Below are 56495 nucleotides of genomic sequence, written 5' to 3'. Positions count from 1 at the left end.
GCCGTGGTGGTGTGCGGGTCCAGTCCCGCGGCGAGCGTGCGCACCACGATGTCGCGGTCGGTGAGCACACCGAACAGATCGCAGTCGTAGGCGACCAGGACGTCACCGATGTCGTGCTCCCGCATGAGGAGCGCCGCCCGTTCCACCGTGGTCATCGGTTCCACCGCCACCGCGCCGGGCGACATCACGTCACGTATCCGCCGTGTCATCGGGCACCTCCGGCTCCGAGAAGGGTGAGGCATGCGGCCTCGCCCGCCCGCGTAGCCCGGGACGACGCGGGCAAACCGGCAGACATGGCGCCGCCGGGCCCGGCGAGTGACGATGGAACCCGAGGGGGCGTCGGAGAAGGGACCACGGCGGCCATGGTGGGTGACATCAGCGACGAGCTGCGCGCACGACGCGAGGGCGAGAACGGTCACCGCTCGATGCCGCACACGGCCGACACCCGTCTGCAGGCCTGGGGCGCCACCCGGGAACAGTGTCTGACCGAGGCCGTACGCGCCATGGTCGAGGCCTTCGCCGATGTGTCCGAGGCCCACCCCACCACCATGGAACGGGTCCGTCTGGCCCCCGGCGACGACGCGGAGCTGCTGGTCGCGCTGCTGGACGAGGTGGTCTACCGGCTGGAGGTGGCGGGCCGGATCCCGGTCGACGTGGAGGCGGAGCCCACCGACGACGGTGGGCTGGAGGTGCGGCTGTCGCTCGCCCGCCTCGCGGACGTCACCGTCATCGGTGCCGCGCCCAAGGGCGTCTCCTGGCAGGAGCTGCACATCGGCCCGGACGCCTACGGCTGGTCCTGCACGGTGATCGTGGACGTGTGACCGCACCCGCGCGCCCGTCGCCGTACCGGCACCCGCCGGCCACCGGCGGTCAGCCCTTCACCACCCCGAGCGGCACCAGCCGGGCGACCTTCCGGCACAGCCCCGCGCCCTCGCTCGCGGCGACGACGGCGTCGACGTCCTTGTACGCCTCCGGTGTCTCCTCGGTCAGGCCGCGCCAGGACTTCGGGCGCGCGGCGATGCCGGCGTGCCGCAGCCGGGTCCGCAGCTCGCTGCCGGTGATGCTGCGCGCGGCCTGGTGGCGGCTCATGGTGCGGCCGGCCCCGTGGCACGTGGAGTGGAAGGCGTCGCCCCGGGCCACGCCGGCCAGCACGTACGACGCCGTCCCGAGGGTGCCGGGGATCAGCACAGGCTGCCCGAACTCGCTGATGTCATCGGGCAGTTCGGGATGCCCGGGCGGGAAGGCGCGGGTGGCGCCCTTGCGGTGCACGCACAGCCGGCGCCGCTCGCCGTCCACCGGGTGGGTCTCAAGCTTGGCGAGGTTGTGGGAGACGTCGTACACCAGCGACAGCCGGACGCCGGCGGCGCGCCGGAACACACCTCGCGCGGCGTCCGAGAGCAACTGCCGGTTCGCCCGGCCGTAGTTGGCGGCGGCGGCCATGGCCCCGAGGTAGGCCTGTCCCTCGGGGGAGTCGACCGGTGTGCAGGCGAGCTGCCGGTCGGGCACGGAGATGCCGTAGCGGGCCATGGCGCGGTCCATGAGCCGCACGTGGTCGGTGCAGATCTGGTGCCCCAGCCCGCGTGAGCCACAGTGGATCATCACGCACACCTGGCCGGTCCGGATCCCGAAGGCGGCCGCGGCCGGGCCGTCGTACACCTCGGCCACCTGCTGCACCTCCAGGAAGTGGTTGGCGGAGCCCAGGCTGCCCACCTGGCCGAGGCCCCGCTCCCGGGCCCGCGGGCCCACCTGGCTCACGTCGGCGTCGGCGACCGCGCCGCCGTCCTCGCAGCGCAGCAGGTCGCGTTCCTCCCCGTGACCCCGCTCCACGGCGTAGCGGGAGCCCTCGGCCAGCAGCCGCTCCAGCTCGCCGGGGCCGTCCGGCCGCCATACGCCGCCGGGCCCGGCGCCCCGTGGGATCGCCCGGTCGAGGCCGTCCATCACGGCGGTCAGCGCGGGCCGGAACGTCTCGCCGTCGCAGTCGGCGGCCAGCAGCCGCACCCCGCAGGAGATGTCGAAGCCGACACCGCCCGGGGAGACCACCCCGCCGGCGTCGACGTCGGTGGCGGCGACCCCGCCGATGGGGAAGCCGTACCCCCAGTGGATGTCCGGCATGGCGTAGGAGGCGGCGACGATACCGGGCAGGGTGGCCACGTGCACGACCTGCTCCAGGGACTGCTCGGCATCCCGCAGCAGCTGCCGGGACGCGAACACGACCCCGGGCACCCGCATGCCGGCGTGCGGTTCGATGCGGTAGCGGAAGGAACGTTCCTCGACCAACTCCATCGCGGCCTCCGCTCCGGCCCGGCGCGCCGGGGGGTCACTGCCCGTGCAGCGCGGCGAGCACGTCGTCGTCCGTCAGCTGCTCGAAGTCCTCGTACCACTCCCCCACGGCCAGGAACACGGTCGGCCGCTGCAGGCAGAGCACCTCGTCGGCCTCGCCGCGCAGCAGCTCCGCCGCCTGCGGCGAACACACGGGCACCGCGAGCACCACCCGCTCCGGCGACTGCCGGCGCAGCCAGCGCAGCGCCGCCCGCGCGGTCGCCCCGGTGGCCACCCCGTCGTCCACCAGGATGACGGTGCGGTCCCGCAGCTCGGGCGCGGGACGGCCCTGCCGGTACCGCTCCTCCCGGCGGTGCAGCTCCGCCCGTTCCCTCTCCACCACGTCGTCCAGGGCCGCCTCCTCCAGACCGAGTTCATCGAGGGTCCGCTCGTCGAACAGCGGGGGGTCGTCACCCGCGAGCGCCCCGACGCCCAGCTCCTCCTGGAAGGGCGCGCCGATCTTGCGCGCGACCAGTACGTCGAGCGGCGCCTCCAGTGCCCGCGCCACCTCGCGGGCCACCGTCACCCCGCCGCGCGGCAGGGCCAGCACGACCGGATGCGTCAGCGCCCCCGCCTCCTGCCGGATGCGCAGCCGCTCGGCCAGCTCCCGGCCGGCGTGGACGCGATCATGAAACCGCATGCCCAGTCGACTCCTTCCACACCTCCGCCGGGCTCGTCCCCGGGCCACGGCGTGCGGTCCTACGACGGCTCGCGCCCGGCAGGTGCGCCTGCTCGCACTCGGACCACCGGACGGGCACGAGGCACCTCCCGCCGGCGCCCCGGCCGGGTACCCGGGCCACTCCGTCACGACACGGGACGCGGCCGCATGTCTGGGGCCCGGTCCCGGATGACGAGCGGCACCGCCCGCGGCGGTGTCCGGTCAGCCGCCCGCGGCGGTGTCCGGCAGCCGCGCGCGGAAGCGACGAGTATGGAACGGAGGAGCTGGGCGATGGCACGCATTCTCGTCGACGGGGACGACGTGGTCGTACACCTGTCGTGGTGGCAACGGGCCGCGGCCCGCCGGGGTGACGTGCGGGTGCCGCTGGCGGCGGTGTGCCGGGTGACGGTCGAGGCCGACTGGTGGCGCGCCCTGCGCGGGGTCCGGCAGCGCGGCACCTGGGTGCCGGGCGGCTGGTCCGTCGGCACCCGCGGCCACCCCGGCGGCACGGACTTCGTGGTCCTGCGGCCCGGGAGGCCGGTCGTGGTCGTCGAGCTGCGGCCCTCGGCTCCCTTCCGGCTCCTCGCCGTGTCCGTCGCGGACGACGACGAGGCGCGGGTCACGGCGCGGCGGCTCGGCCGGGCCGCCCCGAGGATCGACACCTCCACGCGCTACCGTCAGCCGGTTCCGGTGCGCGGGGAGACCGCCGACGGGAGCGCCCCTCCTGCCCTGCCGGGGTAGGTGCCCGCCGCCCAGGTCTGCCGTCACCGGCCACGCAGGGCGTGCAGCAGGTGGTCGCGGACGCGGATCACGTCCGGGTTGCCGGGGACGCCCGGGCGCTGGACCAGGTAGGCGGTGTTGATCGGAGGGTCGTCGGGCTCGTGCAGGACGACGAGCGCTCCGGAGGCGAGCTCGTCGGCGCACAGATAGCGGGGCAGCACGGTGAAGCCCGCGCCGGCCACGACCGCGGCCTTCACTCCGCGCAGGTCCGGCACCGTGACGGCGGCGGGGCAGGAGAGCCGGCGACCGAAGACATGGCGCCAGTAGCGGCGGGCGATGGGCAGGTCCTCCGCGTAGGTCACCAGCGGAACCGGGTGCAGGACCGAGGGACCCTCGGCGGCGAGCGGCTCCTTCACCCGCTCGGCCCACGCGGGCGCCGCGACCAGCACGAACTCCTCGTCCGCCAGCGGCACCGCGGACAGCGTACGGCCCCGGGGGCGGAGCGTGGCGATCACCAGGTCGTGGCGGCCCGCCCGCAGCTCCCCGAGCAGCGTGTCGGTCAGCCCGGTCGCCACCCGCAGCCGCACCCCGTCGGCCACGAGCGGCGCCAGCGCCGGCAGCGCGCAGGTGCACAGGAACTCGGCGGGGCCGGCGAGGTGCACCGGGTCGGCCGTACGGCCCCCCGCCGCGTCCGGGCCGGAGACGGCGGCGAGCAGGTCCAGCCCCGGGGCGACCCGTACCGCGAGTTCGTCGGCCACGGCGGTCGGCGCGACCCCGCGCGGCAGCCGCTCGAACAGCTCCCGTCCCGTCTGCCGCTCCAGGGCGCGCATCTGTGTCGTCACCGTGGGCTGCGACAGCCCCAGCAGCTGCGCGGCACCGGTGAACGAACCCGACCGGTACACCGCCAGGAACGTGCGCAGCAGGTTCAGGTCGAGATCGCTCACGCATCAAAGGTAGCCATAGAAGTTCCCATGCCTGGCATTGGAGTCCTCATTGGAAACACATGGCTCGGGGTCCTAGGTTCGAGAGCGACCTCTCCAACTCCCGCGAAAGAAGCACCATGTCGAAGATCCTCTTCGTGATGACCGGCGTCGACCACTGGACCCTGGCCGACGGCACCAAGCACCCGACCGGCTTCTGGGCCGAGGAGGCCGTCGCCCCGTACGAGGCGTTCAAGGCAGCCGGTCACGAGATCGTCGTCGCCACGCCCGGCGGCGTCGTCCCGACCGTCGACCGCGGCAGCCTCGCGCCCGAGGTCAACGGCGGACAGGAGGGCGCGGACAGGATCGCCGCCGTCCTCGCCTCCATCACCGAGATCAAGAACCCCGTCCGGCTGGAGGACGTCCGCCTGGACGACTACGACGCCGTCTTCTACCCGGGCGGCCACGGCCCCATGGAGGACCTCGCCGTCAACGCCGTCTCCGGCCGGCTCCTCATCGACACGCTCGGCTCGGGCAAGCCACTGGGGGTGGTCTGCCACGCCCCGGCCGCGCTGCTCGCCGCGGAGCGGGCCGACGGTTCCAACGCCTTCGCCGGGTACCGGGTGGCCGCGTTCACCAACGCGGAGGAGACGCAGGCGGGCTTCGCCGACAAGGCCAAATGGCTGCTGCAGACGCGGCTCGAGGAGGCGGGCGTCGACGTCCAGGTCGGCGAGCCGTGGGCGCCCCACGTGGTCGTCGACCGCAACCTGGTCACCGGGCAGAACCCCGCCTCCTCCGCCCCGCTCGCCGCGGAACTGCTGAAGAAGCTGGGCTGAGACGGGCAGCCGGTCAAGGCCGCGGTGGGCGAGGGCCGAGTACGGAGGTCAGCGCCGTGGCCGTCGCGGAGGCGTGCGTGTGCACGATCCCCGCGAGACCCGCGCGTTCGGCCGCGGTGATGTTCTGCTCCAGGTCGTCCACCATCACCGCGTCCTCGGGGCGCACGCCCAGCCGTTCACAGGCGATCGCGTAGGCCCGGCGCGAGGGCTTGCGGACGCCCACCTCTCCCGAGATGGTGACGGCGTCGAACATGGCCGGCAGGTCGAACCCGGCGTAGCAGTCGTCACCGAGCGAGTTGGACAGCAGACCGACCCGGTACCCCGCCTCGCGGACCCGCGCGACCAGATCGATCATGGCGTGGTCGGGTTCCAGCGCGCGCTGGATCCGGCGCACGATGCCCGGCTCCGCGGGGTCGACCGCCACTCCGTGGGCGCGGAGCCGCTCGGCGAAGCCCTGTTCGAACTGCAGCTCGCCGATCCGGCCCTCCTCGTGTGCCACGAGCAGCGCGCCGCTCACCTCGTCCCGGGCGAGCAGCCGCAGGGGCAGCCGCGGGTCGCAGCCCAGCTCGGTCCCCAGCCGCTGGAAGGCCGCGTGCACGCTGGTGGTGAGCACCCCTCCGAAGTCGAACAGGACGGCGCTGCGGGTACCGGGCGGCGTGTCCGCGCCCTGGCTGAAGAGATGCATCGTCCCTCTCCCTGTATAGTTGAATCCAACGTCAGGTTCAATACTTATAACCTCCCGTCGACCAGGGCAGTTGGTCGAGGGTGATCAGCCGATGGGCGGTGCGGTGGCTCATGACGACGAAGGCTTCACTCGCGGACTGGGAGCGCCTCGAGACGCGTGAGGTCGCCACGAACGGCATCACCCTGCGCGTCTTCGAGCACGGCGAGCAGCGGCCCGGCACACCGCCGGTCGTGCTGTGCCACGGGTTTCCCGAGCTCGCCTTCTCCTGGCGGCACCAGGTCTTCGCCCTGGCCGAGGCCGGCTACCGGGTCCTCGCGCCCGACATGCGCGGTTACGGAGGAAGCTCACGGCCCCGGGACGTCGAGGCCTACGACGTGCTCAGCCTGTGCGCGGACCTCGCGGGCCTCCTGGACGACGTGGGCGCCGAGGACGCGGTGTTCGTGGGACACGACTGGGGAGCCAACGTCGTGTGGCACATGGCCTGGCTGCATCCCGCGCGGGTGCGTGCCGTGGCCGGCCTGAGCGTTCCCGTCACCCCGCGCTCCCCCGTCGCGCCGCTGCCCGTCCTCCGCTCGCGACTGGGCGACGACTTCTACATGGTGTGGTTCCAGGAGCCCGGAGCCGCGGACGAGGCGCTGGCGCGCAACGTCCGCAGGACGCTCGTCGCACGCGAGGTCTACTCCGCCGAGTGGGCGTCCCGCGACGAGGCGGAACCGGCGCCCCCGCCGTGGCTCGACGAGGACGAACTGGCCTATTACGTCAAGGCGTTCGAGGCGACCGGCTTCACGGGCGGCCTCAACTACTACCGCAACATGGACCGCAACTGGGCGCTGACCCGCGACCTGGAGGGCCGTCCCATCACGCAGCCGTCCCTCTTCCTCACCGGCTCCCGGGATCCTGTCGCCATGTTCATGCCCGCTCAGCGTCTCGGTGACGTCCTCACCGACCTGCGCGGGCACGTCGTCGTGGAGGGCGCCGGCCACTGGGTCCAGCAGGAGCGCCCCGAGGAGGTCAACGCCGCGCTCCTCCACTTCCTCGGCTCGCTGGACCTGGGACGGTGAAGCCGGCGCCGCACCCGGGCAAGGGCCGCCGGGCCCCGGCCCATGACGGACCCCGGGAACCGCTCGCCCCGCGCAGCCGGCGGGGCGAGCGCACGCGCAACGCGCTCATCGCCGCGGCGCGCGAGGTCTTCGAGCGCGACGGTTATCTCGACGCCCGGATCACCGACATCACCGCGGCCGCCCATGTCGCGTCCGGCTCGTTCTACACCTACTTCACCGACAAGGAGGACGTCTTCCGGGCGCTCGTCGCCATCGTGCAGGAGGAGATGCTCCATCCGCACCTGCGCGAGCGCACCGGCATCACCGACACCCGGCAGCTCATCGACGCGGCCAACCGTGACTATCTGCGCTCGTACAAGAAGAACGCCCGCCTGATGGCACTCTTCGAGCAGGTCGCGCACATCGACGACAGCTTCCTGGCGCTGCGCGTCGAACGCGGCAACGCCTTCGCGCGGCGCAACGCCAAGATGATCCGCGCCCTGCAGGACCGCGGCGAGGCCGACCCCACGCTCGATCCGCTGGTGACGGCCCACGCCCTGTCCGGGATGGTGAGCCGCATGGCCTACAGCGTGTTCGTGCTCGGGCAGCGGATCCCCTTCGAACGGCTGGTGACCACGCTCAACAGGATCTGGGAGAACGCACTTCAGCTGAAGCCCAGCGCCGACGCATAGGCCCGCTGGCGCTGTCGACGGGGCCGTCTCGCACGCCTCCTCCTGGGTACGCGCGTCGAGCCGCCGCGGCCTGCTTCAGCCCCGATCCCCCACGTCCTGCCCTCGGCCCTCCATGGCGGCCGACTCCTCGGCGAGGTCCGTACGACGCCTCAGTACTTCTTCACACCGGCCGTGATCGCCTGCCGTATGCGGTGGTAGGTGCCGCACCGGCAGACGTTGCGGATCTCGTCGAGGTCGGCCTCGGTGATCTCCCGGCCCTCCTCACGGGCCTGGCGGACCTTGGCGACGGCGGTCATGATCTGGCCGGACTGGCAGTAGCCGCACTGCGCGACGTCGTACTCCAGCCAGGCCTCCTGCATCGGATGCAGGTCACGGCCGACGATGTCGGGCAGACCCTCGATGGTGGTGATCTCGTCATCGGCGCCGATGTCCTTCACCGGCACCGAACACGGGTTGAACGCCTTGCCGTTGACATGGCTGCTGCAGGCCTGGCAGACGCCGAGCCCGCAGCCGTACTTCGGTCCGGTGACACCGAGAACGTCTCTGAGCACCCACAGCAGCCGGACGTCGTCCTCGATGTCGACGGTCACCCGCTTGCCGTTATGGAGCGTCACAGGATGCGGGGCCGTACCAGGCGGGCGGCCGCCGCCGCGTTGTACAGGGCGAGTTCCGCGTTGGGGCCGTGCGCCACGACGGATCCCACGCTGCCGCGCCAGTCGGTGGTGCAGTCCACGGTCTGACCGCGGGAGCGGGACGGGAACAGCCGGGGGGAGCCCGGGTGGCCGGCCAGCAGCTCTTCGCCGTCGAAGCCGTCGAACACGCCGGTCCGGTCCGCGATGAGGTGAACCTCCGACATGCCCCGCAGCGGGGTGAGGGGTGCGTCGAGCAGGGCCGGACGCTGCCCGAGCGCCATGTCGATGAAGGCATGACACAGGTTCATGTCGTACGCGCCGTTGATGAGACCGCCGACCATGCCCCCGCCCAGCCGGGGATTGATCTCCACGATCTCGAAGCCGTCGTCGGTGAGGATGAACTCAGTGTGGGAGAAACCGGAGTAGCCGATGCCGTCCAGAGCCGAGGCGACCAGGGTGGCCAGCTCGTCGGCCTGGACCGCGGGGAAGGAGATGGGGAACGCCTCGGCCTCCTCGCGGAAGTACGGCAGCGGGGACATGAGCCGGCTGGTGACGCCGAGCAGTCGGGTCTCACCGCCCCAGCTCAGCGTCTCGGCACTGTACAGCGGGCCGGAGAAGTAGGGCTCGGCCGTCAGCACGCCACCGCGCAGCGAGGCGGCCCGGGCGGCGTCGAGCACGGCCGGGACGTCCTGCGGTCCGTGCGCCAGCCACACGCCCTGGCTTCCGGTCCCGGACACGTCCTTGAGGATCACCGGATAGCTCAGTGTGCTCGCGAGGTCCTCGGCATCGGTGTCGAACGGGTCGACGGTCCGCTGCGCGGCGCGGGAGAGACCCGCGTCATGCAGATGACGGCGCAGCGCCGCCTTGTCGCGCACCAGGCGTACGGCCTCGGCGGGCTGGGCCGGCAGTCCCAGCTCCGCGGCAACCCGCGGCGCGACCAGACTGCACACGTCGGTCGTGCTGATGAGCCCGGCCAGACCGTCGATCGCCCGCAGCTCCTTCACCACCCGGGCGGCGTCGGAGGTGTCCGTGTCGTGGACGACGAGCGCGCCGGGCGCGCACCGGTCCAGCTCGAAGGCGTACTCGGAACGGTCGGCGGTCAGCAGGTGGAAGGTGAGGCCCCGCTCCTGCGCGGCGGCCACCGCGCCGGCCAGGCCGAAGGTGAGCCATTCGAGTGCTGCGACATGCACGCCGGTTTCTCCGTTCGTTGCGGGTCGGGGGGAGGACACGCCGAGTATGTGCACGTCGCCGAACGGCTCTCCAGGGGTCACCGGACCCAGGTAACTGCAGCGCAGCAAGCTGAGGGACCCGGCACCCGAACCGGCCGTTGACAGTGCGGTGTCCACGGTGTTTTCGTGGCGGTCCCCGGGCCGGACACCGTCGTCCCGGAGCGCGGACGAAGTCTCCGGGGCACGTCCGCCGGCGGCCGCAGGGCGCGCGGCCCCCGCCGCGGACCGGCCACCTCGCGAAGCCCGCCCGGCCGCGGTCCTCGTCGAAGCCCGTCACCGCGTCGCACCGGCGCACCCGGTCCTCGCTGTCGCACACGCAGAATGACCCGGCCCCGGTCGGGCTGCCTCACCGCCCTTCCGCCGAAGGAGAAGCTCATGCCCTCGCAGTCACCTCCCGCGCCGACACGCGCGGAGCGTCCCCCACACCCTCGCGAATCCGAGGTCCGAAGCTACTCACGCAAGTTCCCCGCCGTTTTCGCGCGGGGCCGGGGTTCCTTCCTCCACGACGAGGAGGGCCGGACGTTCATCGACTTCTTCTGCGGATCGGGAGCCCTCAACTACGGGCACAACCCAACGGCCGTGAAGGAGCGGCTGCTTCGGTACATGACCGATGACGGCCTGGCCCACGGGCTCGACCTCTTCACCGTCGCCAGGCGCGATTTCCTGGACGCCCTGGACGAGACCGTCCTCGCTCCGCGCGGGCTGTCGCACAAGGTCCAGTTCTGCGGCCCCACCGGCACCAACGCGGTCGAGGCGGCGCTGAAACTGGCCCGCAAGGCGACCGGCCGCCGCGGGGTGGTCTCGTTCTACGGCGGGTTCCATGGTGTGTCCGCCGGGTCCCTGGCCGTCACCGGTGATCTCGCCGCCCGCGCGGCCCTGGGCACCGATCCGTCCGGCACCGTCTTCGTGCCGTATCCGGAGGGGCCGACGGGAGCCTTCGACTCCCTGTCCTATCTGGAACGGATGGTCGCCGACCGTTCGAGCGGATTCCCGCCGCCCGCCGCCGTCATCCTGGAGACCGTCCAGTCCGACGGCGGAATCTACTGCGCGTCCCCCGAATTCCTGCGCGGCCTGCGGGCGTTCACCGAACGCCATGGCATCGTCCTGATCGTCGACGACATCTTCGCCGGCTGCGGGCGCACCGGTGACTTCTTCAGTTTCGAGCAGGCGGGCATCACCCCGGACGTCATCACCCTGTCGAAGTCCATCAGCGGTTACGGGCTGCCCATGGCGCTGGTACTGATCTCGCCGGAGCTGGACGTGTGGCTGCCGGGCGAGCACAGCGGCACGTTCCGCGGCAACCAGCTGGCCTTCGTCGCCGCCACCGCGACCCTGGACTACTGGAGGGACCCGGACTTCCTGGCGCGGCTCGGCGAGAACGCCGGCGTCCTGCGGCGCTTCGGCGAGCGTGTCACCGCCGAGCTGGGACTGTCCGTCCGCGGTCGCGGACTGGTGGCGGGGGTCGACACCGCGGACGCGGAACGCGCCCGGCGCGTCCAGGAGTTGTGTTTCCAGGACGGCCTGGTCATGGAGCGCTGTGGCCGCGACGACGAGGTCCTGCGGGTGCTGCCTCCGCTCACCATCGGCCGCGAGGAACTCGACCGGGGCCTGGACATCGTCCGCTCCGCGCTCGCCGCCACCGACGTCCGAGGGCCGGGCCATGCTGCAGACGCCGCCTGAGCCGCGGACCCGGACCGCTTCCCGCCCGGCCGTCGGGGCCGGGACGGCTCGGGCCCTGTACAGCGGCGTCAGCAGAGGGACGCTGGGCGAGCTGTACCAGGGTCCGCACTGGGAGGAAGGGCTGCCCCACATCTCACTCGTGTCGCTGCCGGTCGACAAGTTCAGCTGGTGCCACATGGCCCTCGACCCCTCGGCCGCCGAGTTCGACACCTCGGCCCTCGCGACGCGCCCCAAGGCGGCCCGGGCCATGGACCTCTTCCTGGACCGGTACGGCCTCACCATGCCCGCGGGCCGCATGGCCTTCCACACCGAACTCCCGCCCGGCAAGGGAATGGCCAGTTCCACAGCGGACATCGTCGCCACGCTCCGGTGTCTCTTCCGGCTGTTCGCCCTGCCGTACGACCAGAACACCGTCACCGGCATCCTGGCCCGGATCGAACGAGCCGACAGCGTCTTCCTCGACGAGTACGCCCTCTACCTGAGCGCCGCGCAGCGGGTGGTCCGCCGGCTCGGCGACCGGATCGGCCTGTACGCGTGCTACATCGTGGAAGAGGGGTCGGTCGACACCGAGGCAGCCGGCCCCGTCCTGCTGGCGCACTACGGCCGGCACCGGGCCGCGTACCGCGCGTGCGTCGACGAACTCCTCGCGGCCTTCGCGCGCTCCGACCCCGCCGCGGTCGCGGCCGCCGCCACGAGCAGCGCCGCGTTGTCCCAGAGCGTCGTCCCGAAACGCACCTTCGAGGCCCTGTACGAGCACCGGGCCGAGTTCGCTGCGGACGGGATCGTCGTCGCCCACACGGGCACCGTCGTGGGGTACCTGTTCCGGGAGCGCCCCGGCCAGCAGCAGCACGCGGAACTGTCCGAGTTCTTCATGGGGCTGGGCCACCAGTGTCATTTCTCGCATGTGGGCTGGGGCCATGGGTGACATCAAGTCCGCCGGAGCGGACAGGAGTCGTCTCCGTGTCCACGTGGGCGGACACATGGGCGGACAGTAGTATGGTCACAGGGTTGCCTCTCGTATGCGCCGGCCGAGGCCGTCGAGAAGCCGGTCGGACATGGAAGGAAAACGGACGCGCATGGGCGGAGCCCAGTCCCGCCGCTCGGGTCCACCCACTGAGCGCAAGATCGACCGTCGGCTCACCACCCTGATCGCCGCCGTCTACCCCGACGAGCGCCGGCGGCCCGGTTACGCGAAACTCGCCCAGGAGATACGCGAGACCACCGGACGGGCGATCTCCGGCACCTACCTCTGGGAACTCGCCACCGGCAAGAAGTCCAACGTCACCCTGGACCATCTGGAGGCGCTCGCCCAGTTCTTCGGCGTCCCGACCGAGTACTTCGTCAATGACGAGGTGGCCGACAAGGTCGACAGCCAGCTGGCGCTCGTCTCGGCCCTGCGGGACGCACAGGTGCGCCATCTCGCGCTGCGCGCCCACGGGCTCTCGCCGGCCAGTCTGGACGCCCTGCTGGCCATGGTGGAGGAGGTCCGCCGGCTCCAGGACCTGACGGGGACGGACGGAAAGGGCAACCCCCGGCGGGCGGCCGCACCCGATCCCGGAGCGCAGCACCCCGAGCACTGAGCCGACGCCGACGCGCGGGCTCCTTTCTCTGCGTCGCCAGGCGCCGTGATCCCTCACGGCGCCTGGCTTTTCGTCGTTGCGAGTCGCAGCCAACCGCCTTACGCACAGCGATGGTTCACGTTCGTACGACTGCCCCCGCCTGCCCGGCCCGAAGGGGCCGTCCGCCATCATGGACAAGAGGCATAACGTGAACCAGCTCTCCATCCGCTGCAGTTGACGGTCACATGCGTGCGTGCGATATTAAGTACGTTCAAACAGTATAGGCAACGCGACCCATCTGCTGCGCCAAGGGGGATACATGCAGGCAGGTCTCACGACTCCGTACGCCGAGCCGTTAGCCGGGACCGGCGATCCGGAGGAGCTGTACATGCTGGCCATCCGCTGCCAGATCCTCGACGTCGAACAGTCCGCCGAGGAACTCGGCTGGGATCACGCCCGGATGACCCAGGCGGTCGGGCTGCTGATGGAGGGAGGGCTCCTGCGGCCTCTGGCCGACGACCACGGGACGCTCGTCCCGGTCGCGCCGCGCGCCGCCGCCTCGCGCAGACTGGCCCCGCTGCACACGCAGATCGCCCAGATGGAACGCCGTTCGGAGCAGATCCGTGCGGAGCTGGCCGTCTTCCAGGAGGTGCACGAGCGGGCCCTGCGCGAGACCGATCTGGCGGAGCCGTTGCAGACCATCACCGGAGCGGAGGCCATCGCCGCTCAGATCGCGGCGGCCGCCGAGGCGGGCCCCTCGGAGATCCTGGCCGTCTGCCTCGCCGGCAGCCGTGGCGGCGCCGCTCACCGCCGCGCCTGGGAGCTGCCGGAGTCGACGCTCGGCGGACTCGGCGGGCTCGGCGGGGCACGGTTCCTGTACCAGCACGTCAGCCGCTTCGACAGTCTGGCCAGAAAACGGGTGGAGCGCATCCTGGCGGCGGGCGGAGAGGTGCGCACCGTCGGCGACTCGTTCGAGCGGATGATCGTGTTCGATCGCGAGCTGGCGTTCGTGCCGGCGGCCGGCGACGGCGACTCGGCCGTGGCCATCCGTCAGCCGGCCATCGTGAACTTCCTGGTGACCGTCTTCGAGCGGGCGTGGGTGAGCGCCCGGCCGTTCGAGACCCAGAACCGCTCGGCGGACGTGAGCGAGGTGGTGTCCAGTGTCCGGATGTCCATCATCCAGCTGCTCGCGGAGGGCGAGACCGACGTGGCGATCGCCCGCCGCATCGGACTGAGCGTGCGGACCTGCCGCGCTCATGTGGCCAAGATCTACGAGGGACTGGGCGCACGCAGCCGCTGCCAGCTGGGCGTCCTGATCGCCCAGTCCGGTCTCCTCGACGAGGGATGATCCGTTACGCCGGCTGGGAGACGGGGCACGGGGCCCTCTAGGATGCGGGGCATGACTGACCCGGACTCCCCCGTGCTGTCCACCGCTCCTCGGGATCCGGAACTCGGCTTCCCGCCACCCGGTGAGGTGCTGCACCGGCTCCGTACCCACAAAGGCATGTCACTGCGACAAGTGGCGGCGGAGTGCGGGCTGTCCGTGTCCTTCCTGGCCGCTCTGGAGCGGGGGGAGACCGACATCGCCCTGGAGCGGCTCGGCCGCCTGGCCAAGGTGTTCGGTCACGACGTAGGCTCGTTCCTCGGCTTCTCGCGGGGCCGGGCCACCCCGTCGGTGTTCCCTCGGGAGGAGCAGGACGTCCTCGACCGCGCACCGGGCGTCGTCTACCGCGTGCTGCGCTCCCCCGAGCTCGGATACCAGGTGGTCACAGGGGACTTCGACCCGCACAGCGGCCTGGCCGAGGACCTTCAGCACGAGGGCTCGGACCTCATCATGGTGACCCGGGGCACCCTGGTGGCCCGTTACAACGGGGTGGACCACGTCCTGTCGGCCGGCGACTGCATCCAGTGGACCGCCGGCTATCCCCACAGCTTCCGCAACGACGGCGACGAGCCTGCCCAGATGGTGGGAATCCTCTTCTCCAGCCTCTACTGAGACTCCTCCTGCCGAGACTCCTTGCCGAGACTCCTCCCGCTGAGACTTCTTCCTCGCGCCAAAGCCCCACGGAATCCGGTCCGTGGGGCTTTTCGCTGCCCGCACGTGCCCCACACTCTCGCCCTGAACGATATTTTGCTCTAGAGTGCTTTTTACTGCACAGAGGAAGGTCAACGTGACGATGCCGAACTCTCCCGTCGAGGGCTCCGAGCGAGCCCCCGCTCTTCGCCGCTTACCGGTCACCGCCGACGAGCCGCCCGGTGCGCGGCGCCCGGCCGATCTGGCCGCTCGCGTGGCCCTCGTGGTGGTGTGGAGCTCCGGCTTCATCTCCGGCAAGTTCGGCCTCCGCCACGCGGCGCCCTACACCTTCGCCACGCTGCGCTTCGCCATCGCGGGCGCGACCCTGCTGGGCGTCGCCGCGCTGCGTCGTGAACCGCTGCCGCGGGGGCGCCGGTTGCTGCACCTGGCGGTCGCCGGGACGCTGGTCCAGGCCGTGCAGTTCTCCAGCATCTACATGGGCATGGACCTCGGCGTGCCCTCCGGGCTCGCGGCCCTGATCATCGCCCTCTACCCGCTCACGGCGTCGCTGCTCGCCGTGCCCCTGCTGCACGAGCGGGTCACGGCGGGCCAGTGTCTGGGCCTGGTCCTGGGCCTGGGCGGCGTGGTCCTCGCGGTCTCCGACGGGATCGACCTGTCGAGCGACGACCTGCTCGGGCTGGGTTTCCTGGTGTTCGGCCTGCTGGGCATCTCGGCCGGCACCGTCTACCAGAAGCGGTTCTGCGGCCGGATGGACCCGGTGGGCGGCAACGCGGTCCAACTCCTCGCCGCCGCACTGGTCGTGCTCGTCCCCGCTCTCCTCGTCGAGGGCTGGGACGTCGACTTCACCACCTCCTACGCACCGGCACTGCTGTGGAGCGCGCTCATCAACTCGATCGTGGGGGTCGGCCTTCTCTACCGCCTCCTGCAGCGCCACGGGACGAGCCAGGTGAGCAGCCTCTTCTACCTCGTCCCGATGTGCACCGCGGTCCTCGCCGCGCTTCTCCTGGGGCAGCGGCTGGGCCCGCTCACGCTCGGAGGACTCCTGCTGGCCACCGCCGGCACCCTCCTCGCCAACCGTGTCCGCCGCTGAACAGGCGAAGAGCCGGACCGCCGGCCCGGCTCTCCCGTCGCGTCACCGTCACGCGGCGGGCGGCGCCCCGTGCTCCTGCATGTCGGCGATCAGGTCCTCGATGTCGTGGGCGCAGTCGCCGCAGCCGGTGTTCGCCCCGGTGGCCTCCCGCACCCCCTCGAGGTCGCAGGCCCCGGCCTCGACGGCGGCGAGCACCTCACACTCCGTCACGTGCAGGCACATGCAGAGCAGCGGGCTCGGTTCCCCTGAGCGCTTCTCCATCCCTGTCCTCCTCCCATACGGCGGGCAGCCGGTGCACCATCGCGGGGGCCTCGGGCCGTCCCCGCAGCTCGGCCCGGCGGATCTTGCCGGACGGAGTCATCGGCAGCCGGTCGACGAACTCCAGGACGCGCACCCATTTCTCCCGCGGCAGCACCTCGACCGAGTCACGGAACGCGGCCAGCGCGGTCGCGCCGTCCGGGGCGTGACCGCCGGAGGGCACCACGTAGGCCTTGGGCTCCCACAACCCGACCGGATGCGGCACCGCCACGACCGCGGCGTCCGCGACCACCGGACTGCGCAGCAGGGCACGTTCCAGCTCCAGGGGCGAGATCCGGTGGTCGAAGGACTTGAACATGTCGTCGGCCCTGCTGACGTAGGCGAAGCTTCCGTCCTTGTCGCGGACCACCAGGTCACCGGTGTGGTAGACACCGTTGTCGAAGGCACGGGCCGTACGCTCCTCGTCTCCGGCGTAGCCCGTCATCATGCCGACGGGACGCGGCGAGAGCCGGACGCACAGCTCTCCCGGGCTTCCGTCCGGCACCTCCTGACCGGTCTCCCGGTCGATCAGCACCAGGTCGTATCCCGGCAGGGCCCAGCCCATGCGCCCGGGTACGACCTCCCGGCCGGGCGGATTGCCGATCTGGGCCGTCGTCTCGGTCTGGCCGAAGCCGTCCCGGACGGGCAGGTGCCAGGCCTGCCGCACGGCGTGGAGGAGGGCCGGCTCCAGCGACTCCCCGACGGCCGTCGCCTCCCGCAGGTGCGCGGGACGCTCGCCCAGCCCCAGCTGCACCATGGCGCGCCAGACGGTGGGCGGAGCACAGAACGTGCTGATCTCCCGCGAGCGCAGCACGTCGAGGACGGTGGCCGCGGAGGGACGCGGGTCGGCCAGGGCGACGACCGTGGCCTCGGCGTTCCAGGGGACGAAGAACGAACTCCAGGCGTGCTTGGCCCAGCCGGGCGCGGAGACATTGAGATGAACGTCCCCGGGCCGTACGCCGTTCCAGTACATGCCCGACAGGTGGCCGGCCGGATAGCTGAGGTGCGTGTGCGCCACCATCTTGGGGCGCGAGGTGGTGCCCGAGGTGAAGTAGCGGAACAGCGGGTCGTCGGCGGAGGTCCAGCCCAGCGGGCTGAACTCGGCGGGTGCGGTGAGCGAATCGGCGTAGGGCACCCAGCCGGGCCGCGGCGCGCCGACGGCGATGCGGGTCCAGCCGCCGGGGATGTCGGCGAACCGGTCCGTCAGTTCCGCGGCGGCGACCACGTGCCGGACCCCGGCCCGCTCGACCCGGTCGACCAGTTCGGCCCGCGTGGTCGTGGTGTACGTCGGGATGATCACCGCTCCGATCTTGATGGCGGCGAGCATCACCTCCCACAACTCGACCCGGTTGTCGAGGAGGAGCAGCAGGGGATCCCTGCGGCGGACCCCGAGGTCCTGGAGCCAGGAGGCGACCTGGTCGGAGCGGCGCCGGAGGCTGTCGAAGGAGTGCTCCTGGTCACCGTCGGTGCCGATCACCCGCAGTGCGGGTGCCGGGTTGTCGCGCGCCACCATGTCGAACCAGTCGAGGGCCCAGTTGAAGCGGTCCGGACGCGGCCATCGGAACAGCCTGCGGGCCGTCTCCAGGTCGTCGCGGTGCTCGAGCAGGACGTCGCGCGCCTGGCGGAACTCCAGGTGTGCCCGGGTGCGATGCACGGTCATTGCCAAAAGTGCCTTTCGTGGAGGGGAACGGGAGACCTAGCCGTGGGATCCGCGGTCGGGTCCGACCAGGACGGCCTGCGCCGCCTCGGACGCGGGTGCCGCGTCGTGGGCGTCACCCCCGGCCTCGAGGTCCGCGAGGAGGTCCCGGGCCACGGCGTCGGCGACCTTCATGAAGTCCGTGGCCACGCCGGGCCGTCCGTTGCCGATCTGGGTGAACCAGCGCACGTGCTCGGTGGGGATGCCCAGTGCGTACAGGCCCGGGTGCACATGTCCCGAGCGGTCCCGGACGCGGAAGGAGCCCTGGACGATGTCGATCCCGCCGGTGGCGAACGACGTGCCCGACCCGGCGTCGACGTTCACGAACTCGCGGACCAGGCCCTCGCGCAGCAGCTGGCGGGTGAGCGGGGAGCTGTCGCGTGGCAGGCTGGGGGTCGGTATGCGCGCGTCTATCAGCACCTCGGCGGTCCGCTCCGAGCCCTTGACCTGGGGGGAATCGACCACGAACCGGCCGCGCGACGCGTCGGCGCCGAACCGGGTGTCCGGCCCCACGATCTCCACCACTCCCTGCTCCATCAGCGCGATCAGCTGCTCGCTGCGGATCATGGGCGGCCCGGCCGAGAGCAGCGCGTTGACGGGTGCGTAGTCGCGGAGGAAGGCGTCACGGTGGGAGTGCGGCAGCAGGCCGCCGTAGTCGATGGCGGACCGCACGATCCCGCGCAGGTCCCGCAGGGCGTCCAGGGCCGCCTTCAGCGGACCGTCCAGGGTGCCCCGCGCGGCCTCGGCGAGGTCCTGCCGCATCACCTGCGTCAGCCGGTCCTGCCAGGCCGCGTGGCCGGAGAACGTCTCACCGGCGAAGGGCCGGGCCAGTGCCCGCAGATCGAGCGGGGGAAGGTGCTCGAGGCCCGCCTCCTTGAGGAGGACGGACGTGTCGTCGTCGGCGAGCAGCTTCTCGGCGTGCTGCCGTGCGAAGTCCCGCGCGGCCGTGGCACCGGACAGGGCCCGCACATGGGCGGTCCAGTAGACGTGCTCGACCTCCTTGTGCAGCAGCGGCAGCAGGTCCTCGGCGAAGTCCAGCAGCGGGCTGCCGGTGGCTTCCCTGCGGCGGGCGCGGGCGGCCGCAACCGCCTCCTGTGTCAGGAAGCGGGCCGGGTGCACATGTCCGGGTGCCTTCTGGTTGCGTCCGCGCGCGGGGATCGGCAGCCCGCTGCGCGATCCGGCGACGATACGGGGTTCGCGCCCGCCCGGTACGTACCGCAGGGCGCCGTCGGCCTCGCGGACGAAGGCGCCGCCGCGGCCCACGGTCAGCGACAGCAGCACGTCGTAGAAGGTGAGGCCGAGGCCACGGACGGCCACGGTGGTCCCGGGGCGCACGGCCTCCTGAAGGTCCATGTCCGCGGCCGAGTCCCCGCGCACGTAACGCAGGGCGGGGCGCGAGGCCGTGAAGTCCAGCATGGCCCGGTCGAAGGTGTCGGGGTCGTTGCGCGGGTGTCCGGTGGCCAGCACGACCTTGTGTGCGGTGATGGTCCGGGCGCCGCCGTCGAGGGTGAGGCGGTAGTCGCCGCGCGGTCCGGGGCGGACGGCCGTCACCCGGGCCCGCACCGGGAACAGGCGGACGTGGGCGGGGAGTTCGTCGGCGATGGTGCGGTGGACGAACCTCAGGTATCGCCCGTAGTCGCGGCGCGAGGCGAAGTCGTCGGGGCCGAGCGGCGGCCGCCGGTCACGGTCCGGGGCGTGCCGTTCGAGCCACTCGCCGAGGGAAGGACCGGCACCGGGCCGGATGCGGCCCCCGTCCGGCTCTCCCGAGAACATCGTCACCTGTCCGACGACGGTGTTCATCGTGAACCAGTCGTCCTGGTCCGACCGCCACACACGGCCGGCGCCGACCTCGACCGCGTCGATGGCGTAGAGGTGGACCGGTGTGCGGTCCGGGCCGCGGTCGCGCAGCAGGGCGGCGAGGCGTTCCAGCACGGAGATGCCGCGCGGTCCCGTGCCCACGACGGCGACGGTGTAGGGCGCGGGCGGCTGTTGGGGCATGGTCATGGGGTTTCTCCTTGGGACCGGCCGGCGGCAGCGCGTGCCGCGCAGGACGGAAGCGACGAGGAAGCGAGCAGAAAAGACGAGAAGGCCGAGATGGCCGAGAAGGACGAGAGAGGCAAGGAAGAGCCAGGAAGGCGGGCGCGCGGAGGGCGACGACGCGCATCCGGCTCAGGCCGGGGTGAGCCCCGCGCGGTCGAACCGCGACTGGGTGTACGAGAGCATGCCGAGGAAGTCGTCCGCGCGGAGCCGCCACCGGCCCGGCGGCGCCACGGGCCGGATCGGCATGGCGCCCACGGACAGCCACCGCAGGCGGCCGTCGCCGTCGACGAAGCTGCGCGAGCGCTGGGCGTTGTCCGCGTGCAGGCAGTACGGCACGTCGAGGTGACCGCGGGCGAACGCGACGGTGAGCGCCCGACCCGTGTCGGGGTGCAGGTCCAGCACCGCCTCCACCAGGGCCCGGGCCTCCTCGTACACCCCGTCACCGCCGGCCGGGGTGTCCGGCGCCGGCGTGGTGTCCGCGGCCGTCCGGGCCGCCTCCCGCAGCGCGCGGACGTTCTCCTCGACCGTGGGGATGCGGTGCGCCTCGGCGGGTGTCTTGACGATCAGCCGCTCCACTCCGGTCGCGGCGGCCAGCCGGGCGCTGTGCCGCAGCAGGGCCAGCGCACCGGCCTCGGTGCGTGGGAAGACGCCCATGTAGGTGTAGAGGACGATGTGCCAGGAGGCCTGCCGCAGCGTCTCGCCGGCCAGCCGGCGCAGCGCCGAGATCGCCTCCACGTCCTGGCCGAAGTCGGTCTGCTGGGCGTAGCTGAGGGAGATGTCGCGCAGTCCATGCTGCTCGAAGAACAGCCCCTCCAGCACGCTCATGGCCACCAGCAGCCCCGGCGGGCACAGTTGGCCGAGCAGGCAGCCGCCGAAGCTCTCCAGGTGGGCGGTCGGCGAGCGGGCGGCCAGCAGTTCGCAGCAGCGTGCCCAGGCGTCCACCGACTGGCGCAGCGGGGTACGGCCGTAGGGCAGGCAGTACGAGACCGGTCCGCCCTCGGTGGCGTCCAGCCCGGAGTCCAGCAGGACCCGGAAGATGTCCAGCGGCAGCGCGGAACCGTGCCGGATCTGGACCGCGAACGGCCGCGACCCCCCGAGGCCCGCGGTCAGTTCCCTGGTCCTGGCGGCACCCTGGGCGACGAGGGGATAGCCGTTGAGGTTCTCGCCACGCACGAGCGCGCGGCGCGCGGAGTCGTGGTCACCGACGCGGGTGTAGCTGTCCAGGGTGACCGTGCCGACCGTGCGCGCGGGCACGTCACGCACCGCCTCCAGGCCCCGCCGCATGGCCGCCACGGTGGGAAACCCCATGCGCGGCTGGACCACCAGCTCGCCCGCGACCCGCGCGGCGGCGACGGTGGCGCCGAACGGCGACGGTCCGGGTCCACGGGGCGGGCCGTCCGCAGCGGGGCCGCTCATACGGCCGCCACCGCCAGGGCATGCGGCCCGGACGGTGCCACGGCGGTCGGCCTGCCCTGTGCCGGCGCGGGGGCCCGGCGCAGGTACGCGCGGAACTCCTCGATCGCGGCGTCGCCTTCGAACACGGCGGTGAAGCCCGCCGCCCGCAGCGCCGGGCCGTGTGCGCCGCCGGCCGCGCCGTCGGTGCCGAGCTTGCCCCCGATGACGACGGGGAGTTGCACGAGGTCCGGCTCCCGCCGCAGCCGGGTGATCAGGCGGCGGCCGTCGAGGAAGCCGTGGCCGTTGACGCTGCTGATCACCACCAGGTCGGGACGGTGGCCGCGGCACTCGCGCAGCACCAGGTCGTCCGGCACGCAGGCGCCGAGGTTGTGGACCTCGTGGCCCCACTCCTCCAGCAGCAGCTGGAGATGGACGAGATTCCAGGTGTGGGAATCGGACGAGACGCTGGAGAGGATTATGCGGCGCCCGTATGGAGGAAGGACGAATTCTCGGTCGGATATGACCGCAGAAGAAGGCATGGAGGTTCTCTCCTGTGCAGGGAAGGTGGGCTCGGTGCGGGGTGCTCAGCGAGAATAAGCACCGCACCCCCACCGGTCGCTCCTTCAGCAACCTGCAATGCAGCTACATGAGAGTTGTCCGCACTGGATACCGGACTGTTCGCCGCCCCAGAATCGAGGTGAACCGATCGAAGAGGGAGCTTCGGCTGATGAGTTCGATACGAGCCAATCGTGAAGTGAAGCCGTTCGAGGTGGACGAGAACGGCATGCGTCCGGTGGAGGTCCACTGTCATGGATTCGGGGACGTGGACTTCTCCGACTTCACCCGTGTGGATCTGAGCCGGCTCGACGAGTGGTGCGCGACCGAGGGCGTGCTGGCGCTGCCCACGATGTATCTGCACCGCGACCGTCTGGCCGAGTTCGAGGCCTTCATGCGCCGTTACGCCGAGATGCGGAAGGACGGGCTGCTGCCGCACGTGCCGGGGGTGGCGCTCGAGGGCCCTCTCCTGTCGCACCGGGGCGGCACCCCGACCTCGACCGTCTGGGCGCCGAGCCGGCAGGAGTGGGAGCGGCTGGCCGCCCTCGGACAGCACGGCCTGGTGTACACGGTGCTGTCCCCGGACGCGTACTCCCCGGAGTCCGTGCTCCAGGACGACCCCAACCTGCGTACCAGCGACTTCTCCTGGATCGTGCCGACCCTGCTGGCCCAGGGCGTGCGCCCGGCGCTCGGCCACTTCACGCGGGACAACCCGCAGCGCAGCGCCGACAACGTCGACGCCATCGTGGAGATCGCCTACCAGTCGGAGTGGAGCGGCACCGGCGTGCGGGTGACCACGGACCACCTGTTCAACGACATGCCGCTGAACATCCGGCACGCCTTCAGGACCGAGCGGGCCCGCCGCGAACGCGACCGCGTCATCGAGTCGTACGAGCTGCCCAACTGGACGCTCGACAACATCAGCGAGATCGCCGGTCCCGTGCCCGGCGCCATCATCAAGCAGGCCGTCAACTGCCGTATCTCGGCGTGCATCAACTTCGACGGCGAGCATGTCGACCTGGCGCTGGCGACCCGTGCCGTGCAGCTGATGGGGCCCCGCAACGCCATGATCATGACCGACCGGTGCGACTCGGCGCGCCTCGGCGGCCGGCCGCTGCACCACACCGGTGACAACGGCCTGTGGTACGAGGAGAACGGCGTCGTCGCGGCCGGATCGCAGCCGCTGGCCCTGCACATCGCGAACGCCAAGGCCCACGGGTTGTCCGACGCGGACATCCGGCACCTCACCACTCGCACCGCGCACCGCACCTTCGGCATCCCCGTGGCCGCCGAAGCGGTCGCCACGGCCGCCTGACGGGCGCCGGGCCCCTCGATCGACGCGGCCGGTCCACCCCCGCTCCGGCCGCGTCACCCCGGCACTCCGGGACGAAAGACCTCGCCGCAGCACGGTGAAAGAACGTCGGCGGCTGCTGAGGAAACACCGCGGAACACATGGTTCTTGCCACTGCCAGAAGAACGGGACGGGAATGTGTTTGATCACGCCGCCGACGCGATGAAACAGCCGGACATCATCCGACTGGACAGCGACCTTTATGTGCTGCGTTTCGAGATGATGAAACTCTACTCGGCCCTGGAAGCCGTGCGGCATCTGCTGGTGACCGGCGTCGTGAAACCCGGTGACACCCTGATGGACAGCTCCAGCGGCACCTATGGCTATTCCCTTGCGATGGCCTGCCACAAATACGGCATGAAGTGCCGGATCGTCTGCTCCACCAAGGTCGACGAAAAACTCCGCCGCCAGCTGGAGATGCTGGGCGCGCGCATCGAGCGGGTGACGATTCCGCCGGGCCCGCTGGTCGACAAGATGGACCAGGCGGCCCGCATGGAACGCGTCGCCCACATCCTGGACACCGAGCAGAACGTCCACTGGATGCAGCAGTACCACGACGCGGTGCACTACCTCGGCTACCGGGAAGTCGCCCAGATGCTGCACAAGGAGTTCGGCGGCGAGCCGTTCACCCTGGTGGGCGGGGTCGGCTCGGGCGCCTCCACCGGCGGGCTGACCAGCTGCCTGCGCGAACTCGGCGACGACGTGGAACTCGTCGGCGTGGAGCCCTTCGAGAGCGTCACCTTCGGCAGCGAGCCGGTCGAGGACCCGGTGGCCTCGATATCGGGCATCGGCAGCCCCATCCGCATGCGCAACGTACGCCACGAACTCTACGACCGGGTGCACTGGATCGACTTCGACAGCGCGGTGACCGCCACCCTCGACCTGTTCCGCCGGCACGCCCTGTACGCCGGCATGTCCGCGGGCTGCGCCTACCTCGCGGCCCGCTGGGAAGCGGCCCGCGTCCCCGGGCGGCCCTGTGTCTTCGTCGCCGCCGACACCGGACACCGCTACGCCGACAACGTGTACGCCCGCCCCGACGGTCCCACCGGCGTCGAGGACCTGGCGCCCCGGCACATCGACACCCAGGACGACCTCGCCCTGCCGTGGTCCGTCATGGACTGGGGGCGCCGGTCCTACCAGCCCCGTGCCAAGGAGAACGCGCGGTGAACCCGCCCACGGGAGGCAATCTCATCGCACTGGAGTGGCTGCAGTTCGGCCTCGGCCGTCTGCTGAGCGCCGCCGCCGACGAGGACCTGACCGTCCATCTCCTGACCGGACACCGCCCGGAGTACCTGCACGAGCTGGCGAGCGCCGACCGCAGTCGGCTGGTCGTGCACGACGTGAACACCTTCGACGTGAGCGAGGTCGTCCACACCGTCCGGCGGATCGGTGACGTCGCCGGGCTGGTGAGCACCACCGACACCTGGAGCCTGGTGGCACTCGCCGCCCTCCGGGAACTCGGACTCGGCGGACAGGACCCGGACTCCGTGCGCCTCGTCCGCGACAAGGCCCGGCTGCGCCGCCGCCTGTACGAGCACGGGCTCTCCCGCGCCGACGGCCGGCCCGTGGCCGACACCGACGACGCCGACGCCGTGGCCGCCCGCACCGGCCTGCCCCTCATCGTCAAGGACAGCGCGGGGACGGGCAGCCAGCACGTCTGGCTGGCCCGTACCACCGACGAGCTCCGCGACGTCCTGGACCTGGCCAGGAACTCCGCCTTGCGCGGCCGGCCGACCGCGGAACCCTACTTCCTGGGGCCGCTGTACAGCATGGAGACCCTGACCTGGGAGGGCAGCACCCGCCTGCTCGCCGTCAGCAGCCGCGTCCTGTCCCCGCCCCCGCTGTTCCGGGAGGAGGCACTCGCGCTCCCGGTCGCGCTGCCCGGCTGCATGGCGGAGGAGGCCGGACGCTGGATCGAACGGGTGCTCAAGGCGGTCGGCTACACCGAGGGCTTCGCGCACACCGAGTTCATCCTCACCGACCACGGCTTCGAGGTCGTCGAGATCAACCCGCGGCTCGGCGGCGGCCTGGTCGGCGAGGGGCTGTGCAAGGCGCTGGGTGTCAACGTGTACGCCGCGTTCGTCGACCTCGCGCTGCGCCGGCGCCCCGCCCTCATGGACGAGCCCCTCGCCCCGCTGTGCGGTGCGGCGCACGCCCGGCTCTACGCGCCGCGCACGGGCGTCTTCCGCGGCATCGAGGGCGCTCAGCTGCTCGCGGGCCATCCCGGCAGCCCCGCCGTCCGCCCCGCGATGCCGGACGGCACCGAGGTGACCACGGTGGCCGACCAGGACGGCTGCGTCGCCGTGGTGTCCGCCACCGGGGCCACCTCGGAACTCGCCCTGCAGAACGTAGTGTCCGCCGCCGGCGAACTGAGCGTGCGGATGGAAGGAGACCGCCGTGCCTGAGCACAGGCCCCACCTGCTCGTCCTCAGCGGCTGGGCCGGAGTGGTCGAGACAGCCCTCTCGCTCGGCTTCGACGTCAGCTTCATCGGCAACACGGCCGACTTCACCCCCCGCGAGCTGGAGGTCCTCGACCGTTGCCGGTTCGTGCGACCGCTCCCCGCCGAGCAGGTCGTCGCCTGTCTTCAGGCCGCCCGCGCCCTGCACGGCGAGCATCCGCTCGACGCGGCCGTCTCCTTCGGCGAGTTCGGCCTGGAGAGCTGCGCCGTCATCGCCGACGCCCTCGGCATCAAGGGGCTGCCCCTCGCCTCGGTGGCCGCCACCCGCTACAAGGACCGGATGCGCGCCATCCTGGCCGACCATCCCGAACTCGGCCTCGGCTGGGCCCGCGTCGCCAGCGCCGAGGACCTGGCGAAGTTCCACGCGCGCCACGGCCTGCCGCTCATTCTCAAGCCCGTCGCCGGTTCGGGCAGCGTGGGAGTCCGCCAGATCACCACCCCCGAGGAACTGCGCGGCGCCCTGGACGACGCCCGGCTCTGGATCGGCGAACCCCATCTGGCAGAGGAGTTCATCGAGGGGGACGAGCTCTACAGCGTGGAGACGGTGACCCTGAACGGCCGGCACGCCGTCGCCGGGATCTCCCTGTGCCGTCTCGCCCCGCATCCCAACCCGGCCGTCACCGAGATCAGTGTGCCGCCCCCAGCGCCGTACGACCGGCACATCCCGCGCATCACCACCTCGGTGCAGGCCTTCCTCGACGCCATCGGGCACACCTGGGGCCTCACCCACACCGAGGTCAAGGTCGCCCGGGACGGCCGACCGGTGATCATCGAGTCGCAGACCCGCATCGGCGGATACCGCATCTTCCGCATGGTCGAGCACGCCGGCGGCGTCGACGAGATCGCCACCGTGCTGCGCAGCCTGCTGCCCGGCGGCGAGAGCGTGAGCTCCCCGCATCTGCCGCCCACCGACGCGGTGGGCATGGTGGTCTCACTGATCCCGCCCGCCAAGCGCGTGCTGCGCACCGCCGACCCCGAACTGCTGCGCGCGGTCGTGGGTGTCGAGGACTTCGAAATCGGCATCCGTCCGGGCGAGATTCCGCTGCCCGTCGCCGCGAACACCAGGCGCCCGGGGCTGATCTGGCTGAAGGTGCCGGATCACGCGGCGGGCGAGCGCACCAAACGGGAGATCGCCCGCACCTACTGGGTGGAGTTCGAGGACGGCGATGTCTGGCACCCGTCGTTCTGAACTGCGGGCCGGTCTGGCCGGTCTGCCCCCGAGTCTCCGCTTCCTCCTGGCCACCTCGTTCGTCATGCCGCTCGGCAGCTTCATGGTGCTGCCCTTCCTGGCGATCCTGCTGCACGAGCGGCTGGGCATGGCGATGGGCACGGTCGGTGTGCTGCTCGGGACGACGTCCTTCCTGCAGTTCGCCGGCTGCCTCGGCGGCGGGCTGATGGCGGAGCGGATCGGGCTGAAGCCGGCCATGGTGACCGGACTCGTCGTCCGCACCACCGGATTCGGTCTGTTCATGCTGGGGCTGTCCACCCCCGGGCCGGCCGTCGCCGCGGTGCTGCTCGCCGCGGCCGGCGACGCCCTGTACTCCCCGGCCAACAAGGCCTTCCTCGTCCGGGAGGTGCCCGAGGAGCACCGCTCGGTGCTGCTCTCGCTGAACAACTCGGCGCTGAGCAGCGGAATGGCCCTGGGCACGCTGGTCTCCGGACTGCTGATCGTCCGCGTGCCGCTGCTGGTGTTCTCGGTCGTCACGGTCCTGTTCGCCGCGCTGACCCTGCTGCACGCGGTCCTGCTGCCGCGCGGCGGCTCGGTGCGCCCGGCGGACGGCGGCAGCGGCGCGGACTGGGTCAGGGCGTTCCTCACTCCGCCGGCCTTCGTGGCCGCGATCAGCGCCTATCTGTACTGGTTCTTCCAGAACTACCTCGGCGTCTTCGTCACCGCCTCCCACCCGGCGGTGGTCTACAGCCTCGCCCTCGTCGTCAACAGTGTGCTCGTCATCGTCGGACAGCCCCTGGCCGCCCGCTGGATCGGCCGGGTGCGCTACTCCACGGCCACGCTGGTGGCCTTTCCCGCCTTCACCCTCGGGTTGCTGGCCTTCGCCCGCGCCGGTGTCCCCTTCGTCCTCCTCGGCACGGTCCTCGTGAGCGTGGGCGAGGCGGTGATCTTCCTCAAGAACGAGCTGGAGGCGCTCCGGGCCGTTCCCGGGCGGCCCGCGCTGGCCGTCGGAAGCCAGCGGATGGCGCTCGGCCTCGGCTCGTTCACCAGCGGCATCGTCGGAGGGCGGCTCTACGCGCTCGCCCAGTCCGGCGGTGACACCGCGCACTTCTGGGTCTACGTCGCACCGCAGGCCCTGCTCGTCGCCGCCCTCGTGCTGCCGGCGTCCCGCGTCGTACGCGCCCGCCGGGCGGCCACCGGTGCGGCACGTTCGGCCCCCGAGCAGACCACCGGCGGCCCCGGGACCCGGACGGCGAACACGGTCCCCGCCCCAGCGGGGGACGACGACCCCACCGACGCGCGCCTCGCCTCCGAGGCCCCTCACGGAAGCGGGTGAGCAACCCCGTGGAGCAGCTCCTGGAATCCGGCCGGCCCGGCCCGGCCACGGCCGGGCTGCCGGTGGCCCGGCTGCGCTGGGCGATCAGTCTCTTCTTCGCCCTCGACGGCTTCGTGTTCGCCGGCTGGGTCGTCCGCATCCCCGCGATCAAGGAACAGATCGACGCCTCACCGGGCGTGCTCGGGCTGGCCCTCCTGGGCGTGTCGGTGGGTTCGGTGACCACCATGCTGCTGGCCGGCCGGCTGTGCCGGCGGTACGGCAACCACCCCGTCACCGTCGTCACGGCGGCCCTGCTGTCGCTGTCGGTCGCACTGCCCCCGCTGACCCACGACGCCGTCCAACTGGGCCTCGTCCTGCTGCTGTTCGGCGCGGCCTACGGCGGCCTCAACGTCGCCTTCAACGCGGCGGCCGTGGATCTGGCCGAGGCGATCGGACGTCCCATCCTCCCCTCCTTCCACGCGGCGTTCAGCGCGGGCGGGCTGGCCGGCGCCGGGCTGGGCGGTCTGCTCGCCCCCCACCTCAGCCCGCAGCGGCACCTGCTTCTGCTGACGGTCATCGGGCTTCTGGTCACCGCCTTCGCCGGCCGGGTCCTGCTCAGCGCCCCCGTGCCCCGCCGCCCGGACTCCCCCGCCGCGGAACGCGCCGAGGGCACCGGGACCCCCGGCGGCAGCGGCACCGACCGGCTGCGGCTGTTCATCGTGGTCTACGGGCTGATCACCCTGTGCACGGCCTACGGCGAGGGCGCGCTCGCCGACTGGGGCGCGCTGCACCTGTCCGCGGACCTGCACACCGGACCGGGCGTGGCGGCGGCCGGTTACGCCGTCTTCGCGCTGACGATGACGGTGTCCCGGGCGTCGGGCACCTGGCTCCTGGAACGGCTCGGGGACACGGTCGTCCTGGTGGCCGGAGGCCTGCTCGCCGCTGTGGGCATGCTGACCGGAGCCCTCGCACCGCAGACGTGGCTGGTCTTCCTCGGCTACGCCCTGACCGGAACGGGCCTGGCCAACGTCTTCCCCGTCGCCGTCGGCAACGCCGGTGCGTCCGGGGGCTCCCAGGGGGTCGCCGTGGCGTCCACTCTCGGCTACACCGGCATCCTGATCGGCCCGCCGTCCATCGGCTTCCTGAGCGAGGCGTTCGGGCTGCCGGCGGCCATGACCACCATCGCGGCGCTCGCCGCGCTGGCCGCTCTGCTCGGGCGCCTGGTGCACCGGGGCCGGTCCCGCCCCCTCGACACGCCCGCCTGACCCGCGACACCCGACGCCGAAACCCGCGACCGCGACTCCCCCCCCCCCCCCCCCCCCGCACCACCCACGAAGGAGCCCCATGGCCGTCAAAGGATGCATGTTCGACTTCTCCAGCACGCTCTTCCACCTGGAGGACGCCGAGAGCTGGCTCCGGGCCGTGGCCGAGGAAGCCGGCCGTGCCCTGGAGGAGCATGAACTACGGCGATGGGCCGGGCACTTGGCGGACTTCGGGGCGGTGCCGGGCGGCCCCGCTCCGCGGGACGCCGGCCCCGAGCTGATGGCCCTGTGGCGCGAACGGGACCTGGACGCCGTACGGCACCGGGCGGCGTACACCGGGCTGCTGCGCGCCGCGGGACTGCCCTGGCCCGAGTTGATCGACGCGCTCTACGCACGCCATATGACCCCGCCCGCCTGGCAGCCCTACCCGGACACCGAGGAGGTGCTGCGGACGCTGCGGGAGCACGGTGTGCGCGTGGCGGTGGTCAGCAACATCGGCTACGACCTGCGGCCCGTCTTCCGCCACCACGGGCTGGACGGCCTCGTCGACGCGTTCGTGCTGTCGTACGAGCACGGTGTGCAGAAGCCCGACGCGCGCCTGTTCACCCTCGCCTGCGAGCGCCTGGGACTCGCGGGGCCCGATGTGGCGATGGTCGGCGACGACCGGGTGGCCGACGCCGGCGCGGCCGCCCTCGGCTCACCGGTGTACTTCGTCGACCCGCTGCCCGTCGACCGGCGGCCCGATGCCCTGCGGGGACTGCTCGACCGCCTGCTGTGAGCCCCGTCCCCGGACGCACCCGACAACCACCCACGGATGGAGAACGAGCACCATGCCCCTCACCCCCGGCGACAGCGCGCCCCGTATCACCCTGGTGGGCGCCACCGGCGCCGTCGGCACCACTCTGATCCGGCTCATCGAGGAGCGCGGGTTCCGCTACCGGGACGTGCGCCTCGTCGCCTCCGCGCGTTCGGCGGGCCGTGAGCTGACCGTCGACGGCCGCACCCACCGCGTCGAGGCCCTCGACACCTTCGACTTCTCCACCACCGACGTCGCCTTCTTCTCGGCCGGCGGTGCCGTGAGCCGGAAGTGGGTGCCCTCGGCGGTCGCCCAGGGCGCACTGGTCATCGACAACACGAACGCCTTCCGCATGGACGCCGGCACCCCGCTGGTCGTCCCCCAGGTCAACGCGGCGGAACTCGACGTCCGCCCGGCCGGTGGCATCATCGCCAACCCCAACTGCTCCACCATCCCGCTCGTCCGGCTGCTGCGGCCCGTCGAGGAGCGCTGGGGCATCCGGCACGCCGTGGTGAGCACCTACCAGGCCGCCTCCGGGCGTGGCCACTCGGGCCTCGCCGAGCTCGCCGAGGCCAGCAGCATCACTCTGGAGGACCCGGCGGCCACTCCGCCCGCCACCGCCTTCTCCCCCGCCCTCGCCTTCGACGTCATCCCCTTCATCGACGAACTCCTCGACACCGGCTTCACGTTGGAGGAGCAGAAGATGCTCCAGGAGTCGCGCAAGATCCTCGGGCTCCCGCATCTCGACGTGACCGCCACCTGCGTCCGTGTGCCGGTGATGAACGGCCACTCGGAGGCGGCCTGGATCGAGTGCGACGACGTGGTCGACCGCGCGGAACTGATCCGACTGCTCGCCGCCGAACCCGAGGTCACCGTCCACGACCAGGACACCCCGGGCGCGTTCCCCACGCCGCGCACCGCCGGGAATCCGGATCATGTGCACGTCGGGCGGGTCCGGGTCAGCCCGCGCAATCCGCGCGGCTTCTGGCTGTGGCTCGTGGCGGACAACCTGCGCATCGGAGCCGCCCTCAACGCGCTGCAGATCGCCGAGGCGCTCGTGGAGCGGGGTGTGCTGTGACGGCCTCCGCCACGCCCGCGGTCACCCACCCGCCCGCGGTCCTCAAGTTCGGCGGTTCCAGCTTCGCCACACCCGCCGCGTACGGCGAGCTGGCGTACTCCCTGTCCGCCCGGCTCGATGCCGGAGGGCGGCGGCTGGCCGTCGTCGTCAGTGCCATGCCCGGGGAGACCGAGCGGCTGCGGGAACGGCTGCACACCGTCGATCCCCACCCCACGGGCGACCGGGTGGCCGGGCTGCTCACCCTGGCGGACACCGTCAGCGCCCACCTCCTGGCCGCGGCGCTGCACCGCCTCGGCCGGTCGGCCACCGTGCTGGCCGGGCAGCGTACGGGGTTCACGACCGAGGGCCCCTTCATGTGGGCCCGGCTGAGCCGGACCGACCCCGGACCGCTGCGCCGCGCCCTGGACGAGCACGAGGTGGTCGTCGTCCCCGGCGGCCAGGCCGTCGACGCCGAGGGCCGCCCCACCTGGCTGGGCAAGAACAGCTCGGACCTGTCCGCGGTGGCCGTGGCCGTCGCCGTGGGCGCCGGCGCCTGCGAGATCCACTCCGACGTCGAGGGCATCCACAGCTGCGACCCCCACCAGGTCTCCGGCACCCGTCTGCTGGACCAGGTCTCCTACGCCGACGCCACCGCCATGTCGCGGCACGGTGCGAAGGTGCTGCACCACCGTGCCGTACGTCTCGCCGAACGGCACGGTGTCTCCATCGTCTGCCGGCACAACACCCCGCCGTTCACCGAGGGCACCGTCATCGGCCCCGGCGCCGCCACCGCCGACGCCGTGGTGCTGAACCTGCGCTCCGTCGTCGTCGCCCATCCCGACGGCGCGACCGCCGACCGGGCGCACCGGGCGTTCCGCGCCGAGGGCGTGGACGCGATCCGGCTGGGTGACGCCCCGTGCGTCGCCGTGATCGGCGGCTATGTGGACCCGGTGGAGGTCCAGCGCCGGCACGGTGTGGCCCCCGGTCGCGTCGTCGGCATACCCGTGACCGAGATCCGGGACGGACTGGCCACCGTCCACGTCGCCGCCGGCGAAGCCGAGGCGGTGCGCCTGGCACGGGAGTTGCACGCCGGCCTCCCCGCCCGTCCCGCCCCATCCCGTTTCCACCCGCACGCCGAAGGAGTACGCGCATGAGCGTCCACGCGCATGCCCCCGCCGCTCCGGACACCCTCGCCGAGATCGAGGTGCCGGATCACGTCCGCGACACCCTCGCGGCGCACCTGGTCAAGGAGCCCGAGCCGTCCCGCGACATCGACTGGGCGATGACCCGCTACCTGCAGATCTTCGCGCGTATGCCCACCGAACTGCTGCAGCGCGTACTGGACTTCGGCAGGCACCCGGACACCCCGGGCGTCGGCTACGTCCGCAACCTCCCCGTGGATCCGCGGCTGCCCGACACCCCGCGCGACGGCGGACCGAGCCCGGACAAGGCCACCTTCGTCGCCGAGGGTGTCCTGCTGGGGCTGAGCGGACTGCTGGGCGAGCCGGTCGGGTTCGCCACCGAGAAGAGCGGGCAGCTGGTGCACGACGTCGTCCCCGTCGCGAGCGGCGCCCGCACACAGACGAACCAGGGGTCGGTGGTCTTCCTCAACTTCCACAACGACATCGTCCACGACCCGTCCGGCCGCTACGACCTCGCCAGCCCGGACTTCCTCGTCCTGAGCTGCCTGCGCGCCGACCAGGAGGGGGTGGCGGGGACGTACTACGCCGACGCCCGCGACATCTGCCGCGTCCTCGACGAGGCGACGCTGCGGACGCTGCGCAGCCCCCTGTTCCGGATGAACGCGCCCGGCAGCTACGTCCGCGACGTCGCGCAGGGCGCCGAGGTGCTGTCCGACCCGGTCCCGATGATCAGCGGACCCGAGGCCTGTCCCGAGGTGTCCGCGGCCGCCAACGGAGTGCGGCCGCTGGACGACGCGGCGCAGTCGGCCCTCGACCGTCTCCAGGCCGCCTGCCGGGCGGTCGCCCACCATGTGCTCCTGCGGCCCGGTGAGGCGCTCTTGATCAACAACCGCAAGGGACTGCACGCGCGTTCGCCGTTCACGGCGCACTACGACGGACGCGACCGCTGGCTGCAGCGGACGTATGTGCGCCGCAACCAGTGGGACATCCGCCACCGCGCCGTCCCCGGATCCCGCCGCCTGCACTGAGTGAATGCCATGACCAACATCGCTGTGATCAACTACGGCCCACGGCTGGACTATCCCGCCATGTTCCCCGAAGTGGCCGACCGCCTCCATGTGTTCAGCCACCACGAGCTGGCCGGCACCGAGGGACTCGGCGGATACGAACACGTGCCGGAGTGCGAAGCCGTGCCCTACCCGGAACTGATGATCCGCCGGATGGCCCGGCACCGGCCGTTCACCCACATCATCACGGACAACGAGTACGACCTGGAACGGGTCGCACGGATGCGGGAGGACCTCGGCATCCCCGGTCAGTCCTCGGCCAGCGCACTGTCCTTCCGCGACAAGGTGGTCATGAAGCAGGTCGCGCGGCGTACCGTCCCGACGGCCCGGTTCGCCCGCCTCGCCGCGTTCACCGACCTGACGGACTTCATCGCGGAGCGCGGGTTCCCGGTCGTCGTCAAACCCGTCAAGCAGGGCGGGTCGCGCGACATCACCGTCCTGCACCACGACGACGAACTGGTCGCCTTCAGCCGCAGGCCCTGGCGGGAGGACCTGATGGTGGAGGAGTTCGTCAAGGGCCCGATGTACCACGTGGACGCCGTCCTCGCCCCCGGCTACCGCTTCGTGGCCTCCTCCCGTTATCTGCGCAGCTGCCTGGGCGTCTTCTCGGGGGACAACAACGGCTCCGTCCAGCTGCGGCCCGACGACCCGTTCGCCCGGCGGCTGGAGAACTTCCTCGACCGCGTGCTGGAGGCCTTCGACACTCCCGAGGCGGGCGCCTACCACCTGGAGGTCTTCCACACACCCGAGGACGAGCTGGTGATGTGCGAGATCGCCTCCCGCGTGGGCGGGGACCGCATTCCCGCCCTCACCCGGGCCACCTACGGCGTGGACCTGCACACCGCTTCCCTGCGCCTGTCCTGCCAACTGCCCTGCGAGCCGCCCCCCGCCGACCCGCCGGCCGAGGTGCACGGCTCGGTCTCCATCCTGCCGCAGGGCCGTCCGGTACGGCTGCCGGACAGGCCGCCGTTCCCGTGGGTGCGGCACTACGAGGTGAACGAACAGATCGCACCCGACGCGGTCACGCTCTACAGCGCTTCGCACCTGTGCTTCGTCATCGTGAGCGGCGTCGACGCCGCCGAGGTGGAGCGACGGCTGCTCCAGGCCGAGGCCTGGCTCATGGAGCGCATCGAGGAACTGCCGACCGCCTGAACCGCACAACGAGGTGACACCATGCCCTACAGGATTCTGGTCCTGGTCTCGGAAGCGTACAAATTCAAGCTCGACAACCACTCCATCATCCCCAGCGCCCTCTACCGAGAGGGCCACGAGGTGCACATCGGGGACATCGACACGCTGGGCGTCCACGACTCCGTCGTCGTGTGCGACCGTATGCGGGTGTCCGAGGAGTTCGTCGCCGGCGGCGAGTTCCCCAAGCTCAGCGAGTCCAGTGCCTCGGCCGAGGACTTCGACCTGGTCTGGGTGCTCGCCGGCACGCATCCCGAGGCGACCACCGACTACTTCCAGCTGTTGTGGCTGCTCAACCGCAAGGTGCCGTTCGTCAACGACGCGACCGCCCTGTTCTACCTCAACGCCAAGAGCAACCTCGGCGCGGTGGTGCCCGCGGAGAACCTGCCCGCCTCGTACGTCTCGAACGACTACGAGTTCCTGAACGCCCTCGTGGAGTCCGACCCCGGCCGCTCCTGGGTCACCAAGCCGACCAACGGCGGCTGCGGGCAGAACGTCTACGTCGTCAACGACCAGGACCGCAACCGCTCGGCGCTGCTGGCCGCCGCGACCGGCAACGCGACGTCCCGGTACGTCAGTTACGGACGCGACATCATCGGCATGGCCAAGCGGTACACCGCGGTGCAGGAGTACATCCCGAACGTGCGCAGCAACGAGAAGCGCGTGATCCTCGCCGGCGATGTTCCCGTGACCGGATTCCTGCGTTTCCACCGCGACAACGACCACCGCGCCAACGCCACCGTCGGCGCCCGCTTCGAGCGCCTCACCCTCACCCCGGACGAGGAGGTGTTCCTGCGCCGCCTCGGCAAGCGGCTGATGGACCACGGCATCTTCTATGTGGGTGTCGACCTCGCCTATCCCTATGTGATCGAGCTCAACATGGAGAATCCCGGCGGGCTGAACTACCACCGGCGGGCCACGGGCGAGGACAAGTCCTCCGAGGCGGTGCGCGCGGTCCTCAGCGCGCTGCGCACGGCGGGCAAGCTGTCTCAAGATCGTCGGTAGCCGGACGCGCGGCACGTGGGCCCTTCTACGATCGGCTTCCTGCGTGCTCCCGGAACAGAAAGCTGAACCCCTCTGATGGATGAGCGAGTTGTCATCGTGACCGGCGCCGGTTCCGGCATCGGCGAGGCCACCGCCCGATTGCTGCGCGAACAAGGGCACCACGTGGTGGTCTCCGGGCGCCGGGTGGAACCGCTGCGGCGGCTGGAGCAGGAGACCGGCGCCCTGGCGTATCCGTCCGACGCGGGCGACCCCGACGCCGCCGAGGGCCTTGTCCGTACGGCGCTCGACGCCCATGGGCGACTGGACGGTGTCGTGCTCAACGCGGGCATCGGACGCGGCGGCACCGTCGGGGACCTGTCGCCGGCCGACTGGGACGAGGTGATGCGCACCAACGTCACCGGTCCGATGCTGCTCCTGCGTGCGGCGATCCCGCATCTGCTCCAGGCGCGCGGAGCGGTCGTGGCGGTGGCGTCGGTCTCCGCCCTGCGCAACGGCGCGAGCAACGCCCCGTACGCCGTGTCCAAGGCCGCCCTGCTGTCGCTGTGCCGTTCCGTGGCCGTCGACTACGGGCGCGCGGGAGTGCGCGCCAACGTCGTGTGCCCCAGCTGGGTGAGGACCGAGATGGCCGATCGGCGCATGGCGCGTTTCGCCCGGGAGGCGGGCCCGGGGGACGGCGGTGTGGAGTCCGCCTACGCGGAGGCGACCAGGCTGCTGCCCATGGGCCGGCCGGGCGAACCGCGGGAAGTCGCCGAGACGATCGGCTGGTTGATCTCCCCGGCGGCGTCGTATGTCAACGGTGCGGTGCTCACGGTCGACGGCGGGGCGACGGCCCTGGATCCCGGGACCCTCGCGTTCGACTTCCACATCGCACCACGCGCCGGCGCGGACCTGTGACACCGGCGGGGTCATGCCTGCCTTGATGGGTCCGATTCAGCATGAAGCGGCCCCGGTTCGGGGCCGCCGGGACCGCCGGAGCCGGTCGGGGCCGGGAGGGTGCCAGTCGTGGAAGGCCACATCCGGGCGATCGCCAGGAGGGTCGCCGGGCTGCCGCGATCGACGCCGGGCAGCGGAATCGGGGTGGACGGCGGCGCGCCGGCGAGCTTGGCGCGCCGGGCCTGATCCAGCGCGCCCGCCAGTGCCGCCGTCGCGAGCCGTTCCCCGCGCAGCCCCGCCTGCCGCGCCCGCCGGTGCGCTCGGTCGTGGGCGTCCGGCCGGACGTACTGCTGCAGGTCCAGGAGCGCGTCGTACGTCTCGATGGTCTGGCGGTGTGCCTGCAGGGCGTACGGAGAACGCGGGCGCAGCACCTCGTGGACGCGGGTCCGCTGCGGCGGGGCGAGGGCGACGTGCGGTACCGCGGCCACGAGGTCCCGCCACAGTGGCCACAGCTGCCAGGTGGTCCGCAGGGCCGTCAGCGACCGGGCGAAGGCGGTGGCGGTGGGGACGAGCAGTGAGGCCGCGCGGAGGAAGCCGTGGAGGCTCATGACCAGCGACAACCAGGGGAGCATGCCGTCGATGCGGACGTGGAGGTGGATCAGATAACCGCACCAGAAGGCGATCGCCAGGAGGCTTCCGAGCGCGAACAGCCGCAGTGACCAGACGAGATCGCGGTCGTCGGTACGTGTGCTGTAGCGCCGGCAGACGACCACCGCGACGGCGTCACCGGCCAGGTGGGCGACGCCGAGGACCCACCAGTAGAGGGACGACGGATCGGCGGGCCCCTGGGGCGTCGTCCGCGAGACCGTCCGATCGGCTCCCAGCAGGTACAGGGCGAGCAGCGAGCCCATGGCCGCCGCCAGTCCCGCCGTCACGGCGATGTGCGCGCGACGGGCCCGCGTGGAGTCGACGATGAACAGCAGGACCAGTCCGGCGCTCAGGACGCCGATCAGATTGCGGACCAGCGAGACCGTCCGGCAGGTGCCGCCGACCTCCGTCAGCCACGTGACCACCTTGGGCTGGAACAGGGTGATGGCGACGGTGGCGGCGAGGACCGTGAGCCAGAGTCCGCGCTGGGAGGGCACGCGCAGCGCGGGTCCCGCCCGCAGGGCGAGGGCGAGCCACAGGGTGAGGACGCCGCACACTCCGACGTGGGCCGCGAGCTCACTCACCGCCGTCGGTCCTCACTCCCAGGTAGGCGCCGAGCCGTCCCAGTGCGCCGGCCGGGCGACCGGTCTTCCCGGCGCTCTGTATCAGGCTGGCGATCATCTCGGCTTCCCGTTCCTCGGTGGTGCTGTAACCGGTGCGGGCCATGAGGCGTTGGACGAGCCGGGGCTGGAGACCGTCGAGGAGCCGGCCGGTCAGGGCGTCGGCCCTGACCGTGACCCCACGGTGGTGGTCGCACAGCACATGTCCGATCTCGTGCAGGATGATGTGCTCGCGGTGCACAGGGGCCGTCCGGCCCTCGTAGAACACGTAGTCGGCGTCGTCGGTGCCCAGCCACAGCCCGCACACCCCGGTCGAGGCCGCCTGCTCGGGCAGCTCCTTCAGAATGAGCGGTCGGCCTCGCAGTTCCTCCACCCGCTTGCGGATCGCGTCGAGGGAAAGGGACCGCGGCACGCCGAGATCGCTCAGGATTGCCCTGCATCGGCGCTGTAACTCGACGTATTCGCCGGTTCTCCTCACGTACTGTCCTGCCTTTTGTACTCGCCGAATTCCGGGGGGAACTGCGAGCCGCGGTGGAGGGGAACAGTTTCTCCCGAAGCTGATCAGTCGCCCGCCGCTCCGAACAAGGCCGAGCCGGCGCCGCCCGCTCGCCCTCGACTCAAAACGTATCCCAGTTCGTCGCGAGGCCGGCTCGTCGAGCGCGTGATCAGGCCAAGCCGCGGTGGTCGGGGCGACCGACCCACTGACGCCCTGTCATCCACCTGGCTCCGACCGGTTCCTGACGCGGCGACGCGGTGCGAACCGGCCGCCGGTACACCGCCCCTCGAACCGTTGAAAGCCCGGATCCGCCGTGCGAAAAGAAAGTGCGCGTGTTCGAGCCGGTGAGGTAGGTTCCTGCCTGTTCGAAGGGGGAGCCGAAGTGGCGAGACTGAACCAGATCATCGCTGTCGAGAAGGGTGTCAAGAGCAAGTCGCTCCAGGACATCACCGCGGCGCACCACAAGGTGCAGAAGCCGGCGCTGCTGGCCGGTATCTCGCGCACGTACCAGCCGAAGGACGAGGAGGGCGAGCAGCTGCCGCCCGAGTCCACGCGGGTACAGGTGCAGGCCGAGGACGTGCTGCGGGAGATGTCCGCGTCGCTCACCCGGCTCTTCGACGTGACCGCCACCAAGGACTGGGCGAACTGCGCGGCCCGCGCGGACGTCACGGTCGACGGCCGGACGATCGTCGCCGACGTCCCGGTCAGTTATCTCCTCTTCCTGGAGAAGCAGCTCACCGACCTGCACACGTTCGTCAGGAAGCTCCCCACCCTCGATGCCGCCGAATCCTGGTCCCACGACCCGTCCACGGACTGGTGGAAGACGGACCCGGTACGCACGATCCGCACGAAGAAGGTCCCCCGCAACCATGTCAAGGCGGAGGCCACCGACAAGCACCCGGCGCAGGTCGAGGTGTACTACGAGGACGTGCCCATCGGGTACTGGACGACCGTGAAGTTCTCCGGAGCACTTCCCGCGCGGCGGGTGAACGAGCTGGTGGAGCGGGTCGAGAAGCTCCAGCAGGCGGTGAAGTTCGCCCGCGAGGAGGCCAACGGCGCCGAGGTCACCGACCAGCGGGTCGGCGACGCGGTGTTCGGCTACCTGCTCGGCTGACGCCGGCCACGGGTAGCATCCACGATCGCCCCCGCGTGCGAGCGCGGGGGTGCGCAACAGGCGCGGGCCGGATTGAGGCCTGGTCCGCGTGATGAGCGCAAGCTGACACTGAAGTTCAGCCTGAAGACACGGTGACAGTGAAGGTTCGAGTCCTTCCCCCGGCACAGCACCTGCGACGAGCCGGGGTAGCCCAACTGGCAGAGGCAGCCGCGGTCAATCTCAGACTCTCGCTCCAGTCTCAGCATCGCCGCCGATCGCCGGATCGACCGAGGCCGGACGAACGCCGTCGGATGCGAGTTCGACTCTCGCCTGCACCTCTCTCCTGGTGCGGTAGTTCAAAGGAAGAACACGACGGCATGATGACTGATCCGACCTCTTAAACGCCGCCGGCGTGCGCAATTGGGTGGCATCCCCAGGGGCCCGGGAGCTGGATACGACTCCCGGGCTCCGCCACGTCCACCGGGCTTGTGGGGACCGCGGGGTACTCGAAGGCGGCACACCGCGGGTTACTCGGAGGCGGCGGAGGCCAGGCCGTCCGGCCATGCCTGGTGGCCGTTGAGCATGGGTGCGGGCGCTCGTCGGCCAGTGCCGCGGCCGGCCGCCCGATCCGGTCTGCTGGTTCAGGCCTGGCCGTCTACCGCGCCGGCGCCTTCACCGCCGCCGCCCCGGCGCTGAGGCCGGCCCCACCCGTGACCGCCCCGGATCCGCGTCCTGAAGCAGCAGACCGGCCGCGACCTGTTCACCGGCTACCCCGCGGCGTCGAACCCGTCCCCCTCGCCCACGAACTCGCCGACGTCGGGGTCGGCTCGGCGATGACGGTCGGCGCCCAACTGGCCCTGGGCTCCCTGCTGCACGCGCGGCCCGACCGTGACGACGCGCGCTCCACGGACCTGGTCGTCCGCGGACCGCTGCGGCACTTCGGTCTGTCCGCCGACGAGGCCGAGCGGATCTGCTCGCTCGGCCTGCCCGACCTGGTCTCGTCGACGCCGCCGTCCTGTGACCGCCTCGGGACCGACGCTCCCGGACCGTCCGGTGACGGCTCAGTGTTCCACCGTGCAGCAACCGCCCCCGTCGGCGGTGTCTGAGACGGCGTCGAGGCGGCAGAAGCAGGACGCCTCGACCGGCACGTCCGCCATCGCGGCGGCGATCTTCAACTGCTGGGCCACGATCTGCGCCTCTCCCGCCTTGCCCAGCCGGACCAGGCACTCGTGCAGCCCGTGCAGGGCCCAGACATTGCCGGGGTGCTGCACGGCGCGGGGAAGGGTGTCGTCGAGTCCCAGGTCGGCGCGGTAGACCGCCTCGGCCTCCGCGACGCGCCCCTGTTCCAGGAGCAGGGCGCCGTGGGCGTGCCGGGTGGGCTGCATCCATCCCCACGGCTCGTCGTAGGGGAGGTTGTCGTCCAGGTCGATCGACCGCTCCAGCGCGGCGAAGGCGGCGTCGTGATCGCCCTTGCGGTAGGCGAGTTCACCGTCGAGCATCGCCGACGCGATCGCCAGGATGTCGGCGCAGGTGTTGTTGAACAGCATGCGGGTCTCCGGGACCCTCGCGGCCGCCTCGCCGAACAGCCGGCGTTCGGCCTCGGCCTCGGCGATCCGGCCGGTGGCCGAGAACGCGATGCCCCGGGCGTAGTGCAGCATCGCCGTGCTCACGCTGTAGAGCTCCGGGTCGGCGGGCAGGGGCAGCCCGAGGATGTCGCTCCAGCGGCCGAAGCGGATGAGCACATGGACCCGCATGGCGAGGAAGCCCTCCAGCCAGTCGGCCATGGGCGGACTCCGCACGCGCAGCAGTTCCTCGGGGATGGACGCCTCCAACCGGGCCGCGGCCTCCAGGGCGGTCCGGAACCGGCCGAGGAACATCGCGCCGTAGATCTTGAAGTGGTGGTTGTGCGACCGGTACAGCGTGTAGAAGTTCATCGCCCCGGCCCGCGCGTGGAACTTCTCGTCCGCGACGATCGCGTCGTGGTTGTCCGACACCACGCGCCGGTAGTCGCCGCAGAGCACCTCGATGTGGGACGGCATGTGCTGCAGGTGGCCGGCGTCGGGCGCCAGGCCGCGCAGCCGGTCGGCGACGGGCAGTGCGGCCTCGGGCGTCGGGGACATCTCCATCAGGTGGATGTACATGTGCAGCACGCCGAGGTGCCCCGCCCCGGCATCGGTCGCCAGCGCCCGGTCCAGGACGGCCTTGGCCTCGAGCGTGCGGGCGCCTTCGGCCGGTCCGCAGGTCCGCAGGTTCCACAGCCGCCAGGGCGTGAGGTTCATCAGCGCGTCGGCGTACAGGGCGGCGATGTCGGGGTCGTCCGGGGCGATTTCGTGGACGGCGCGCATGCTGTCGGCGTACGGCGCGTTCCACACGGAACAGTCGTCGACCACCTCCGCCTGCGGGTAGCGGGCACGCAACGCGCCGATCAGGGCTCGTTCGACGGGCGTGGCGCCGGCTGCCGCCTTCTCGTGGGCGAGTTCCACGGCGGCATGGGTGCGCGCGACGGTGCGCGCGAGGTCCTGCTCGTCGAAGAACTCCCACGGCTTGTTGTAGTTGGGGCCGAGTGCGTACGCGATGCCCCAGTGGGCCATGGCGCAGCCGGGGTCGGCCGCCGCGGCGGCTTCGAAGCAGGAGACGGCTTCCTCGTGGTTGAAGGCGTACGTCCAGATCAGACCGCGGTCGAACCAGAGTTGCGCCTCGGGCGAGGACGTCGTCACGGGGCGGCTGTAGGTGCCGAGATCGTAATAGTCCATGCATCGTCCCTGACCGTCCGACCGCCGAGGCGCCGGGAACCGACCGCACTGCTGACGCGAAGCGTGTACCGAGCAGCGTAGTGGAGCGAGTCATGACGTGGTGCGGGATGCGGAGTGTGGACCTCGAAAGGGGGTGGGCCCCGGTCGTCCTCAGGACCCACCCCGGAAACGTCTCAGACGCCGACGGGTCGGCCCGGCCCGGGAACGTTGCGGAAGCGGAACGGCTCCGGTTCGCGGCCGGCCTGGATGAACCAGCACTCGCCGGTGCCGTCACCGGTGAGGATCCGCAGCACCGTGTCGGCGACGGTCTCGGCCGGGATGACCGGCAGGCCCTGCTCGGAGAGCATGCCGCGCAGGTGGTCGATGATCCGCGATTCGGCGAACCCCGGGCAGACCGCGTTGAAGCGCACGTTCTCCGGCGCGAGAGCCGGCCCCAGGGAGCGCGCGAGTCCCACGACCGCGTGCTTGTTGGCCCCGTACAGCGGATCGAGCGGCACGGCCGCCAGGCCCGCCAGGGACGCGGTCGCCACGATCGATCCTCCGCCGCGGGCCCGCAGCGCCGGCAGCACCGCGTGGGTGCCGAAGACCACGCCGTCGAGGTTGGCCCCCATCGCCCGGCGGTAGCGCGCGGGGTCGAAGTCGTCCCCGACGCCGCATCCGGTCGCCACCCCCGCGTTGAGCAGCGCGATGTCGACCCCGCCGTACGTCTCCTGGGTGAACTCCACCAGCGCGCGGTTGGCGTCGAGGTCGGAGACGTCGCAGGCCCGGAAGTGGCCGCCGACCGTGTGGGCCACCTCCCGGCCGCCCCGCGCGTCGAGGTCCGCGACGACCACGCGCGCCCCCGCCCTCGCCACCGCCAGCGCCATGGCCCGGCCCAGCCCGCTCGCGGCGCCGGTGACGATCGCCACCTTGCCCTGGAGCGCGGCGCTGTCCTTCTGTGCCCCCTGCGGGGCGGCGGCGGTCACGCCAGCTCCAGCACGAGCTTGCCGACGTTCTCGCCACGGAAGAGCATCTGCAGCGTCTCCGGGAAGTCGTCCACGGTGCCCCTCACCACATGTTCCTTGACCTTGATGCGGCCGTCGCCGATCCAGGCGGCGATCTCCCGCGCCGCCTCCGCGTAGCGCTTGGCGTAGTCGAAGACGACGAAGCCCTCCATCCGGGCGCGGCGCACCAGCAGCGAGAGGTAGTTCGAGGGGCCCTTGACCGGCGTGGCGTTGTTGTACTGGCTGATCGCACCGCACACCACGACGCGCGCGTGCATCGCCAGCCGGGTCAGGGCGGCGTCGAGGATGTCCCCTCCGACGTTGTCGAAGTAGACGTCGATGCCGTCGGGGGCGTGCTCGCGCAGCGCCTTCCTGACGTCGCCGGCCCGGTAGTCGATCGCCGCGTCGAAGCCGAGTTCACCGGTGAGCAGGGCGCACTTCTCCGGCCCTCCGGCGATGCCCACGACCCGGCAGCCCTTGGCCTTCGCGATCTGCCCCGCGATGGTGCCGACCGCTCCGGCGGCCCCGGACACCACGACGGTCTCGCCGTCCTTCAGCGCCCCGACGTCCAGCAGGCCGAAGTACGCGGTCATGCCGGGCATGCCCAGCGCTCCCAGGTACGTCGAGGGCGGGGCGAGCGAGGTGTCGATCTTCAGCGCGCCCCGGCCGTCGGAGACCACGTACTCCTGCACGCCGAAGGTGCCGACCACGTGGTCACCCGGCTGGAAGCCGGGGTGGTCGGAGGCGGTGACCTCGACGACCGATCCGGCGCGCATCACCTCTCCGATGCCCACCGGCGGCAGGTAGGAGGGCCGGTCGTCCAGCCAGCCCCGCATGGCCGGATCCAGCGAGATGACGCGTGTCCGGCCGACGAACCGGCCCGGGCCCGGTTCCTCGAGGGGCTCACTGCGGTGCTCCCAGTCCTCGGGTTTCACTTCGCCCACGGGGCGGGCTGCCAGACGGATCTGCCGGTTGGTCGCGGACATCGCGCCTCCTGTCGTTCGCGGCTCCCCGCGACCATACCGACCAGTAGGTACGCCCGGGTGTGTGACATTCCCCACAAGCCACTCCCGCGCCCGGTGACCTACGGTCCGGGGGTCGCCACCCGTCGGGCGATCGCTGTCGACCGGATGCCACATCGAACTCGAAACGTGACGTCCGGCAGGCTTATCAGGCATTCCAACCAGTCGGTATCGTGCGCCGCCACACCCGAGCTCCGCCCCCCCATGTCCCACGCATCCGAGCCGCACCGGAAGGCCACGATGACATTCCCCGACGAGCGGGATCCACGGCAGCCGTCGTACCGCCACGGCGTCCCGCAGGACAACCCTTACGCGTACGACTACGCGTACGACGTCTTTTCGTACGAGCCGTACGGCCAGGCACCCCGGCACGAGCCCTACGTGCCCGAGACCGGTCGGCGCGGTGGCGACCTCGCCGCCCTGCGCTCGGCCTACCGCGTGCTCCGCCGGGTCTCCACGCTCACCGCGCTCGGCTCCTTCGTGGTGTACGTCGTGCTGTCCTGCTGCGCGCCGGACCTGATGGGGGCCAGGATCACCGGTGAACTGAGCCTCGGCATGGCCCTGGGGGTCCTCCAGCTCGTCGTCACCTTCGCGGCGGTCCTCTGGTACGGCCGCAGCGCCCAGCGCTCCGTGGACCCCTTGGCGCGGACCGTGCGCGAGCAGACGGTCCGGCGGCCGGACCAGGAAGCCGGGGTGGCGAGATGAACGACTTCGGCGCGGGGACACAGACCGTCGTCCTGCTCCTGTTCACCACCCTGGTGACCCTCACCCTGCTGATGTGCGTGATGGCGGGACCGGACCGCGACGACCTGACGAACTTCTACACCGGCTACCGCTCGCTGACGCCCCTCAAGAACGGCCTGGCGATCGCGGGCGACTACATCTCGGCGGCCACGGTGCTGAGCACCACCGGCATCATCGCGCTCGCCGGATACGACGGATACGTCCTGGCGGTCAGCACCGCCCTCTCGCTGGTGCTGCTGATGTTCCTGCTGGCCGAACCGCTGCGCAACGCCGGCAGTTTCACCATGGGCGACGTCCTGGCCCGCACCATGCCGGGACGCGCGGTCCGTATCGCCTCGTGTGCGGTGACCCTCGGCGCGACCCTGCCGTTCCTGGTCGTCCAGCTCTCCGGAGCCGGGTCGCTGCTGACCTTCATCCTGGGCATCCCGCACCTGGCCGGCGCCAGGACGACGTGCATCGTCCTCGTCGGCAGCCTGATGATCATCTACGCGGCGCTCGGCGGCATGAGGGGAACCGCGCTCATTCAGATGATCAAGATCGTGCTCCTGCTCGGCACCAGCGCCACCGTCGCCGTCCTCGTCCTGAACCGCTTCGACTGGAGCCCGGACGCCGTGCTCCAGGCGGCCCGGCACGGCAGCGGAGCGGGCCCCGCCTTCTTCCAGCAGGGCCTTCAGCTGGGTACCTCGGCCGTCGACCGGCTGGACTTCGCCAGTCTCCAGATCACCGTGATCCTCGGCGCCGCCTGCCTGCCCCACATCACGATGCGTCTGTACTCCGCGCGGGACGTGCCGGCCATTCGCCGCTCCATGTCGTGGGCGGTCGGCACGGTCACCACGTTCTGCCTGCTCGTGATCATCATGGGTACGGGCGCGGCGGCGCTGGTGGGATCGCGGTACATCACCGCGGTCGACCCCCACGGCAGGACGTCGGTGCTCATGCTGTCCCGGGCGCTCGGCGGTGGCGCCGGCTCCGTGGGCACCACGGTTCTGTACGCGGCCATGGCGGGCACGGTCTTCATCACGCTGCTGTCCTCGGTCGCCGGAATGACCCTGGCCGCGGCCTCGTCGCTCGCCCACGACCTGTTCGCCCACACCATGCGGCGGGGACGGGCGGAGCCCCGTACGGAGATGACGGTGGCGGCGTGGACGAGCGTGGCCGTGGGAACCGTGGCCATCGCGCTCTCCACCCTGGTGCAGAACTGGGACGTCGCCGTACTGACCACGCTGGCGATCTGCATCGGGGCGTCGGCCGTGGCCCCGGCGCTGACGTACTCCCTGTTCTGGCGGGGCTTCACCCGCACGGGCCTGCTCGCGAGCCTCTACGGCGGTGCGGCCTGCGCGCTGGTGCTGATGGTCTTCTCCAAGGCCGTCTCGGGCACGCCGTCAGCGGTCTTCCCGAACACGGACTTCCACTGGTTCCCCATGCAGTCCACCGGCCTGGTCTCCGTGCCCTTCGGCTATCTGGCGGGCTGGCTGGGCAGCCGCTGGGAGCACCGGCGCCGCGCCGCCGTCAGTCACGAGAGCCGTCGGCTGTACGAGGAGAGCGAGGCACGGCTGCTCGCCGCGGCCGAGTGACCGCATCCGCGCAGGCGGGCTACGCGCGCGGCCTCGACGCCGCCGCCGTAGCCCGCCCTGGCGTTCCCAACTCACGTGCAGCCAAGGCCCAGTTGAGCTCCACCACGGTGTCCGGAGCGTCCAGGCTGGTGCCGGTGAGCTCCTCGAAACGGCGCAGCCGGTAGCGGACGGTGTTCACATGGACGTGTGCGCTGCGGGCGACTTCGCGGATGTGCCGTCCCCTCGCCAGGTATTCCCGCACCGACTCCTCGATGAGCGCGCCGAACTCGCCTTCCGCCTCCAGCGGGCGCAGATAGCGGTCGAGCAGCAGCTCGGCGAGTTCCGGTTCGGCGACGACCGCCACCCGCCAGGACAGGTCGCTCAGGTCGTACACGCCGCGCAGACCGTACGCACGGGCGGCCTGAAGCATCCTGCCGGCGGCGCGGAAGGAGCGGTGCACCGCGGCCAGGTCCGCCGGCGGGCCGACCCCCGCCGTCACCTCCGGGTCACCGGTCTCCGGCTTGGCCTCGACGATGCCTGCGACGGCCTCGCCCAGCACGGTGAGCAGCGCGGCCCGGCCGTTCCTGCGCCCGTGGGACTCCAGGGAGCGTTCCAGGGCGTCCGGACCGGCGGTGCCGTTCGCAACGGCTCTGATGGCCCGGTACGGCCGCGCCGGGTCCAGTCCGTAGATCGCCGCACCGCTGTGGATCTCCGCGGCGCTCAGCGTCCCGTAGAGCAGTCCGCGCAGGAAGCCGGCGCGGCGGCGGGCGTCGAACAGGGCGGAGTCGACCTCGGCCTGCCGGTGAACCGCGGCGATCCGCAGGCTCGCGACGTCCGCGAGCTCCCACAGGCGCGTGGTGCGGTCGACGACGAGGCCGGGGTCCAGCCCGCCTGCGGTCGCCTCGGCGAGGAACAGGTCCCGTATCGCGCTCAGCGCCCGGCGGAAGGCGCGGAGCCCGTCTGCGAGCGGCACGCCCCGGGCGACCCGGTCCCGGGCCACATCGGCCTCGCCGAAGTCCTCGGGCGCGGGCACCGCCCCTTCCCGCACCACCGCGAGAGCCCGCTGGAAGTGCCGGTGCCAGATCTCGTCCAGGAGTTCCCGCGGGACCACGCGGTAGGACGGGATGTGGTCCGTCAGCTCCGCGTGCAACCGCCCGCCCACGTGACGCTGCTGCGCGGCCATCGCGGCGATGACCCGTTCGAGGCACGCCGCCGCGCCCGGCTGTCCGGGCATGGACCTCACCTCCGCCCCTCCTGCAACCGCCGTTGTACGACCGAACAATATGCCGGGTTCCGGCCTTGGCCGAAGGGCCGTCGACAACGCCCCGCCGCCGGCAGCACAGTGGCACGGCGGCGGGACGAGCGCACCGGCGCGTACCCGGCATGGCGCCGGTCGAGCGCGCTCAGCCCCGCCCTCCTGCTGTCCACCACCCTGACGAACCGTGCGGAGACCGCCATGACCGACGAGCCCCATCACCGGCCCCACCCCGCCGCCGACGCCACCGGCCCGCGCCTCGCGCCGCTGCCCGAGGACGAGTGGGACCCGTCCACGCGGGAGTTGCTCGCCGCGATCCCCCGGGACGCCGACGGCCGTCTCGCCAACGTCTTCACCACCTTGGTGCGGCACCCCGGCCTCTTCCGGCACTTCCTGCCCTTCGGCAGCCATCTGCTGCGCGACGGCCGGCTTCCGGGCCGGACCCGGGAACTGCTGATCCTGCGTACGGCGTTCCACACAAGGGCCGGTTACGAATGGGGGCGGCATGTACCGCTGGCCAGGGCTGCCGGGCTCACCGACGAGGAGATCCGGCGGGTCGGCGCGGGCCCGGACGCCCAGGAGTGGTCACCGGCCGACGCCTCCCTGCTGCGTGCCGCCGACGAACTGCACCGGGACGCGCGCCTGTCCGCGGCCACCTGGTCCGCGCTCGCGGCCGACCACGACGAGGCGCAGCTGATCGAAATCACCATGCTCGTCGGTCAGTACCACATGGTCGCGTTCTTCCTGAACTCCGCCGGCACACCGCTGGAGCCGGGCTACGCGTCGGAAGCCCTGCCCGGGCCCGACGGAGCCCGCGCGCACGCGACGGGAAGGGGACACGGCCATGGCTGAGCCCCGGCACGCCGCGACCACCCGCCCGGTCGGCCGCCTGACCGGCCTCCTGGCCGGCCGGAACATACTGGTCATCGGCGCGGGCACCCGCCCCAGTGACGATCCGAAGGCCCCGGTGGGCAACGGACGGGCGGTGGCCGTGCTCGCCGCCCGCGAGGGAGCCCGCGTGGCCTGCGCCGACGTCTCCCCCTCCGCCGCGGCCGCCACCGCCGCCCTGGTCGGCGAGGAAGGCGGTCGCGGCCTCCCTGTGGTCGGTGACGCGACGGATCCGGGCCAGTCCTCGGCCATGGTCGCCGAGGCCGTCCGCGAACTCGGCTCGCTCGACGCGCTGGTGGTCAACGTCGGCATCGGACTCGGCGCGGGTCTCGCGGACACCTCACCGGAGCAGTGGGAACGCGTGCTCTCGCTCAACCTGGGCGCTCCCTTCCTCGCCGCCAAATACGCACTGCCCGCGCTCTCCGACGGGGGATCGATCGTCTTCGTCGGTTCCGTGGCGGGGCTGCGCGCCGCGACCGACTCGCCCGCCTACGACAGTTCCAAGGCGGGTCTGTCCGGTCTCACGCGCCATGTCGCCAAGGAGGGTGGGCCGCGCGGGATCCGTGCCAACCTCGTCGTCCCGGGCCTGATCGACACCCCGATGGGACGGGAGGCCTCGGCCCGGCGGGCGTCGCGCACCACCTCGTTCACGCGCATACCGCTCGGGCGCCAGGGCACCGCCTGGGAGGTGGCCGAAGCCGTCACCTTCCTGCTCTCCGACCGCGCCTCCTACATCACCGGCCAGAGCCTGGTGGTCGACGGAGGGCTGAGCGCCGTGTGAGCCCATGGCGCCCGTCGGCTCCGCCGAGCCCATGGCGCCCGTCGGCTCCGCGCGGCGCCACCGGCGGGCGCCTTCACTTCAGGTCGGCGAGCGGGGCGCTCGGTCGCCAGGTGACGGGGAGGACGACGTCGACACCGTCGCGGCGGGCCAGGGGCAACAGCCTGCTCATGGTGGTGCCGATGTCGTCCAGGAAACGGGGCATGGGCCTCAGGGGCCGGTGCAGGCCGGCGAAGAAGTCGTCCCAGTGCACCAGGACCACCCGGCGCGCACCGGTCGCGACCACGACCTCGTCCCAGTACGTGCGCAGGAACTCGGCCGACTGCCTGCCCAGATTGCCGATGCCGAGATAGATGACGTCGGCGGACCGGCCGCGCAGGGCGCCGGGGCGGACGTTGGCGCTGGCGTGCAGCAGGACGCGGCCGGCCGGATGGGCCACGAGCACGCTGTAGGCGGCGCCGGTCCTCCAGGCGCCGGCCCGGGCCGGTGGCACCAGAGGCTCGTCGACGGTGCCGGGAAAGCGGTCACCGGGGCTGTGCACGGATTCCAGGAAGGTGAGGTCGAAGCGGCCGTAGGAGACGGTCTCCCCGTCCGCGACCACGCGCAAGCGCGGCTCCGGCACTCCCAGGCCCCGGCCGATGTTCGCGGTGGAGGGCGATCCGACCAGCTCCGCGCCGGTCTCCAGGGCCCACACCGGCGCGTCGAGGGCGTGATCGTAGTGGGAGTGGGCGCAGACCACGGCGGCCAGGTTCCTCACCCTCAGCCGGTCGATCGCGGCGCGCACCAGGGGCCGGTCGGGCGCGATCCTGCCCAGGGCGACGCGAAGCATCCCCGGCCGGGTGACGAAACCGTCGTTGAGCACAGAGGTCTCCCCGTCCGACAGCAGCACGGAACTGGTGCCGAGGAAATGGGCGACCAGGGCGGGGTCGCCCGTCATCGGGCGCTGTCGGTACGGCAGATACGGGCGCAGGCTCGGACGACCGAGAGGCATTCTCATGCCTGCATCCTGACCTCTTCCGCGGCTGCGGCCGAGCATGTGCGCGGCCGTACCGGCGCCCTGTGAGCTGCCTCACGCGGCGCTGCCCGCCCGGCGCACGAACTGCCTTGCCAGCGCCTTTCCCGCGCCTGCGGCGCCGCGCGTTGGCCGGATACGTCACTAATCTGTCATTGCAGCCAGTGCGAGATCCGATACAGGCTGTGACCGTGTTGGAGCGACGTGTTGTTGTGGTGGTGTACGCGGGCGCGATGGCCCTGGACATCACCGGACCGATTGAAGTGTTCGATACCGCGAACCGGCTCCTCGGCCCCTCGGGCATCCCCTACCGGACCGAGTTCGTCTCCGCCGACGCACCGCTGGTGCGCATGAGTTCGCAGATGGTGGTGGAGGCCTCACCGCTTCAGGCGGGGCAGGGCCCGATCGACACACTCCTGGTGCCGGGCGGGTGGAGTCTCGACAGCGCTCTGCGGGACGAGGAACTCGTGTCCTGGATCGGCCGGGCGGCGGCCCGGTCGCGCAGAGTCGCCTCCGTCTGCGGCGGTTCCTTTCTGCTGGCCGAGGCGGGCCTCCTCGACGGCAGGCGCGCCACCACGCACTGGGCGTACAGCGAGGCGATGGCCTGCCGCTATCCGGACGTGACGGTGGACGCCGAGCCGATCTTCGTCTGGGACGGCCCGTTCGTGACCTCCGCGGGCGTGTCCACGGGCATCGACATGGCACTGGCTCTGGTGGAGGCCGATCACGGATCGTCGCTCGCGCTGGAGACGGCACGGTTCCTGGTGCTGTTCCTCAAGCGGCACGGAGGACAGTCCCAGTACAGCGCCGTCCTCGACGCCCAGCTCGCCGACCATCCGCCGATCCGGGCCGCTCAGGAGTGGATCCTGGACAACCTCGACGGCCCGTTACCCGTGGCCGAGATCGCGCGGCGGGCCAACATGAGTCAGCGCAACTTCGCCCGCGTCTTCCGGCGCGAGGTGGGCACGACACCCGGCCAGTACGTCGAGCGGACGCGTATCGCCCGCGCGCGCGAACTGCTGGAGACCACGGACCTGACCATCAGCCAGATAGCCGGCCGCTGCGGATTCGCCGCCACCGAGACGTTCTTCCGCTCCTTCGGACGAACCCTGGGACTCACCCCCAAGGAATACCGGCACCGCTTTCAGGTCATCTCGCCGTCCGGCCTCATCGCCCGGCACCACGAGAGGGAGAGGAGCCCCGCATGACCACCACGACCCCGGAACCACACACGGGGGAACGCGACGGAGAAACGGTACGCCTGGTCGACTGGCTGGCCGGGGAACTCGCCGGGACCGGCGTCACCCACATGTTCGGCGTCGGCGGCGCGAACATCGAGGACCTGTACGACGCGGTGCACCGCGGCGGCGCCGTCCGGGGTGTCGTCGCCAAACACGAGTTCTCCGCCGTCACCATGGCCGACGGATACGCGCGTACCACCGGGCGCCTCGGCGTCGTTGCCGCCACCTCGGGCGGTGGGGCGATGAATCTCGTACCGGGCCTGGCGGAGGCGTACGCCTCCCGGGTGCCCGTGCTGGCCCTGGTGGGCCAGCCGCCGACCGGCCAGGAGGGGCACGGGGCGTTCCAGGACTCCAGCGGCAGGGCGGGCTCCTTCGACGCGCGGGAGGTCTTCGCACCCGTCTCCCGGTTCTGCGCCCGGGTCGATGACGCGGACTCGGTCGTGGAGTTGCTGCCCCGGGCGGTCGCGGCGGCACAGGCCGGACCACGCGGGCCGGCCGTGCTGTTGCTGCCCAAGGACGTGCAGCAGGCACGGATCCAGGTGCCCGCCCGCGGTGCGGCCCCGACACCGGGCGGCCCCGCGACAGCATCGGCGGCGCGGCTCGACGCGGCTGCCGTCGGCGCCGTGTCGGAAGCCCTTCGCGGGGCCGGTCGCGTCCTCGTCATCGCCGGTGAGGACGTCGCCGCCGGCGGCGCACGGGGGGAACTGGCCGAGCTGGCCCGGCGCCTCGGGGCATGGGTGGCGGTCACCCCGGACGCCAAGGACGTCTTCGACAACCGTGATCCCCGGTTCGCGGGTGTCGCAGGGGTGATGGGCCACGCCAACGTCGAGGACTGTCTGCGCCGGGCCGATGTGTGCCTGCTGGTCGGTACCCGGCTGCCGTTCCTGGCGCGCGGTGGTCTCGACCGGGCCCTGGCCGCCACCGACGTCGTCTGCCTCGGCCCCGAACCGCCGTTCGTGGCAGGCACCGCGTTGGGCGGGAACCTGCGGGACGCGCTGCGCGCGGTGACCGCCCGGCTGCCCCCGCACCGACGCCCCTGCCCAGCGCACGCCGGCCCTCTGCCCACACGCGTCCCGGGTGCGACCATCGAGACTCGGGAACGAACCGTCCCCCACGCCCAGGCGGTCGCCGCCGTGGAGGCGGCGCTCCCCCAGGACGCACACGTCTTCGTGGACGCCGGCAACACCGGGGCCAGCGCGATCCACCTGCTCCCGGCACCGCGCCACGGCCGCTTCGTGGTGGCGGTCGGCATGGGCGGCATGGGCTACACCTTCGGTGCCGGCATCGGCGCCGCGCTCGCCACCGGCCGTCGCACCTACGTCCTCGCCGGCGACGGGGCCTTCTTCATGCACGGCATGGAGGTGCACACCGCCGTGGAGTACGACGCCCCCGTGACGTTCGTGATCTTCAACAACAACGCCCACGCCATGTGTGCGATGCGGGAGGAGTTCTTCCAGGGCGGCGTCCGCAGCGACGACCTGTTCGCCCGGACCGACCTCGCCGCCGGAGTGGCCGCCGCCTTCCCGTCCCTGCGGGCCACGCGGGCCGCCGACGCGGAGCACCTGCGCACGGCACTGCTGCGCGGCAATGCCGGGACCGGCCCGGCCTTCGTCTCCGTGGACTGCGACCCACGGGAGATCCCCCCGTTCCTTCCCTTCCAGTCCTTCACCAACGCCGCCAAGAACAAGGAGGGTTCCGATGAGCGAGCCGTCGTCCACGTTGGCTGACATCCCCGGCCTGATCCGGATCGAGAACACCGGCAAGGAGGAACTGACCGCCCACTGCATGGAGCTCACCCACGCGGTCTATCCCCACCATCAGGTCTACGGGCAGTACTGCACCATCCACGAGCACGTCGACTGCCCCCCGGAGCAGGCCTACGACTACCTGCGCCAGGGGCACCACCTGGAGGAGTGGACCTGCAGCCTGCGGGACTTCGCGCCCGCCGGCACACCGGGGCTGTGGGTCGGTCATGACCGGCTGGAGGACGACACCCGGATCTACTGCAGGGTGAGCGCGAACCCCGAGACCATGACCGTGGACTACCACTGCTCCTGGGACCAGGGCGAGAAGCTGTGGATGATCTACCTGATGCGGGTCGTGCCGGCCCGGCTGGTACTCGACAAGCCGGGTTCGGTGATCACCTGGACCAACTGCCGGCACCCCTACTACGACGACAACCCGCACCCCGGCCTGGCGCCCCGCCCGGACCGGCCCTGGGTGGGCGACTACTGGGACCTCTTCTACGCGGGACACACCGTGGAGATGCGGAACCTCAAGGCCATCCTGGAACACCGGCACCGGGGCGGCCTGCCGGTCAGTTCCGCTCCGGCGAGGGCGGTGGCCCGGTGACCACGGTCAGCCTCACCGACGTCGCGAGCTACCTGCCCGGCGATCCGGTCCCCGCCGAGTTCTACACGGACTTCCCCGGAGCCGAGGACAAGCTGCGCCACCACCCCATGTTCAAGGTGCCGCCGTTACGGCACCACGTGGCCAGGGACGAGACCAACGCGGACATGGTCGAGCGCGCCGTACAACCTCTCATCGAACGGCACGGCAGGGACGAAATCCGGGGCGTCGACGTGCTGTTGGTGCACAGCCAGTTGCCGGACCTGCCGTTCGTCGGCGCCGGGACAGAGGTGGCGCGCCGGCTGGGCCTGAACCCGGAGTGGCTCGTCGACGTGGCCAACGCGGGCTGTGCGTCGTTCGTGTACATGGTGAAGCTGGCCCGGCAGATCCTCACCACCACCGACGCGAGGACGGCGCTGATATGCAACGCGCAAAGCGCCGCGGGGCAGTGGTTCACCCAGTCCGAGGTGCGCAAACTCGCCCAGGCGGCGATCCCGGGCGACGGGTGCGGTGTGGGGTACGTGACGACGTCGGCGAAGTCGCCGGTCCTGGGCGTGGAGACCCGGCACATCGGCGCGTACGCCGGCGACATGACCGTGGCCGTCGACGACGGCCGCAAGTACTGGGAGCCGGGCGAGTCCCAGCTGCGGATCGGGTTCACCGACGCCAGTGTCGCCAAGGTCCTGGCACGCGGGAACCGCCTCGTCCCCGAGGTGGTCACGGACCTGTGCCGGCGGCTCGGCGTGACGAGCACCGACATCGACGTCCTCATCACCAACCAGCCCAACCGCACCTTCCTGCGGAACTGGCGCGAGGCGCTGCAACTGCCCGCCGAACGGCATCCGCACACCTTCGACGAGTACGGGAACCTCTTCGGCTCGGCGATCCCGATCACCCTGGACCGCGCCATCGGCTCCGGACAGGTGACGGACGGCGACCTGGTGGTGCTCGGTGGATTCGCCCACGCGGGCGACTTCGCCGGTGCCGTCGCCGTTCGCTGGCACGGCGGACGGGACTGAGCCATGGACATCCCCGTGCTGCACCGGCTCGCCCTGAACGAGAGCCCCTATCCCCCACTGCCCTCGGTGCGCGAGGCGATGCGGCGGGCCGTCGTGGAGGCCCACCGTTACCCGCCGTTCCACCCCGACGACCTCACCGAGCGGATCGCCGCATGGTGCCGGGTGACCCCCGACCGCGTCGCCGTCGGCAGCGGATCGGTCGGCGTGGCCCTCCAGTTGCTCCAGGCAGTGGTCCGGCCCGGCGACACAGTGGTGCACGCCTGGCGCACGTTCGACGCCTACCCTCTCCTGGCCGGCATGGTCCGCGCTCGGCCCGTCCCCGTCCCCCTGTCACCGGACGGGCACCAGGATCTGGGCGCCCTGCTCGCGGCGTTCGACCACCGCACCCGCGTCGTGGTGCTGTGCAATCCGCACAACCCCACCGGCAGCCTCGTCACCGCCGACGCGCTGTCGGCCTTCCTGCGCCGGGTCCCACGACACGTCACCGTGCTCCTCGACGAGGCGTACGTGGAGTTCGCCCGCGACACCGGCCTGCCGGACTCGCTCGCGCTCCTGGACGCACACCCCAACCTGCTGGTCCTGCGCACCTTCTCCAAGGCCTACGGCCTCGCCGCCCTGCGGGTGGGCTACGGCCTCGGCGCCTCCGGCCTGGTGGAGCGGATCCGCCGGCAGCAGCTGCCCTTCGGGATCAACACGGTGGCAACGGCGGCGGTGCAGGCCTCACTGCGGGCCGAGAGCGAGCTGCGCCTCCGCGTGGACTCCGTCGTCGCCGAACGCGAACGGCTCCAGCGCGAACTGGCCTCCCTCGGCTGGCGTGTACGCCCCGGCCACGCCAATTCCGTCTGGCTCGCCGCGCCCGATCCGATCGACGCGGGCGCGACGGCACTCGCGCGAGCCGGTGTCCAGGCACGCCACTACCCCGGCGAGGGACTCCGGCTCACCGTCGGCAACCGGAACGCCAACGACACGGTGCTGACCGCGCTGGCGGGACTGCGCGCGCACCAGGGCGCGGCGCGGACGTGACGGGGAGGGGCGCGAGGGCGGCCTGTTCCCGCCCTACGACCCCACCGGGGACGTCGTCACCGGGGCCGGCCTCGCCCGGTGCGGGGCACTAGGTGGCAGAGGTGCGGCGGCCGGATCCGCGGACGGCTTTGCCGGAGGTGGCGCCGGTCGCCGGCCGGCGGTCGGAACCGCGGCCGCCCGCTCCGGTGGCGCCTCCCGCCGCCCCGCCGGATCCCGCCCGGCGGCCGGACCCGCGCCCGCCGGCTGCGGGGGGCGCC

Annotated in this window: 54 protein-coding genes (1 of these 54 only partly in view); 35 read left to right on the top strand and 19 right to left on the bottom strand. The window is 71.9% G+C overall.

Annotated elements, in window-relative coordinates; genetic code table 11:
- Positions 1-209, bottom strand: partial view of a CBS domain-containing protein gene (locus ABB07_RS34515; RefSeq protein ID WP_208902393.1) — the 5' portion only. The gene continues 217 nt to the left of window position 1, outside the view; 209 of the gene's 426 nt are visible here — the first part of the coding sequence; its start codon is at positions 207-209; its stop codon lies off the left edge, out of view.
- 153 nt (positions 210-362) lie between these two features.
- On the opposite strand from ABB07_RS34515, the gene ABB07_RS34510 reads away from it, so the two are divergent.
- The gene (locus ABB07_RS34510) at positions 363-821 is read left to right on the top strand and encodes an archease (RefSeq protein ID WP_208902392.1); all 459 of its coding nucleotides are present in this window, start codon (positions 363-365) and stop codon (positions 819-821) included.
- Positions 822-870: 49 nt separating this feature from the next.
- On the opposite strand, the gene ABB07_RS34505 is transcribed toward ABB07_RS34510, so the two are convergent.
- A complete protein-coding gene (locus ABB07_RS34505; RefSeq protein WP_208902391.1) occupies positions 871-2283 on the bottom strand; it encodes an RtcB family protein in 1413 nt (470 codons plus the stop codon).
- A gap of 34 nt (positions 2284-2317) precedes the next feature.
- Positions 2318-2959, bottom strand: coding sequence for a phosphoribosyltransferase (locus tag ABB07_RS34500; protein ID WP_208902390.1), 642 nt, complete (start codon positions 2957-2959; stop codon positions 2318-2320).
- A gap of 309 nt (positions 2960-3268) precedes the next feature.
- Here ABB07_RS34500 and ABB07_RS34495 point away from each other — a divergent pair, with 309 nt between their 5' ends.
- Positions 3269-3718 (top strand): hypothetical protein, encoded by a 450-nt coding sequence (locus ABB07_RS34495; protein WP_208902389.1) that lies wholly within the window; start codon positions 3269-3271, stop codon positions 3716-3718.
- Between the two features lie 23 nt (positions 3719-3741).
- On the opposite strand, the gene ABB07_RS34490 is transcribed toward ABB07_RS34495, so the two are convergent.
- Positions 3742-4641, bottom strand: coding sequence for a LysR family transcriptional regulator (locus ABB07_RS34490; RefSeq protein WP_208902388.1), 900 nt, complete (start codon positions 4639-4641; stop codon positions 3742-3744).
- Positions 4642-4757: 116 nt separating this feature from the next.
- On the opposite strand from ABB07_RS34490, the gene ABB07_RS34485 reads away from it, so the two are divergent.
- Positions 4758-5453, top strand: coding sequence for a type 1 glutamine amidotransferase domain-containing protein (locus ABB07_RS34485; protein WP_208902387.1), 696 nt, complete (start codon positions 4758-4760; stop codon positions 5451-5453).
- Positions 5454-5466: 13 nt separating this feature from the next.
- On the opposite strand, the gene ABB07_RS34480 is transcribed toward ABB07_RS34485, so the two are convergent.
- Complete coding sequence (locus ABB07_RS34480) at positions 5467-6138, bottom strand: HAD family hydrolase (protein WP_208902386.1); 672 nt, start codon at positions 6136-6138, stop codon at positions 5467-5469.
- A 110-nt stretch (positions 6139-6248) separates the two neighbouring features.
- Here ABB07_RS34480 and ABB07_RS34475 point away from each other — a divergent pair, with 110 nt between their 5' ends.
- Together ABB07_RS34475 and ABB07_RS34470 are read left to right on the top strand one after the other, a co-directional pair.
- Entirely contained in the window at positions 6249-7199 is a 951-nt protein-coding gene (locus tag ABB07_RS34475) for an alpha/beta fold hydrolase (RefSeq protein WP_208902385.1), read from the top strand.
- Positions 7196-7870: a TetR/AcrR family transcriptional regulator gene (locus ABB07_RS34470; RefSeq protein ID WP_244189608.1), complete on the top strand. Its 675-nt coding sequence runs from the start codon at positions 7196-7198 to the stop codon at positions 7868-7870. Before ABB07_RS34475 ends, ABB07_RS34470 begins: the two co-directional genes overlap by 4 nt.
- A gap of 149 nt (positions 7871-8019) precedes the next feature.
- On the opposite strand, the gene ABB07_RS34465 is transcribed toward ABB07_RS34470, so the two are convergent.
- Both ABB07_RS34465 and ABB07_RS34460 read right to left on the bottom strand, forming a co-directional pair.
- Complete coding sequence (locus tag ABB07_RS34465) at positions 8020-8484, bottom strand: (2Fe-2S)-binding protein (RefSeq protein ID WP_208902384.1); 465 nt, start codon at positions 8482-8484, stop codon at positions 8020-8022.
- Positions 8481-9692, bottom strand: a complete 1212-nt coding sequence (locus ABB07_RS34460) for an ATP-grasp domain-containing protein (RefSeq protein WP_208902383.1) — start codon at positions 9690-9692, stop codon at positions 8481-8483. Before ABB07_RS34460 ends, ABB07_RS34465 begins: the two co-directional genes overlap by 4 nt.
- A 414-nt stretch (positions 9693-10106) precedes the next feature.
- On the opposite strand from ABB07_RS34460, the gene ABB07_RS34455 reads away from it, so the two are divergent.
- The 6 genes from ABB07_RS34455 (at position 10107) to ABB07_RS34430 (ending at position 16095) form a co-directional block, all read left to right on the top strand.
- Positions 10107-11411: an aspartate aminotransferase family protein gene (locus tag ABB07_RS34455; RefSeq protein ID WP_208902382.1), complete on the top strand. Its 1305-nt coding sequence runs from the start codon at positions 10107-10109 to the stop codon at positions 11409-11411.
- Positions 11392-12336, top strand: coding sequence for a GHMP family kinase ATP-binding protein (locus ABB07_RS34450; RefSeq protein WP_208902381.1), 945 nt, complete (start codon positions 11392-11394; stop codon positions 12334-12336). The genes ABB07_RS34455 and ABB07_RS34450 overlap by 20 nt, the downstream gene beginning before the upstream one ends.
- A gap of 151 nt (positions 12337-12487) precedes the next feature.
- Positions 12488-12991 carry a hypothetical protein gene (locus ABB07_RS34445; RefSeq protein WP_244189607.1) on the top strand — a complete coding sequence of 168 codons (504 nt, stop codon included), beginning with the start codon at positions 12488-12490 and terminating at the stop codon, positions 12989-12991.
- Positions 12992-13289: 298 nt separating this feature from the next.
- Positions 13290-14318: a helix-turn-helix transcriptional regulator gene (locus tag ABB07_RS34440; RefSeq protein ID WP_208902380.1), complete on the top strand. Its 1029-nt coding sequence runs from the start codon at positions 13290-13292 to the stop codon at positions 14316-14318.
- A 51-nt stretch (positions 14319-14369) separates the two neighbouring features.
- A complete protein-coding gene (locus ABB07_RS34435) occupies positions 14370-14966 on the top strand; it encodes a cupin domain-containing protein (protein ID WP_208902379.1) in 597 nt (198 codons plus the stop codon).
- Positions 14967-15147: 181 nt separating this feature from the next.
- Positions 15148-16095 (top strand): DMT family transporter, encoded by a 948-nt coding sequence (locus ABB07_RS34430; protein ID WP_208903736.1) that lies wholly within the window; start codon positions 15148-15150, stop codon positions 16093-16095.
- A gap of 48 nt (positions 16096-16143) precedes the next feature.
- Here ABB07_RS34430 and ABB07_RS34425 read toward each other — a convergent pair whose 3' ends face one another.
- The 5 genes from ABB07_RS34425 to ABB07_RS34405 all read right to left on the bottom strand — a co-directional run bounded on the left by ABB07_RS34425 (position 16144) and on the right by ABB07_RS34405 (position 22062).
- Entirely contained in the window at positions 16144-16305 is a 162-nt protein-coding gene (locus ABB07_RS34425; protein WP_208902378.1) for a (2Fe-2S)-binding protein, read from the bottom strand.
- A complete protein-coding gene (locus ABB07_RS34420; protein WP_208902377.1) occupies positions 16292-18052 on the bottom strand; it encodes an AMP-binding protein in 1761 nt (586 codons plus the stop codon). Before ABB07_RS34420 ends, ABB07_RS34425 begins: the two co-directional genes overlap by 14 nt.
- 36 nt (positions 18053-18088) lie before the next feature.
- Complete coding sequence (locus tag ABB07_RS34415) at positions 18089-20092, bottom strand: FAD/NAD(P)-binding protein (RefSeq protein ID WP_208902376.1); 2004 nt, start codon at positions 20090-20092, stop codon at positions 18089-18091.
- 165 nt (positions 20093-20257) lie between these two features.
- On the bottom strand, positions 20258-21544 hold the full coding sequence (locus ABB07_RS34410; protein ID WP_208902375.1) for a methylaspartate mutase: 1287 nt from the start codon (positions 21542-21544) through the stop codon (positions 20258-20260).
- A complete protein-coding gene (locus tag ABB07_RS34405) occupies positions 21541-22062 on the bottom strand; it encodes a cobalamin B12-binding domain-containing protein (RefSeq protein ID WP_208902374.1) in 522 nt (173 codons plus the stop codon). The genes ABB07_RS34410 and ABB07_RS34405 overlap by 4 nt, the downstream gene beginning before the upstream one ends.
- Positions 22063-22250: 188 nt before the next feature.
- On the opposite strand from ABB07_RS34405, the gene ABB07_RS34400 reads away from it, so the two are divergent.
- The 13 genes from ABB07_RS34400 to ABB07_RS34340 all read left to right on the top strand — a co-directional run bounded on the left by ABB07_RS34400 (position 22251) and on the right by ABB07_RS34340 (position 36782).
- Complete coding sequence (locus ABB07_RS34400; protein WP_208902373.1) at positions 22251-23393, top strand: hypothetical protein; 1143 nt, start codon at positions 22251-22253, stop codon at positions 23391-23393.
- A gap of 174 nt (positions 23394-23567) precedes the next feature.
- Positions 23568-24596 carry a pyridoxal-phosphate dependent enzyme gene (locus ABB07_RS34395; protein ID WP_208902372.1) on the top strand — a complete coding sequence of 343 codons (1029 nt, stop codon included), beginning with the start codon at positions 23568-23570 and terminating at the stop codon, positions 24594-24596.
- Complete coding sequence (locus tag ABB07_RS34390) at positions 24593-25834, top strand: ATP-grasp domain-containing protein (protein WP_208902371.1); 1242 nt, start codon at positions 24593-24595, stop codon at positions 25832-25834. The genes ABB07_RS34395 and ABB07_RS34390 overlap by 4 nt, the downstream gene beginning before the upstream one ends.
- On the top strand, positions 25827-27077 hold the full coding sequence (locus ABB07_RS34385) for an ATP-grasp domain-containing protein (protein ID WP_208902370.1): 1251 nt from the start codon (positions 25827-25829) through the stop codon (positions 27075-27077). The genes ABB07_RS34390 and ABB07_RS34385 overlap by 8 nt, the downstream gene beginning before the upstream one ends.
- Entirely contained in the window at positions 27055-28392 is a 1338-nt protein-coding gene (locus ABB07_RS34380; protein WP_208902369.1) for an MFS transporter, read from the top strand. The genes ABB07_RS34385 and ABB07_RS34380 overlap by 23 nt, the downstream gene beginning before the upstream one ends.
- Positions 28389-29636, top strand: coding sequence for an MFS transporter (locus ABB07_RS34375; RefSeq protein WP_208902368.1), 1248 nt, complete (start codon positions 28389-28391; stop codon positions 29634-29636). Before ABB07_RS34380 ends, ABB07_RS34375 begins: the two co-directional genes overlap by 4 nt.
- Positions 29637-29715: 79 nt before the next feature.
- Positions 29716-30411, top strand: coding sequence for an HAD family hydrolase (locus tag ABB07_RS34370; RefSeq protein ID WP_208902367.1), 696 nt, complete (start codon positions 29716-29718; stop codon positions 30409-30411).
- Positions 30412-30463: 52 nt separating this feature from the next.
- Positions 30464-31507 (top strand): aspartate-semialdehyde dehydrogenase, encoded by a 1044-nt coding sequence (locus ABB07_RS34365; RefSeq protein WP_208902366.1) that lies wholly within the window; start codon positions 30464-30466, stop codon positions 31505-31507.
- A complete protein-coding gene (locus ABB07_RS34360; protein ID WP_208902365.1) occupies positions 31504-32640 on the top strand; it encodes an amino acid kinase family protein in 1137 nt (378 codons plus the stop codon). Before ABB07_RS34365 ends, ABB07_RS34360 begins: the two co-directional genes overlap by 4 nt.
- Positions 32637-33656, top strand: coding sequence for a TauD/TfdA family dioxygenase (locus tag ABB07_RS34355; protein WP_208902364.1), 1020 nt, complete (start codon positions 32637-32639; stop codon positions 33654-33656). Before ABB07_RS34360 ends, ABB07_RS34355 begins: the two co-directional genes overlap by 4 nt.
- Positions 33657-33665: 9 nt before the next feature.
- The gene (locus tag ABB07_RS34350; protein WP_208902363.1) at positions 33666-34847 is read left to right on the top strand and encodes an ATP-grasp domain-containing protein; all 1182 of its coding nucleotides are present in this window, start codon (positions 33666-33668) and stop codon (positions 34845-34847) included.
- Positions 34848-34868: 21 nt separating this feature from the next.
- Complete coding sequence (locus ABB07_RS34345; RefSeq protein WP_208902362.1) at positions 34869-35888, top strand: ATP-grasp domain-containing protein; 1020 nt, start codon at positions 34869-34871, stop codon at positions 35886-35888.
- 72 nt (positions 35889-35960) lie between these two features.
- Positions 35961-36782, top strand: coding sequence for an SDR family NAD(P)-dependent oxidoreductase (locus ABB07_RS34340; protein ID WP_208903735.1), 822 nt, complete (start codon positions 35961-35963; stop codon positions 36780-36782).
- Positions 36783-36793: 11 nt separating this feature from the next.
- On the opposite strand, the gene ABB07_RS34335 is transcribed toward ABB07_RS34340, so the two are convergent.
- Together ABB07_RS34335 and ABB07_RS34330 are read right to left on the bottom strand one after the other, a co-directional pair.
- Positions 36794-37993: an MAB_1171c family putative transporter gene (locus tag ABB07_RS34335; RefSeq protein ID WP_208902361.1), complete on the bottom strand. Its 1200-nt coding sequence runs from the start codon at positions 37991-37993 to the stop codon at positions 36794-36796.
- Positions 37986-38441 (bottom strand): regulator component, encoded by a 456-nt coding sequence (locus ABB07_RS34330; protein ID WP_244189606.1) that lies wholly within the window; start codon positions 38439-38441, stop codon positions 37986-37988. The genes ABB07_RS34335 and ABB07_RS34330 overlap by 8 nt, the downstream gene beginning before the upstream one ends.
- A 466-nt stretch (positions 38442-38907) precedes the next feature.
- Between ABB07_RS34330 and ABB07_RS34325 the strand changes: the two genes are divergently transcribed.
- Together ABB07_RS34325 and ABB07_RS41145 are read left to right on the top strand one after the other, a co-directional pair.
- Positions 38908-39639 (top strand): DUF7873 family protein, encoded by a 732-nt coding sequence (locus ABB07_RS34325; protein WP_208902359.1) that lies wholly within the window; start codon positions 38908-38910, stop codon positions 39637-39639.
- Positions 39640-40328: 689 nt separating this feature from the next.
- Positions 40329-40724: a hypothetical protein gene (locus ABB07_RS41145; RefSeq protein WP_244189605.1), complete on the top strand. Its 396-nt coding sequence runs from the start codon at positions 40329-40331 to the stop codon at positions 40722-40724.
- Here ABB07_RS41145 and ABB07_RS34315 read toward each other — a convergent pair.
- The 3 genes from ABB07_RS34315 to ABB07_RS34305 all read right to left on the bottom strand — a co-directional run bounded on the left by ABB07_RS34315 (position 40680) and on the right by ABB07_RS34305 (position 44340).
- Positions 40680-42371, bottom strand: a complete 1692-nt coding sequence (locus tag ABB07_RS34315) for a tetratricopeptide repeat protein (RefSeq protein WP_208902358.1) — start codon at positions 42369-42371, stop codon at positions 40680-40682. The genes ABB07_RS41145 and ABB07_RS34315 overlap by 45 nt on opposite strands.
- A gap of 173 nt (positions 42372-42544) precedes the next feature.
- A complete protein-coding gene (locus ABB07_RS34310; RefSeq protein ID WP_208902357.1) occupies positions 42545-43336 on the bottom strand; it encodes an SDR family oxidoreductase in 792 nt (263 codons plus the stop codon).
- On the bottom strand, positions 43333-44340 hold the full coding sequence (locus tag ABB07_RS34305) for an NADP-dependent oxidoreductase (RefSeq protein WP_208902356.1): 1008 nt from the start codon (positions 44338-44340) through the stop codon (positions 43333-43335). The genes ABB07_RS34310 and ABB07_RS34305 overlap by 4 nt, the downstream gene beginning before the upstream one ends.
- Before the next feature lie 276 nt (positions 44341-44616).
- Here ABB07_RS34305 and ABB07_RS34300 point away from each other — a divergent pair, with 276 nt between their 5' ends.
- Positions 44617-45081 (top strand): DUF485 domain-containing protein, encoded by a 465-nt coding sequence (locus ABB07_RS34300; RefSeq protein WP_244189604.1) that lies wholly within the window; start codon positions 44617-44619, stop codon positions 45079-45081.
- Entirely contained in the window at positions 45078-46694 is a 1617-nt protein-coding gene (locus ABB07_RS34295) for a sodium/solute symporter (RefSeq protein ID WP_208902354.1), read from the top strand. Before ABB07_RS34300 ends, ABB07_RS34295 begins: the two co-directional genes overlap by 4 nt.
- Before the next feature lie 19 nt (positions 46695-46713).
- Here the strand turns inward: ABB07_RS34295 and ABB07_RS34290 are convergent, their stop codons facing one another.
- A complete protein-coding gene (locus tag ABB07_RS34290) occupies positions 46714-47907 on the bottom strand; it encodes a PucR family transcriptional regulator (protein ID WP_208902353.1) in 1194 nt (397 codons plus the stop codon).
- A gap of 222 nt (positions 47908-48129) precedes the next feature.
- On the opposite strand from ABB07_RS34290, the gene ABB07_RS34285 reads away from it, so the two are divergent.
- Together ABB07_RS34285 and ABB07_RS34280 are read left to right on the top strand one after the other, a co-directional pair.
- Complete coding sequence (locus ABB07_RS34285; RefSeq protein ID WP_208902352.1) at positions 48130-48780, top strand: carboxymuconolactone decarboxylase family protein; 651 nt, start codon at positions 48130-48132, stop codon at positions 48778-48780.
- Positions 48773-49597, top strand: a complete 825-nt coding sequence (locus ABB07_RS34280; protein ID WP_208902351.1) for an SDR family NAD(P)-dependent oxidoreductase — start codon at positions 48773-48775, stop codon at positions 49595-49597. Before ABB07_RS34285 ends, ABB07_RS34280 begins: the two co-directional genes overlap by 8 nt.
- Positions 49598-49670: 73 nt before the next feature.
- Here the strand turns inward: ABB07_RS34280 and ABB07_RS34275 are convergent, their stop codons facing one another.
- Positions 49671-50591: an MBL fold metallo-hydrolase gene (locus ABB07_RS34275; RefSeq protein WP_208902350.1), complete on the bottom strand. Its 921-nt coding sequence runs from the start codon at positions 50589-50591 to the stop codon at positions 49671-49673.
- Positions 50592-50797: 206 nt separating this feature from the next.
- On the opposite strand from ABB07_RS34275, the gene ABB07_RS34270 reads away from it, so the two are divergent.
- From ABB07_RS34270 to ABB07_RS34250, 5 genes are read left to right on the top strand one after another with little or no spacing between them, the layout of a single operon-like run.
- Entirely contained in the window at positions 50798-51814 is a 1017-nt protein-coding gene (locus ABB07_RS34270) for a GlxA family transcriptional regulator (RefSeq protein WP_244189603.1), read from the top strand.
- A complete protein-coding gene (locus tag ABB07_RS34265; RefSeq protein ID WP_208902349.1) occupies positions 51811-53574 on the top strand; it encodes a thiamine pyrophosphate-binding protein in 1764 nt (587 codons plus the stop codon). Before ABB07_RS34270 ends, ABB07_RS34265 begins: the two co-directional genes overlap by 4 nt.
- Positions 53546-54199: an SRPBCC family protein gene (locus tag ABB07_RS34260; RefSeq protein WP_208902348.1), complete on the top strand. Its 654-nt coding sequence runs from the start codon at positions 53546-53548 to the stop codon at positions 54197-54199. The genes ABB07_RS34265 and ABB07_RS34260 overlap by 29 nt, the downstream gene beginning before the upstream one ends.
- On the top strand, positions 54196-55215 hold the full coding sequence (locus tag ABB07_RS34255; protein WP_208902347.1) for a 3-oxoacyl-ACP synthase III family protein: 1020 nt from the start codon (positions 54196-54198) through the stop codon (positions 55213-55215). Before ABB07_RS34260 ends, ABB07_RS34255 begins: the two co-directional genes overlap by 4 nt.
- 3 nt (positions 55216-55218) lie before the next feature.
- On the top strand, positions 55219-56238 hold the full coding sequence (locus ABB07_RS34250) for a histidinol-phosphate transaminase (RefSeq protein ID WP_208902346.1): 1020 nt from the start codon (positions 55219-55221) through the stop codon (positions 56236-56238).
- The last annotated feature ends 257 nt before the right edge of the window (positions 56239-56495 follow it).

Source organism: Streptomyces incarnatus (assembly GCF_001027185.1).
GTDB lineage: Bacteria > Actinomycetota > Actinomycetes > Streptomycetales > Streptomycetaceae > Streptomyces > Streptomyces puniciscabiei.
Note: the sequence above shows the minus strand (reverse complement) of the source record. Positions and strands in the feature narration are given on the sequence as shown.

Coding starts and splice junctions, on each gene's coding strand:
- ABB07_RS34510 (WP_208902392.1), top strand. CDS start 363: ATGGTGGGTGACATCAGCGACGAGCTGCGCGCACGACGCGAGGGCGAG.
- ABB07_RS34505 (WP_208902391.1), bottom strand. CDS start 2,283: ATGGAGTTGGTCGAGGAACGTTCCTTCCGCTACCGCATCGAACCGCAC.
- ABB07_RS34500 (WP_208902390.1), bottom strand. CDS start 2,959: ATGCGGTTTCATGATCGCGTCCACGCCGGCCGGGAGCTGGCCGAGCGG.
- ABB07_RS34495 (WP_208902389.1), top strand. CDS start 3,269: ATGGCACGCATTCTCGTCGACGGGGACGACGTGGTCGTACACCTGTCG.
- ABB07_RS34485 (WP_208902387.1), top strand. CDS start 4,758: ATGTCGAAGATCCTCTTCGTGATGACCGGCGTCGACCACTGGACCCTG.
- ABB07_RS34480 (WP_208902386.1), bottom strand. CDS start 6,138: ATGCATCTCTTCAGCCAGGGCGCGGACACGCCGCCCGGTACCCGCAGC.
- ABB07_RS34475 (WP_208902385.1), top strand. CDS start 6,249: ATGACGACGAAGGCTTCACTCGCGGACTGGGAGCGCCTCGAGACGCGT.
- ABB07_RS34455 (WP_208902382.1), top strand. CDS start 10,107: ATGCCCTCGCAGTCACCTCCCGCGCCGACACGCGCGGAGCGTCCCCCA.
- ABB07_RS34450 (WP_208902381.1), top strand. CDS start 11,392: ATGCTGCAGACGCCGCCTGAGCCGCGGACCCGGACCGCTTCCCGCCCG.
- ABB07_RS34445 (WP_244189607.1), top strand. CDS start 12,488: ATGGGCGGAGCCCAGTCCCGCCGCTCGGGTCCACCCACTGAGCGCAAG.
- ABB07_RS34440 (WP_208902380.1), top strand. CDS start 13,290: ATGCAGGCAGGTCTCACGACTCCGTACGCCGAGCCGTTAGCCGGGACC.
- ABB07_RS34435 (WP_208902379.1), top strand. CDS start 14,370: ATGACTGACCCGGACTCCCCCGTGCTGTCCACCGCTCCTCGGGATCCG.
- ABB07_RS34430 (WP_208903736.1), top strand. CDS start 15,148: ATGCCGAACTCTCCCGTCGAGGGCTCCGAGCGAGCCCCCGCTCTTCGC.
- ABB07_RS34420 (WP_208902377.1), bottom strand. CDS start 18,052: ATGACCGTGCATCGCACCCGGGCACACCTGGAGTTCCGCCAGGCGCGC.
- ABB07_RS34415 (WP_208902376.1), bottom strand. CDS start 20,092: ATGACCATGCCCCAACAGCCGCCCGCGCCCTACACCGTCGCCGTCGTG.
- ABB07_RS34410 (WP_208902375.1), bottom strand. CDS start 21,544: ATGAGCGGCCCCGCTGCGGACGGCCCGCCCCGTGGACCCGGACCGTCG.
- ABB07_RS34405 (WP_208902374.1), bottom strand. CDS start 22,062: ATGCCTTCTTCTGCGGTCATATCCGACCGAGAATTCGTCCTTCCTCCA.
- ABB07_RS34400 (WP_208902373.1), top strand. CDS start 22,251: ATGAGTTCGATACGAGCCAATCGTGAAGTGAAGCCGTTCGAGGTGGAC.
- ABB07_RS34380 (WP_208902369.1), top strand. CDS start 27,055: ATGTCTGGCACCCGTCGTTCTGAACTGCGGGCCGGTCTGGCCGGTCTG.
- ABB07_RS34370 (WP_208902367.1), top strand. CDS start 29,716: ATGGCCGTCAAAGGATGCATGTTCGACTTCTCCAGCACGCTCTTCCAC.
- ABB07_RS34365 (WP_208902366.1), top strand. CDS start 30,464: ATGCCCCTCACCCCCGGCGACAGCGCGCCCCGTATCACCCTGGTGGGC.
- ABB07_RS34355 (WP_208902364.1), top strand. CDS start 32,637: ATGAGCGTCCACGCGCATGCCCCCGCCGCTCCGGACACCCTCGCCGAG.
- ABB07_RS34350 (WP_208902363.1), top strand. CDS start 33,666: ATGACCAACATCGCTGTGATCAACTACGGCCCACGGCTGGACTATCCC.
- ABB07_RS34345 (WP_208902362.1), top strand. CDS start 34,869: ATGCCCTACAGGATTCTGGTCCTGGTCTCGGAAGCGTACAAATTCAAG.
- ABB07_RS34315 (WP_208902358.1), bottom strand. CDS start 42,371: ATGGACTATTACGATCTCGGCACCTACAGCCGCCCCGTGACGACGTCC.
- ABB07_RS34305 (WP_208902356.1), bottom strand. CDS start 44,340: ATGTCCGCGACCAACCGGCAGATCCGTCTGGCAGCCCGCCCCGTGGGC.
- ABB07_RS34300 (WP_244189604.1), top strand. CDS start 44,617: ATGACATTCCCCGACGAGCGGGATCCACGGCAGCCGTCGTACCGCCAC.
- ABB07_RS34295 (WP_208902354.1), top strand. CDS start 45,078: ATGAACGACTTCGGCGCGGGGACACAGACCGTCGTCCTGCTCCTGTTC.
- ABB07_RS34290 (WP_208902353.1), bottom strand. CDS start 47,907: ATGCCCGGACAGCCGGGCGCGGCGGCGTGCCTCGAACGGGTCATCGCC.
- ABB07_RS34285 (WP_208902352.1), top strand. CDS start 48,130: ATGACCGACGAGCCCCATCACCGGCCCCACCCCGCCGCCGACGCCACC.
- ABB07_RS34280 (WP_208902351.1), top strand. CDS start 48,773: ATGGCTGAGCCCCGGCACGCCGCGACCACCCGCCCGGTCGGCCGCCTG.
- ABB07_RS34275 (WP_208902350.1), bottom strand. CDS start 50,591: ATGAGAATGCCTCTCGGTCGTCCGAGCCTGCGCCCGTATCTGCCGTAC.
- ABB07_RS34265 (WP_208902349.1), top strand. CDS start 51,811: ATGACCACCACGACCCCGGAACCACACACGGGGGAACGCGACGGAGAA.
- ABB07_RS34260 (WP_208902348.1), top strand. CDS start 53,546: ATGAGCGAGCCGTCGTCCACGTTGGCTGACATCCCCGGCCTGATCCGG.
- ABB07_RS34250 (WP_208902346.1), top strand. CDS start 55,219: ATGGACATCCCCGTGCTGCACCGGCTCGCCCTGAACGAGAGCCCCTAT.